General features: G+C 68.2%; 56 protein-coding genes. 23 read left to right on the forward strand and 33 right to left on the reverse strand.

The annotated features are described in order from the left end of the window. Positions 1-147 precede the first annotated feature (147 nt). From ACYVDK_RS14080 to ACYVDK_RS14090, 3 genes are all read right to left on the reverse strand, one after another. Positions 148-2,313, reverse strand: a complete 2,166-nt coding sequence (locus ACYVDK_RS14080) for a DEAD/DEAH box helicase (RefSeq protein WP_460522799.1) — start codon at positions 2,311-2,313, stop codon at positions 148-150. Positions 2,314-2,578: 265 nt separating this feature from the next. After that, on the reverse strand, positions 2,579-3,010 hold the full coding sequence (locus ACYVDK_RS14085) for a DUF6804 family protein (RefSeq protein WP_460522801.1): 432 nt from the start codon (positions 3,008-3,010) through the stop codon (positions 2,579-2,581). 199 nt (positions 3,011-3,209) lie between these two features. Beyond that, on the reverse strand, positions 3,210-3,602 hold the full coding sequence (locus tag ACYVDK_RS14090; RefSeq protein WP_460522803.1) for a hypothetical protein: 393 nt from the start codon (positions 3,600-3,602) through the stop codon (positions 3,210-3,212). Positions 3,603-3,796: 194 nt separating this feature from the next. Between ACYVDK_RS14090 and ACYVDK_RS14095 the strand changes: the two genes are divergently transcribed. After that, entirely contained in the window at positions 3,797-4,075 is a 279-nt protein-coding gene (locus ACYVDK_RS14095) for a metal-sensitive transcriptional regulator (protein WP_460522805.1), read from the forward strand. Then, positions 4,072-4,647 carry a macro domain-containing protein gene (locus ACYVDK_RS14100; RefSeq protein ID WP_460522807.1) on the forward strand — a complete coding sequence of 192 codons (576 nt, stop codon included), beginning with the start codon at positions 4,072-4,074 and terminating at the stop codon, positions 4,645-4,647. The genes ACYVDK_RS14095 and ACYVDK_RS14100 overlap by 4 nt, the downstream gene beginning before the upstream one ends. Before the next feature lie 16 nt (positions 4,648-4,663). On the opposite strand, the gene ACYVDK_RS14105 is transcribed toward ACYVDK_RS14100, so the two are convergent. From ACYVDK_RS14105 to ACYVDK_RS14130, 6 genes are all read right to left on the reverse strand, one after another. Beyond that, positions 4,664-5,248 carry a GDSL-type esterase/lipase family protein gene (locus tag ACYVDK_RS14105; RefSeq protein WP_460522809.1) on the reverse strand — a complete coding sequence of 195 codons (585 nt, stop codon included), beginning with the start codon at positions 5,246-5,248 and terminating at the stop codon, positions 4,664-4,666. 103 nt (positions 5,249-5,351) lie between these two features. Then, a complete protein-coding gene (locus ACYVDK_RS14110; protein ID WP_460522811.1) occupies positions 5,352-6,212 on the reverse strand; it encodes an aldehyde dehydrogenase family protein in 861 nt (286 codons plus the stop codon). Next, positions 6,209-7,705: an aldehyde dehydrogenase family protein gene (locus ACYVDK_RS14115; protein ID WP_460522813.1), complete on the reverse strand. Its 1,497-nt coding sequence runs from the start codon at positions 7,703-7,705 to the stop codon at positions 6,209-6,211. Before ACYVDK_RS14115 ends, ACYVDK_RS14110 begins: the two co-directional genes overlap by 4 nt. Before the next feature lie 30 nt (positions 7,706-7,735). Continuing rightward, the gene (gene deoC, locus ACYVDK_RS14120) at positions 7,736-8,719 is read right to left on the reverse strand and encodes a 2-deoxyribose-5-phosphate aldolase (RefSeq protein WP_460522815.1); all 984 of its coding nucleotides are present in this window, start codon (positions 8,717-8,719) and stop codon (positions 7,736-7,738) included. Further along, positions 8,716-9,738 (reverse strand): sugar-binding transcriptional regulator, encoded by a 1,023-nt coding sequence (locus ACYVDK_RS14125; RefSeq protein WP_460522817.1) that lies wholly within the window; start codon positions 9,736-9,738, stop codon positions 8,716-8,718. Before ACYVDK_RS14125 ends, deoC begins: the two co-directional genes overlap by 4 nt. A 231-nt stretch (positions 9,739-9,969) precedes the next feature. Further along, positions 9,970-10,815 (reverse strand): LysR family transcriptional regulator, encoded by an 846-nt coding sequence (locus ACYVDK_RS14130; RefSeq protein WP_460522819.1) that lies wholly within the window; start codon positions 10,813-10,815, stop codon positions 9,970-9,972. Positions 10,816-10,936: 121 nt separating this feature from the next. Here ACYVDK_RS14130 and ACYVDK_RS14135 point away from each other — a divergent pair, with 121 nt between their 5' ends. Both ACYVDK_RS14135 and ACYVDK_RS14140 read left to right on the forward strand, forming a co-directional pair. After that, on the forward strand, positions 10,937-12,271 hold the full coding sequence (locus ACYVDK_RS14135; RefSeq protein WP_460522821.1) for an MFS transporter: 1,335 nt from the start codon (positions 10,937-10,939) through the stop codon (positions 12,269-12,271). Positions 12,272-12,326: 55 nt separating this feature from the next. Further along, entirely contained in the window at positions 12,327-13,292 is a 966-nt protein-coding gene (locus ACYVDK_RS14140) for an ROK family protein (protein ID WP_460522823.1), read from the forward strand. A gap of 191 nt (positions 13,293-13,483) precedes the next feature. On the opposite strand, the gene ACYVDK_RS14145 is transcribed toward ACYVDK_RS14140, so the two are convergent. Together ACYVDK_RS14145 and ACYVDK_RS14150 are read right to left on the reverse strand one after the other, a co-directional pair. Beyond that, positions 13,484-14,758 (reverse strand): CynX/NimT family MFS transporter, encoded by a 1,275-nt coding sequence (locus ACYVDK_RS14145; RefSeq protein WP_460522825.1) that lies wholly within the window; start codon positions 14,756-14,758, stop codon positions 13,484-13,486. A gap of 126 nt (positions 14,759-14,884) precedes the next feature. Further along, on the reverse strand, positions 14,885-15,982 hold the full coding sequence (locus ACYVDK_RS14150) for a class I mannose-6-phosphate isomerase (RefSeq protein WP_460522827.1): 1,098 nt from the start codon (positions 15,980-15,982) through the stop codon (positions 14,885-14,887). 199 nt (positions 15,983-16,181) lie between these two features. Here ACYVDK_RS14150 and ACYVDK_RS14155 point away from each other — a divergent pair, with 199 nt between their 5' ends. Beyond that, positions 16,182-16,808, forward strand: coding sequence for a maleylpyruvate isomerase family mycothiol-dependent enzyme (locus tag ACYVDK_RS14155; RefSeq protein WP_460522829.1), 627 nt, complete (start codon positions 16,182-16,184; stop codon positions 16,806-16,808). Between the two features lie 121 nt (positions 16,809-16,929). Here the strand turns inward: ACYVDK_RS14155 and ACYVDK_RS14160 are convergent, their stop codons facing one another. From ACYVDK_RS14160 to ACYVDK_RS14180, 5 genes are all read right to left on the reverse strand, one after another. After that, a complete protein-coding gene (locus ACYVDK_RS14160) occupies positions 16,930-17,871 on the reverse strand; it encodes a bifunctional riboflavin kinase/FAD synthetase (RefSeq protein ID WP_460522903.1) in 942 nt (313 codons plus the stop codon). A 29-nt stretch (positions 17,872-17,900) separates the two neighbouring features. Further along, positions 17,901-18,413: a hypothetical protein gene (locus tag ACYVDK_RS14165; RefSeq protein ID WP_460522831.1), complete on the reverse strand. Its 513-nt coding sequence runs from the start codon at positions 18,411-18,413 to the stop codon at positions 17,901-17,903. Between the two features lie 72 nt (positions 18,414-18,485). Continuing rightward, positions 18,486-18,857, reverse strand: a complete 372-nt coding sequence (locus tag ACYVDK_RS14170; protein WP_460522833.1) for a hypothetical protein — start codon at positions 18,855-18,857, stop codon at positions 18,486-18,488. Further along, the gene (truB, locus tag ACYVDK_RS14175; RefSeq protein WP_460522835.1) at positions 18,854-19,783 is read right to left on the reverse strand and encodes a tRNA pseudouridine synthase B; all 930 of its coding nucleotides are present in this window, start codon (positions 19,781-19,783) and stop codon (positions 18,854-18,856) included. Before truB ends, ACYVDK_RS14170 begins: the two co-directional genes overlap by 4 nt. Beyond that, positions 19,780-20,496: a TetR/AcrR family transcriptional regulator gene (locus ACYVDK_RS14180; RefSeq protein ID WP_460522837.1), complete on the reverse strand. Its 717-nt coding sequence runs from the start codon at positions 20,494-20,496 to the stop codon at positions 19,780-19,782. The genes truB and ACYVDK_RS14180 overlap by 4 nt, the downstream gene beginning before the upstream one ends. A gap of 106 nt (positions 20,497-20,602) precedes the next feature. Between ACYVDK_RS14180 and ACYVDK_RS14185 the strand changes: the two genes are divergently transcribed. After that, positions 20,603-22,096 carry an efflux MFS transporter permease gene (locus ACYVDK_RS14185; protein WP_460522839.1) on the forward strand — a complete coding sequence of 498 codons (1,494 nt, stop codon included), beginning with the start codon at positions 20,603-20,605 and terminating at the stop codon, positions 22,094-22,096. 23 nt (positions 22,097-22,119) lie between these two features. Next, entirely contained in the window at positions 22,120-23,115 is a 996-nt protein-coding gene (locus ACYVDK_RS14190; RefSeq protein WP_460522841.1) for a ketopantoate reductase family protein, read from the forward strand. Positions 23,116-23,217: 102 nt separating this feature from the next. On the opposite strand, the gene ACYVDK_RS14195 is transcribed toward ACYVDK_RS14190, so the two are convergent. Beyond that, on the reverse strand, positions 23,218-23,904 hold the full coding sequence (locus ACYVDK_RS14195) for a nucleoside/nucleotide kinase family protein (RefSeq protein WP_460522843.1): 687 nt from the start codon (positions 23,902-23,904) through the stop codon (positions 23,218-23,220). Between the two features lie 235 nt (positions 23,905-24,139). Between ACYVDK_RS14195 and arr the strand changes: the two genes are divergently transcribed. The 3 genes from arr (at position 24,140) to ACYVDK_RS14210 (ending at position 25,893) form a co-directional block, all read left to right on the forward strand. After that, positions 24,140-24,562: an NAD(+)--rifampin ADP-ribosyltransferase gene (gene arr / locus ACYVDK_RS14200; RefSeq protein WP_460522845.1), complete on the forward strand. Its 423-nt coding sequence runs from the start codon at positions 24,140-24,142 to the stop codon at positions 24,560-24,562. 13 nt (positions 24,563-24,575) lie between these two features. Beyond that, on the forward strand, positions 24,576-24,935 hold the full coding sequence (locus ACYVDK_RS14205; protein WP_460522847.1) for a hypothetical protein: 360 nt from the start codon (positions 24,576-24,578) through the stop codon (positions 24,933-24,935). A 73-nt stretch (positions 24,936-25,008) separates the two neighbouring features. After that, positions 25,009-25,893: an HhH-GPD family protein gene (locus tag ACYVDK_RS14210; RefSeq protein ID WP_460522905.1), complete on the forward strand. Its 885-nt coding sequence runs from the start codon at positions 25,009-25,011 to the stop codon at positions 25,891-25,893. Positions 25,894-25,915: 22 nt separating this feature from the next. On the opposite strand, the gene ACYVDK_RS14215 is transcribed toward ACYVDK_RS14210, so the two are convergent. After that, positions 25,916-26,905: a DMT family transporter gene (locus tag ACYVDK_RS14215; protein WP_460522848.1), complete on the reverse strand. Its 990-nt coding sequence runs from the start codon at positions 26,903-26,905 to the stop codon at positions 25,916-25,918. A gap of 6 nt (positions 26,906-26,911) precedes the next feature. Next, on the reverse strand, positions 26,912-27,139 hold the full coding sequence (locus tag ACYVDK_RS14220; RefSeq protein ID WP_460522850.1) for a hypothetical protein: 228 nt from the start codon (positions 27,137-27,139) through the stop codon (positions 26,912-26,914). 86 nt (positions 27,140-27,225) lie between these two features. Here ACYVDK_RS14220 and ACYVDK_RS14225 point away from each other — a divergent pair, with 86 nt between their 5' ends. After that, complete coding sequence (locus tag ACYVDK_RS14225) at positions 27,226-28,293, forward strand: helix-turn-helix domain-containing protein (protein WP_460522852.1); 1,068 nt, start codon at positions 27,226-27,228, stop codon at positions 28,291-28,293. A gap of 25 nt (positions 28,294-28,318) precedes the next feature. Continuing rightward, on the forward strand, positions 28,319-29,263 hold the full coding sequence (locus tag ACYVDK_RS14230) for a J domain-containing protein (protein ID WP_460522854.1): 945 nt from the start codon (positions 28,319-28,321) through the stop codon (positions 29,261-29,263). A gap of 143 nt (positions 29,264-29,406) precedes the next feature. On the opposite strand, the gene rbfA is transcribed toward ACYVDK_RS14230, so the two are convergent. From rbfA to ACYVDK_RS14255, 5 genes are all read right to left on the reverse strand, one after another. Then, a complete protein-coding gene (rbfA, locus tag ACYVDK_RS14235) occupies positions 29,407-29,844 on the reverse strand; it encodes a 30S ribosome-binding factor RbfA (protein WP_460522856.1) in 438 nt (145 codons plus the stop codon). Positions 29,845-30,002: 158 nt separating this feature from the next. Next, a complete protein-coding gene (infB, locus tag ACYVDK_RS14240; RefSeq protein ID WP_460522858.1) occupies positions 30,003-32,780 on the reverse strand; it encodes a translation initiation factor IF-2 in 2,778 nt (925 codons plus the stop codon). A gap of 84 nt (positions 32,781-32,864) precedes the next feature. Next, entirely contained in the window at positions 32,865-33,221 is a 357-nt protein-coding gene (locus ACYVDK_RS14245) for a YlxR family protein (protein ID WP_460522860.1), read from the reverse strand. Between the two features lie 77 nt (positions 33,222-33,298). Then, positions 33,299-34,303, reverse strand: a complete 1,005-nt coding sequence (gene nusA / locus ACYVDK_RS14250; RefSeq protein WP_460522862.1) for a transcription termination/antitermination protein NusA — start codon at positions 34,301-34,303, stop codon at positions 33,299-33,301. Positions 34,304-34,514: 211 nt separating this feature from the next. Next, positions 34,515-35,243 carry a hypothetical protein gene (locus ACYVDK_RS14255; protein WP_460522864.1) on the reverse strand — a complete coding sequence of 243 codons (729 nt, stop codon included), beginning with the start codon at positions 35,241-35,243 and terminating at the stop codon, positions 34,515-34,517. Between the two features lie 149 nt (positions 35,244-35,392). On the opposite strand from ACYVDK_RS14255, the gene ACYVDK_RS14260 reads away from it, so the two are divergent. Next, positions 35,393-37,318, forward strand: coding sequence for a sensor histidine kinase (locus tag ACYVDK_RS14260; RefSeq protein WP_460522866.1), 1,926 nt, complete (start codon positions 35,393-35,395; stop codon positions 37,316-37,318). Beyond that, positions 37,306-37,962 carry a response regulator gene (locus tag ACYVDK_RS14265; RefSeq protein ID WP_460522868.1) on the forward strand — a complete coding sequence of 219 codons (657 nt, stop codon included), beginning with the start codon at positions 37,306-37,308 and terminating at the stop codon, positions 37,960-37,962. The genes ACYVDK_RS14260 and ACYVDK_RS14265 overlap by 13 nt, the downstream gene beginning before the upstream one ends. Positions 37,963-38,004: 42 nt before the next feature. Here ACYVDK_RS14265 and ACYVDK_RS14270 read toward each other — a convergent pair whose 3' ends face one another. Further along, entirely contained in the window at positions 38,005-39,048 is a 1,044-nt protein-coding gene (locus tag ACYVDK_RS14270) for an LOG family protein (RefSeq protein ID WP_460522870.1), read from the reverse strand. Positions 39,049-39,052: 4 nt separating this feature from the next. Next, the gene (locus ACYVDK_RS14275) at positions 39,053-40,828 is read right to left on the reverse strand and encodes a proline--tRNA ligase (protein ID WP_460522872.1); all 1,776 of its coding nucleotides are present in this window, start codon (positions 40,826-40,828) and stop codon (positions 39,053-39,055) included. 23 nt (positions 40,829-40,851) lie between these two features. Here ACYVDK_RS14275 and ACYVDK_RS14280 point away from each other — a divergent pair, with 23 nt between their 5' ends. From ACYVDK_RS14280 to ACYVDK_RS14295, 4 genes are all read left to right on the forward strand, one after another. Further along, a complete protein-coding gene (locus tag ACYVDK_RS14280) occupies positions 40,852-42,339 on the forward strand; it encodes a ribonuclease catalytic domain-containing protein (protein WP_460522874.1) in 1,488 nt (495 codons plus the stop codon). Next, a complete protein-coding gene (locus tag ACYVDK_RS14285) occupies positions 42,336-42,980 on the forward strand; it encodes a pyroglutamyl-peptidase I (protein WP_460522876.1) in 645 nt (214 codons plus the stop codon). The genes ACYVDK_RS14280 and ACYVDK_RS14285 overlap by 4 nt, the downstream gene beginning before the upstream one ends. An 88-nt stretch (positions 42,981-43,068) precedes the next feature. Next, a complete protein-coding gene (locus ACYVDK_RS14290) occupies positions 43,069-43,278 on the forward strand; it encodes a ribbon-helix-helix protein, CopG family (RefSeq protein WP_460522878.1) in 210 nt (69 codons plus the stop codon). Continuing rightward, positions 43,275-43,652 (forward strand): type II toxin-antitoxin system death-on-curing family toxin, encoded by a 378-nt coding sequence (locus ACYVDK_RS14295; protein WP_460522880.1) that lies wholly within the window; start codon positions 43,275-43,277, stop codon positions 43,650-43,652. The genes ACYVDK_RS14290 and ACYVDK_RS14295 overlap by 4 nt, the downstream gene beginning before the upstream one ends. Positions 43,653-43,754: 102 nt before the next feature. On the opposite strand, the gene ispG is transcribed toward ACYVDK_RS14295, so the two are convergent. From ispG to ACYVDK_RS14310, 3 genes are all read right to left on the reverse strand, one after another. Continuing rightward, complete coding sequence (ispG, locus tag ACYVDK_RS14300; RefSeq protein ID WP_460522907.1) at positions 43,755-44,888, reverse strand: flavodoxin/ferredoxin-dependent (E)-4-hydroxy-3-methylbut-2-enyl-diphosphate synthase; 1,134 nt, start codon at positions 44,886-44,888, stop codon at positions 43,755-43,757. A gap of 102 nt (positions 44,889-44,990) precedes the next feature. Then, positions 44,991-45,194: a hypothetical protein gene (locus tag ACYVDK_RS14305; RefSeq protein ID WP_460522882.1), complete on the reverse strand. Its 204-nt coding sequence runs from the start codon at positions 45,192-45,194 to the stop codon at positions 44,991-44,993. Positions 45,195-45,251: 57 nt separating this feature from the next. Next, positions 45,252-46,640 carry a M50 family metallopeptidase gene (locus ACYVDK_RS14310; RefSeq protein WP_460522884.1) on the reverse strand — a complete coding sequence of 463 codons (1,389 nt, stop codon included), beginning with the start codon at positions 46,638-46,640 and terminating at the stop codon, positions 45,252-45,254. A 214-nt stretch (positions 46,641-46,854) separates the two neighbouring features. Between ACYVDK_RS14310 and ACYVDK_RS14315 the strand changes: the two genes are divergently transcribed. After that, positions 46,855-47,760: a DsbA family protein gene (locus ACYVDK_RS14315; RefSeq protein ID WP_460522886.1), complete on the forward strand. Its 906-nt coding sequence runs from the start codon at positions 46,855-46,857 to the stop codon at positions 47,758-47,760. On the opposite strand, the gene ACYVDK_RS14320 is transcribed toward ACYVDK_RS14315, so the two are convergent. Next, positions 47,738-48,385, reverse strand: a complete 648-nt coding sequence (locus ACYVDK_RS14320; protein ID WP_460522888.1) for a TetR/AcrR family transcriptional regulator — start codon at positions 48,383-48,385, stop codon at positions 47,738-47,740. The two genes, ACYVDK_RS14315 and ACYVDK_RS14320, sit on opposite strands and share 23 nt — an antisense overlap. 182 nt (positions 48,386-48,567) lie before the next feature. Here ACYVDK_RS14320 and ACYVDK_RS14325 point away from each other — a divergent pair, with 182 nt between their 5' ends. Then, positions 48,568-49,491: a Rossmann-fold NAD(P)-binding domain-containing protein gene (locus ACYVDK_RS14325; RefSeq protein ID WP_460522890.1), complete on the forward strand. Its 924-nt coding sequence runs from the start codon at positions 48,568-48,570 to the stop codon at positions 49,489-49,491. A 31-nt stretch (positions 49,492-49,522) separates the two neighbouring features. On the opposite strand, the gene dxr is transcribed toward ACYVDK_RS14325, so the two are convergent. Together dxr and ACYVDK_RS14335 are read right to left on the reverse strand one after the other, a co-directional pair. Next, a complete protein-coding gene (dxr, locus tag ACYVDK_RS14330; RefSeq protein WP_460522892.1) occupies positions 49,523-50,605 on the reverse strand; it encodes a 1-deoxy-D-xylulose-5-phosphate reductoisomerase in 1,083 nt (360 codons plus the stop codon). A gap of 220 nt (positions 50,606-50,825) precedes the next feature. Continuing rightward, the gene (locus ACYVDK_RS14335) at positions 50,826-51,815 is read right to left on the reverse strand and encodes an FKBP-type peptidyl-prolyl cis-trans isomerase (protein WP_460522894.1); all 990 of its coding nucleotides are present in this window, start codon (positions 51,813-51,815) and stop codon (positions 50,826-50,828) included. Positions 51,816-51,935: 120 nt separating this feature from the next. Here ACYVDK_RS14335 and ACYVDK_RS14340 point away from each other — a divergent pair, with 120 nt between their 5' ends. Beyond that, the gene (locus ACYVDK_RS14340) at positions 51,936-53,270 is read left to right on the forward strand and encodes a PLP-dependent aminotransferase family protein (RefSeq protein WP_460522896.1); all 1,335 of its coding nucleotides are present in this window, start codon (positions 51,936-51,938) and stop codon (positions 53,268-53,270) included. Between the two features lie 79 nt (positions 53,271-53,349). Here ACYVDK_RS14340 and ACYVDK_RS14345 read toward each other — a convergent pair whose 3' ends face one another. Beyond that, a complete protein-coding gene (locus ACYVDK_RS14345) occupies positions 53,350-53,790 on the reverse strand; it encodes a helix-turn-helix domain-containing protein (RefSeq protein ID WP_460522898.1) in 441 nt (146 codons plus the stop codon). 162 nt (positions 53,791-53,952) lie between these two features. On the opposite strand from ACYVDK_RS14345, the gene ACYVDK_RS14350 reads away from it, so the two are divergent. Next, a complete protein-coding gene (locus ACYVDK_RS14350) occupies positions 53,953-54,540 on the forward strand; it encodes a ClpP family protease (RefSeq protein ID WP_460522899.1) in 588 nt (195 codons plus the stop codon). Between the two features lie 74 nt (positions 54,541-54,614). Further along, positions 54,615-55,532 carry a hypothetical protein gene (locus tag ACYVDK_RS14355; protein ID WP_460522901.1) on the forward strand — a complete coding sequence of 306 codons (918 nt, stop codon included), beginning with the start codon at positions 54,615-54,617 and terminating at the stop codon, positions 55,530-55,532. Positions 55,533-55,601: the final 69 nt, after the last annotated feature.

Below are 55,601 nucleotides of genomic sequence, written 5' to 3' on the forward strand. Positions count from 1 at the left end.
TACCACGACCTCAAAACCGACGGAATCATCACCTAACACCACTTGACATCCATAGGACTATCCAGCGGTTCAAGCTCAGCCAGCGGTTCAAGCTCAGCCAGCGGTTCAAGCTCGACCCGCGGTTCAAGCTCAACTAGCGGTTCAAGCTCAACCAGCGGTCTGGAGCGCGTCGCGCAGCAGCGAGATCAGGGCATCCAGCTGCACGGAGTCGGCCGATCCGGGTTCGACGTCCACGCCGTCCAGCGCACGCAGCGCCAGCGACTGCTTGGAGTCGATGAGTTCGGCGATCTTCGCATCGATGGTCTGCGCCGCGATGATGCGCCAGGCCGTCACCGGCTCCTCCTGGCCGATGCGGTGCACGCGGTCGATGGCCTGCGTCTGCTCGGCCGCGGTCCAGCTGAGCTCCGCCAGCACCACGTTCGATGCCGCCTGAAGGTTCAGTCCGACGCCCGCAGCGGTCAGCGAGCACACTGCGACCGACACTCCCGGATCGTTGTTGAACGCGTCGATCTCGCGCTGCCGCGCGAGCGCGGTCTGATCGCCGCGGATGGAGATGCTGCGCAGCTCGCGTGACGCGAACGCCTCCTCCGCCTGATCCATCACGTCGATGTGTTTGGCGAAGAAGACCACCTTGCCCACCGAACGCGCCAACTGTGCCGCGTAGTCCGCGGCGAGCGCGGCCTTCGCCTGGCCGATCTTGCGCACCATGGTGAACACGTTCTCGCCGGTCTTCGCGCCCTTCGACTCCTCGAGCTCGGCGTGCGCGACCATGCGGATCAGGTGCTCGCGACGCTCGTCGGCGTCTCCCGAGACCGACCCGCCCACCCCGGCGGTCTCTGCACGCCGGTAACGCTGCACGAGTCGAGCGGCCAGTTCACGTTCCGCAGCCTTGACGGAACGGCCGAGCTCGTCGTCGAGTTCGACCGGCAGGTCGACAACACGGCGCGATGGCAGATCGGCCGCCACGTCGATCTTCTTGCGGCGCACGATGCCCATGTCGATCACGGATTCACGGGCCGCCGTGTAGAAACCCGGGTCCGCCGGGGTGAGACCGGCCTCGTCGAGCCGCTCCATCAGCTCAGCGGTGGGCTTCGCGCCGTCGATCCAGCCGAGGAACTGCCAGATCGCCCTGAAGTCGTCGATGTCGTTGATGAGAGGGGTGCCGGTGAGGGCCATCATCAGAGGGTCTGCGACGGTGTGGCGGATGGCGTCCGCCAGCCCCAGCACGTAACGCGATCGCTGCGAGTGCAGGTTCTTGATGAAGTGCGCCTCGTCGACGACCATGCCGCGGAAGCCCAACTCCGACAGCCAAGCGAGATGCCGGTCGAGCACCTCGTAGTTCACGATGACGATGTCGGCGAAGGCATCCAGCCCCTCGCCGTCGCCGTGGATGACCGTGGCGCGCCGCTGCGGCGTCCACAGCTCGACCTCACGTGCCCAGTTCATCTTCACCACGTTGGGCACGACCGCCAGCAACGGGTACGCACCGGCGACGGATGCCGCCAGCACGGACTGCGCGGTCTTGCCCAGTCCCGGCTCGTCGGCGAGCAGGAAGCTGCGGTGCCCCTGCCGGACCGATTCGACGAATCGGGCCTGGTGCTTCATCAGCTCCATGCCTGCCGGTGAGTACCTGTCCAACTTCGGCGCGGGCGGCAGTTCCATGCTTGCCGCCTGACCGCCGGATCCGTACTCGAACGATTTGAAGAGCGGGCCGAGCAGTTCCCAGGAATCGAGCCTGCGCCGCGGTGCGGGCGCCGCCTGGTTCGCGAGCGCGAAGTCCGGGGCGAGGAACGGGTTGGAGAGCTGCCTGGCGCGAACGGACTGGGGGATGACCTGCTTCTGCGCGAGCTCAGGCGAGAGCAGCACCTCCTGCTTCGGCTTCGGCGCCTCGGTGGTGATGATCAGGTCGTCCGGCTCCAGTTCCGCGCCCGATTCCAGCAACCAGTCCCTGCGCATCTTCTGCGCAGCGGGACTCGGCGGGGCCGTGGACTCGAGCAACGAGATCAGCGAGGTGTCGCGCGCCGCGGTCTTCGCGAGAATGGTGGCGATGCCGTCGAGGCGTTTCAGCTGCTCGGCGCGTGCCGACTCGCTGAGAGCGGGGTCTGACTTGGCTCGGCCACGTTCCTCGCGCATCAGCAGCGCGATCACCTGGAACTTCGTGCGGTTCGTGGGCCCCAGCTTCTTGCCTGTCGTGGCCTTCGACTCGACCTCGCGCACGCGCCTGGCGAGCACGGGGATGAGCCCGTCGTTGTTCGAATGACGGGAGCCGGAACGGCGTGATGCCTGGGCAGTGCGATCGCCGGTGTTCGGCATGATCCTCCTGTGCGTGAGGGCCCGGTCGAGACGCGGGCCGCTCCTGGTGGGGCTACGGGGCGGCGGCATCCGCCTGCACGGGTCCCTCTCGTGCCATGACACGCGGTGACGACGAGACCGATGCGGGAGGCGAGGGTGAAGCCCGAGTGTCGTCTGCGATGCAGCCGACGAGACTTGAAGCGAATGCCAGAACCCCGACGCTGGCCTATTTTACGGCACGCGGGCCCGTCACGTCACTTCGACGTGCGCGGGTCGGCGCCAGAGGTCACCTGCGCCCGGAGCTTCCGCCTCTGGCTCCGCCTTTGCCGGCCCGCCTGCCGTCGTATCGACCGGAGGGACCCGGCCTGCCCTCGTCGACGGGCACCTTGATCGAGACTCCTGCGGCGATGAAGACGATGGCACCTGCCAGGTGCAGAAGACGCAGCCACAGATCGGGGATCGACAGCGGCCACACCGGGTTGAACAGGATGGCGATGGGGACGAGGCCGGCGAGCCACCAGTAGTTCTTGCCCTGCACCGCGAAGACGCACATGATCAGGGCCAGGATCGCGACCGCGTACAGCACCCAGATGTACCAGCTGCTGTGGATCAGTGCGAGCGCGGCGATCAGGACGATCGCGCCGAGCAGCCCGGGCAACAAGGCGAGGCGGGCACGGGCCGGCGGAGTCTGGGCTGGCGGAGTCTTGGGGCGCGACATCGCCTGAAGCTTACCCGCGCGTGGTGTGCTCAGGCTCGACGCGATGTGAGAGCCCGAACGTGCCGACACCGCAGGGAACGCCGAGGCGGCCCTCGGCGCGTGCGGGCTGAGCCTCGCACTCTCGGGGTGCGCCGAGGGCCGCGTGGGCGCGAGCCAGGTGCGGCGAGGAACGGGGCGGCCGTGGCCACGCCGCTTCCTCTCAGCAGCGACCCTTGCAGAGCAAGAAGCCGAAGCTGTCGGCGGTGTCCACCACCACCGTGACGCGGCTCGCGGTGAGCAGCGCGCCGAACGCCGTGTTGGAGACCGGGAGAGTCTCGAAACGGCGACCTTCGGCATCCGCTGCCAGTCCGGCGACAGCGAAGGAGATGTCGCTGAGTTCGTTGTCGCCCTCGATGACGATGGGCGCGTCCGGATCCAGCGGGGTCACCGCCAGAACGGCCATCGCGACCTGTTCGACCGCTTCCTGGCCGATCCGGATGCCTGCGGGAACATCGTGCTCGGGGCTGACGATCGCGATCCATGCGCCGCTGGGGGCATCGTCGAGCGCGTGCAGCAGCGCACCGGAGACGATCGGTGACAGATTTTTGAGCATGCTGGTGCCTCCTCGCGCCTTCGGGTGGCGCAACGCCTTCGGGTGGCGTTTCGGGTCTGGTGAGGATCCTTCGACAGTTTAGGAAGAGCGTCGGAGACGGTGACAGTCCCCTCTTCGGGGACCGAGCCGTCAGCAGGCCGACGGCCGCGGCGGGGCCGAGCACCGCGTTCGGTGGCACGGCCTACCCTGAGAGCGTGATCGAGGACATCAAGAAGCGGGCGCTGCACCGCACGCGTATTCTGTCGGGCCAGTTGCGCGGACTCGAGAAGATGATCGAGAACGAGGACTACTGCGTCGACATCATCACCCAGTCGCTCGCCATTCAGAAGTCGCTCGGCTCGCTGAACAAGCTGCTCGTGGAGAACCACCTGCGAACCCACGTCGCCGAGCAGTTCGATGCGGGCGGCGATCAGCGTGAGCGCGCTGTCGAGGAACTGCTGCGCGTGTTCGAGCTCTCCAACAACAGAGGATGACCGTGGCCCGCGCCCATGAGGCAACCGCTCGCTCGCTGAACGGCGTGCGCTTCGAAACCGTGCTCGGCGACATCACCGAGCAGCGGGTCGACGCTATCGTGAACGCGGCCAACTCGTCGCTGCTGGGCGGTGGCGGCGTGGACGGCGCCATTCATCGCGCAGGCGGACCGGACATCCTCGCCGCCTGCCGGGCGCTCCGGGAGACGCGGCTTCCCGACGGTCTGCCGACGGGCGATGCCGTCGCCACCACGGCAGGGCGACTGCCGGCGCGGCACGTCATCCACGCGGTGGGGCCGGTGTGGTCCCGACGCGAAGACCGTACGGCCCTGCTTCGAAGCGCGTACTCCAGGTCGCTCGAGGTCGCGGGCGAGGTGGGTGCGGCATCCGTCGCATTCCCGGCGATCTCCGCAGGCGTGTACGGCTGGCCGATGGACGATGCGGCCCGGATCGCGGTCGGCACCAGCATCGACCACGTAGGCGAGGTGCCGAAGCTCGAACTGGTGCGGTTCGTGCTGTTCTCGCCCGACGCTCTCACGGCCTTCGAACGCGAACTCGTTTCTGCCGTCGCGTAGGAGAACGCCCGATCCGCTACCTGCGGTGCCGCACGTGTTCGCGTGGGATGAGGATGGGTCGGCTCGACGGTGGTACACGGTGCAGCGTCTCGAGCGCACCACGCAACTCCCCCACCCACATCTCGTAGCCGCGCTCGTTGAGGTGCAGCGAGTCGTCGGAGTACTGCTGATCGATTCCGTCGTCGTCCGCTGCCAATGCCGGCCACAGGTCGAGATACTGCGCCCGCACGGTGGAGGCGAACTGCCACAGATGTCGGTTCACGTCTTTGATCGTGTCGGCGTACGCCGCCTCGCGCGGCATGACGGACTGCACGAGCAGTTGAGCACTCGGCAGCTCCTTGCGCAGCGACACGAGGATCGTCTCGACGTTGCGCACGATGTGCTCGGCGGAGCGCCGCCACGCGAGGTCGTTCGTGCCGATCAGGAGCACGACGGTGTCGGGTTCGAGGGCGATGACGTCGTCGAGGCGAGCCAGCACGGCATCCGTCGTGTCGCCGCCGATGCCGAGGTTGCGCGAGCGCTCATCGGGGAACCACTCGTCCCAGCGGCCGCCGGCCGTAATGCTGTCGCCGACGAACACGGTCGACACCTCGTCCGACATGTCGCTCCCTTCGCCCCGAGACTCCATCTTCACCCGCGATCCTGAGCGCACGCCACCACTTGGCGAACAGCGGCGGGCGCTGCAGAGGTCGAACGGAGGTCCGTCAGCGCATGCTCTTGGTGTGCCAGACCGTCTTCGTCTCCACGAATGCGGTGATCCGCTCCAGCGAACGCACGTCCGGCTCACCGCCGGCGGGCGGGAGCACCCGCTTCAGCGTCTCCGCTGCCGCGATCTGCAGATCGACCCAGTCCAGTTCGTCGGCACCGGTGAGATCGAGGGCGTTCACGTCGGCGTGCGAGGCCAGCCACGGGGCGATCTCCCCGGTCGATCCGGTGAGCACGTTGACGACTCCGCCTGGCACGTCGCTGGTCGCCAGCACCTCGGCGAGCGAGACCGCGGAAAGCGGATGCCGCTCGTCGGCGACCACGACGACGGCGTTGCCCGTCACGATGGCCGGAGCGACCACGGCGACGAGCCCGAGAAGCGAGAGAGAGCCCTGCGGCGCGATGGCCGCCACGACACCGGTCGGCTCCGGCACGGAGATGTTGAAGTACGGACCGGCGACGGGATTGGCGTTGCCCGCGACCTGCGCGTACTTGTCCGCCCAGCCGGCGTACCAGACCCACGTGTCGATGGCCGCCTCGACCTGCGCCGCGGCATCCTGCTTCGAGACGCCCTCCGACGCCTGCACCTCGTCCACGAACTGCGCGCGTCGGCCCTCCAGCAGCTCCGCCACGCGGTAGAGCACCTGCCCGCGGTTGTACGCGGTCGCCCCCGACCAGCCGGCGAGCGCCTTGCGTGCCGCGACGACGGCGTCTCTGGCATCTTTTCTGGATGCCTTGGCCGCGTTGGCGAGGAAGGAACCGTCGGCGGCGAGCACCTCGTAGCTGCGACCGGACTCGCTGCGCGGGAAGGCACCGCCGATGAACAGCTTGTACGTCTTCGGCACGGCCAGGCGCGTCATCGGGTGGATCCCTTCGTGGCGTTGGCGCGCCCGGTCGGACGCTTCGTCAGAGCGGCAGGGGCCGAGGCCAGATATGCCGCCAGCCCGTGTCGACCGCCCTCGCGCCCGTAGCCGGACTCCTTGTACCCCCCGAACGGCGACGCCGGGTCGAACCGGTTGAACGTGTTCGCCCACACCACACCGGCACGAAGCCGATCCGCGACGGCGAGGATGCGGCTGCCCTTGTCGGTCCAGATGCCCGCCGACAGACCGTACGGCGTGTTGTTCGCCTTCGCGATGGCCTCGTCGGGCGTGCGGAACGTGAGCACCGAAAGCACTGGCCCGAAGATCTCCTCCCTGGCGATGCGGCTCGAGGTGGAGACGTTGTCGAAGATGGTCGGCGCGAACCAGAACCCGCGATCGGGGATGGCGCACTCCGCGCTCCAGCGTTCGGCGCCCTCGGACTCCCCCACCTCGCTGAGCTCACGGATGCGCTGAAGCTGCTCAGCCGAGTTGATCGCACCGATGTCGGTGTTCTTGTCCAGCGGATCTCCGAGCCGGAGCGTGTTCAGGCGCGTCTTCAGTCGGTCGACGACCTCCTCGTGCACGCTCTCCTGCACGAGAAGTCGACTGCCGGCACAGCACACGTGGCCCTGATTGAAGAAGATGCCGTTCACTATGCCCTCGATGGCCTGGTCGATGGGAGCGTCGTCGAACACGATATTGGCGGCCTTGCCGCCGAGCTCCAACGTCACCTTCTTGCCCGTTCCCGCGATCGCCCTGGCGATCTCGCGGCCCACCGCCGTGGATCCCGTGAACGCCACCTTGTCGACGTCGGGGTGGTTCACGAGCATCCTGCCGGTCTCGCCCGCACCGGTCACGATGTTCACCACACCTGCAGGGAGCCCGGCCTGCTGCACGATCTCGGCGAACAGCAGCGCGGTCAGCGGTGTCGTCTCGGCGGGCTTGAGCACCACAGTGTTGCCGGCAGCGAGAGCCGGAGCGATCTTCCAGGCGAGCATGAGCAGCGGGAAGTTCCACGGGATGATCTGGCCGGCGACGCCCAGCGCGCGCGGTGCCGGCCCGAGACCGGCGTGATCGAGTTTGTCGGCCCATCCGGCGTAGTAGAAGAACCAGGCGGCGACGAGCGGAACGTCGACGTCACGGCTCTCTTTGATCGGCTTGCCGTTGTCGAGGCTCTCGGCCACGGCGAGCTCGCGGGCGCGTTCCTGCACGATGCGGGCGATGCGGAACAGGTACTTGCCCCGGTCCGCGCCGCTCATGCGCGACCACACCCTCTCGTACGCGCGGCGCGCGGCGTTCACCGCGAGGTCGACGTCGTGCCCGTCTCCCGAGGCGATCTCGGCGATCGTCTCCTCGGTGGCCGGCGAGATGGTGCGGAAGGCGTCGCCGTGCCCGTCGACGAATTCACCGTCGATGAAGAGGCCGTATGACGGCTTGAGGTCGAGGATCGCACGCGACTCGGGTGCCGGCGCGTAGTCGAGAAAGGTCATGATCTCCAGGTCTCTCGTGTGTGCGTCGACTCAGTCGATGGACACGTAGTCGGCGCCGGAATAGTGCCCGGTGGCGAGCTTCTGGCGCTGCAGCAGCACGTCGTTCAACAGGCTGGACGCGCCGAATCGGAACAGGTGCGGGTCGAGCCAACGCTCGCCCGCGGTCTCGGCGACCGTGACGAGATAGCGCACGGCATCCTTCGACGAACGGATGCCGCCCGCGGGTTTCACTCCGACCGTCTCGCCGGTCAGCCGGTGCCAATCCCGCACCACCTCGAGCATGAGCAGCGTGACCGGAAGCGTGGCGGCCGGCGACACCTTGCCGGTTGAGGTCTTGATGAAGTCCGCTCCGGCGAGGATCGCCAGCCAGGATGCACGGCGCACGTTGTCGTACGTGGCGAGCTCCCCGGTTTCGAGGATCACCTTGAGGTGCGCGCTCGTGCCGTCTGGACGGCGGCAGGCCTCCTTGACTGCGACGATCTCGTCGTACACCTCGCCGTACCGTCCGGAGAGGAAGGCGCCGCGGTCGATGACCATGTCGATCTCGTCGGCGCCCGCCGCGACCGCGTCGGCGGTGTCGGCCAGCTTGACATTCAGCGACGCCCGCCCGCTCGGAAACGCCGTGGCCACCGCGGCGACGCCGATCGTGCCTCCTGACGCCCGGTGCGCGGCCCCCAGTGCCTCGACCGCCACCGGCACGAGGTCGCCGTACACGCACACCGCGGCGACCTGCGGACACGTCGGATCCGCAGGGTCAGGCAGGATCGCCTTGGCCACCAGCGAACGCACCTTGCCCGGGGTGTCGGCGCCCTCGAGAGTGGTGAGGTCGATGAGGGAGACGATCGTGTCGAGCGCCCACCGTTTCGACGAGGTCTTGATCGAGCGGGTTGCGAGCGATGCCGCGCGCTGCTCGAGGCCGACTGCGTCCACTCCCGGCAGGCCGAGCACGAAGCCACGCAGGCTGCGCTCGCTGAGCTCGGAGCCGACGACCGCGCGCGCGAGATCCAACGTCATGATGCCCGTTCCCCCATAGCCGCCTGCTGTCGTGCCATGCCGTTGCTCGTGTCTGCGGGCATCCGCTCGTCCGTCGCCTCGTCGAGCAGCGCCGCGGCGGTCTGGTCATCGGTGATCAGCACCGTGCACAGTCCGTTGGTGACCAGCGCTCTGGCGACCTCGTGCTTGCCTTCCCCGGCCACGACGGCGATGGCGGTGTCGGATGCCTTGATCCGTTCCAGCGACAACCCGACGGTGCGCGAGTCGAGCTCGGCGTCGACTGGCTCGCCGTCTGCCCCGACGAATCGACCGATCACGTCACCGACTGCGCCCTTGCAGACGAGGCCCTGCACCTCGTCGGGCGTGAGGTACCCGCTGTGGACCAGCGCCGAGTCGGGACCTGCGACGCCCGCGCTGAACAGGTAGGCCTCGGCGTGCGCCGCGCGATCGAGAACCCCGGCGATGGCACGGTCGCGCTCGATGCTGTGCTTCGTCGCCGTGTGCTCGAGGATCGCCGGAATGGGCAGCACGTGCGCCGAACCGGCCGCCTTCTGTGCGATCACGAGCGCCGTCGCCGAGGCGGTGTCGCCATACTTCGTGAGGCTCAGTCCGCCGTTGATCTGCACGACGCCGACGCCGTGCGCCCATCCGCGCGGCAAGCAGGCCGCGACATCGTGCATGGTGCGGCCCCAGCTGACGCCGAGCGTCTGCGGTGCCGGGCGCATGGCGGTGAGGTAGTCCGCCGCGGCCTGCGCGACCCGGCGCTGCAGCTCCTCGGGCGAGGAGACCCCCGCGGAGGACGCGACCACGATGTCGCCCAGGCCGTATCGCTTCTTCACGGCCTGTTCGGCGAGCACCCGCCTGGCCCTGGGATGCACGATCTCGATACGCACGATGCCTGCGGCACGAGCCTGGGCGAGCAGCCGGCCGACCTTCCAACGCGTGATGTGCAGAGCGGCGCCGATGTCGTCCTGGGTGCGTCCCTCGTCGTAGTAGAGCTCCGCCGCACGCACGGCGAGCAGTTCGTCTGAGGAATTCATAGCGTCTTCAGGATAGAAAGATCTCCCACTTATGAGCAATGCAGGCGTCCGCCCTTGCTCATCTGCGCACTCAGTGTCAGTGCTCGCGCGCGCTCGACTGACTCCATCGGCTCGGCAGAGCGAGCAAGCTCGCTCTGCTCTCGCCTCAGTCGTCAGTGCTCGCGCTGCACGCTCGACTGACTCCATCGGCTCGGCAGAGCGAGCAAGCTCGCTCTGCTCTCGCCTCAGTCGTCAGTGCAGGGTGCGGCCCATGATGGCGCGCGCGAGCGCGGCGATCGGCTCGGCCGCGGCCCGCGGGTTGGCCAGCAGGCTGAACTCCACCCGGCCGAGTTCCGGCAGTCCGAGACGATTCGTCACCTTGACGAGATCGTTCGGGATGATCGTGCGCGGGAACGGTGCGACGCCGAGGCCCGCGCGCACGGCGGCGAGCACTCCGTTCACCTCCCGCGTGTTGCACGTGATGCGCCACACGCGCCCCGCCGCCTCGAGCGCATCGATCGCCATCTGTCTGCTGATGCTCGGGTCCTGATAGGCGATCAACGGCACGGTGTCGTCGGGGCCGATCTCCGTCTTGTCGAGTCCCATCCAGACCAGGTCGTCGGTGCTCACTCTGTCGCCCTCAGGCGAGCCGGCCATCTGCTTGATGAAGATGAGGTCGAGCTGCCCGGCCTGCAGTCGGCGGTGCAGGGGTGTCGACTGGCTCACCGTGAGCTCGAGGTTGATCTGCGGATACGCCTGCCGGAAGTCGCGCAGAATCCGCGGCAGCTGCGTGATGGCCAGGTCGTCGGCCGCCCCGAACCGCAGTCGCCCCCGCATGGCCGTGCCGCTGAAGTAGCTGTCGGCGGCGGCGTGGGCGGCGAGGATGCTTCGGGCGAACCCTGCCATCGCGTCCCCGTTGTCGGTCAGACGCATCTGACGCGTGTCGCGATCGACGAGCACGCGTCCTGCCGCCTTCTCGAGGCGTGCGACGTGCTGACTGACGGTCGGCTGGCTGAGCCCGAGCCGCTCGGCCGCCCTGGTGAAGCTGTGCGTGTCGGCCACGGCGAGGAACGTGGCCAGGAGGTCCGGATCGAACATGCTCGGGAGCATACATTCACAAACCCAATAGGAGTTATAGGTCTGATTATTTCGCGGAATGAGCCGTCGCTGCTTACCGTTGAAACACACGTTCGATCAGCCACTTATTCGAAAAGCCCTCGTGACAGCCACCTCTGCGACGCACTCAGCCGAAACCCTCCTCACCGCCCCCGTTCCCGTTCTCGCGCGACGTCCCCCGTGGCGTGACACGTTCTCGTCGCTGCGCGTTCCGAACTACCGTCTCTACGCCGGTGGCCAGGTGATCGCCACCACGGCGCTGGGCATGCAGCGGGTGGCACAGGACTGGCTCGTGCTCCAGCTCTCCGGCAGCGTCGCCGCGGTCGGCGTCACCGTCGCCATGCAGTTCACGCCGATGCTGATCTTCGGCCTGCTCGGCGGGGTGATCGCCGATCGGTACTCGAAGCGCGTGCTCCTGATGGTGACGCAGTCGACGGCCGCACTGCTGGCCGGCATCCTGGCGACGCTCATCCTCACCGGCACGGTGCAGGTGTGGCACATCTGGCTCCTGGCGTTCATCGGCGGATTCGTCACCGTCGTCGACAACCCCGCACGTCAGGTGTTCGTGAACGAGATCGTCGGACCGAAACTGCTACGGAACGCGATCAGCCTGAACTCGTCCACTTTCCAGCTCGGCGCCCTGATCGGTCCGGCCGTCGGCGGCATCGCGATCAGCGCTGTCGGAAGCGGCTGGGCGTTCGTGATCAACGGATGCGCGTGCCTGGTCGTCGTCAGCGCGCTCGGCATGATGAACACGAAGACTCTGCTGCACACACCCGTCGCGCCTCGCGGCAAGGGGCAGCTCGCCGAAGGGCTGCACTACGCCGCACGCAAGCCGGCCATCCTGTTCACGATCATCGTGCTCGGCGCGGTCGCGATGTTCGCCTACACGATGCCCGTGCTTCTGGCGGCATACGCGAACGACGTCTACAAGGTGGGGTCCGCCGGGTACGGGTTCTTCAACGCGCTCGTCGCCGTCGGCGCACTCACCGGTGCCGTGCTGTCCACCCGTCGCGTGGGCGTCAGCCTGCGCCTGGTGATCGGCGGTGCCGTGGTGCTGGGGGTGGTGCAGGCATCCGCTGCGCTCTCACCCGACATCGTGGTGTTCTCGCTGCTTCTGGCACTGAGCGGTGCCGCGAGCCTGCTGTTCCTGACGAGTGCGAACTCGCTCGTGCAGATGTCGACGAACCTCGGCATCCGCGGCCGGGTGATGGCGCTCTATATTCTCGTTCAGCTGGGCGGTCAGGCGCTCGGCGGCCCGGTGATGGGTTGGATCGTCGAGCGGTTCGGGCCCGACTGGGGTCTCGCCGTCTCCGGCCTCGTCCCCCTCGCGACGGCCGTCGTGATCGCCTTGTGCGTCATGCGACGATCGCACCTTCGGCTGGCCGTGCGACGCCGCGGACGGATGCCCGCCCTCGCGATAGTCCCCCGCGACTGAGCCCGTCGCACGCAGCGCGAACGGGAGGAGCCCGGCACTCCCCTAACCTGGTTTCATGACCACGCCCCTCGCACTCGCCGTCGACTTCGGCGGCACCAAGGTCGAGTCCGCCCTCGTCACGCCTGACGGTGAGGTGGTGCCCGACTCGCGGCACCGCGCACCTACCGGGCGCGAGGCGACGAGCGAGCAGCTGCAGGCATCCGTTCGCGGGGTGATCGAGAGTGCACTGGATGCCGCCGGCGGCGATGAGCTGGTCGGCATCGGCATCGGATGCGCCGGGCCTATCGACCGTGCCCGTGGGCTGGTCTCGCCGCTGAACGTGCCGAATTGGCGGGACTACGACCTGCGTTCGTTCGTGGAGTCCGTGCTCGCCGACCGCGACCTCGAACTGCCCGTGACGCTCGAGATGGACGGCGTCGCCATCACCATGGCCGAGCACTGGGTCGGCGCGGCGCAGGGCGTGGACAATGTGATGGGCATGGTCGTCTCCACCGGCATCGGCGGCGGGCTCATCGTCGGTGGCCGGGTGATCACAGGGCCGACCGGGAACGCCGGGCACATCGGCCACGTGGAGGTCGCCGGGTACGAGGGCGAGGACACGTTCGGCAAGGCGACGTCTCTCGAGGCGATCGCGAGCGGCCCGCACACGGTCGCTTGGGCCCGTCGTCAGGGGTTCCCCGGCACGAACGGTGAAGCTCTGGCCGCGGCATACGCGGCAGGCGACCCCGTCGCCCGGGCTGCGATCGAACGCACCGGTCGCGCCGTCGGGCAGGCGATCGCAAGCGCCACGGCGCTCCTCGACCTCGAGCTCGTCGCGATCGGCGGCGGGTTCTCGCAGGCGACACCGGACCTGTTCGACGTGATCAACGCGACGATCGCCGAGCACTACTTCGGCTTCGTTCGCAAGGTGCGGGTCGTGCCGTCGGGCCTGTCGGGCGAGGGCCCGCTGATCGGGGCAGGTGCGCTCGTGCACCGGGCGGAACTGCTGCCGCCGGTGGGGCACCTCGTCGACAGGACGTGAAGCGCTCACCCGCCGGGAAACTTGCCGGATCGGCCTGCTCTCGGCCGATCGTCCTGTTCGCGGGACGGCAGGCGCCAGGGCGGTAACAGGGCGGCGGGTAACGCGGCGGAGGGTGAAAGGGCGGCCGGCAGCGGGGTCGGATGCTCAACCGGCGGCAGCGGGCGGCCGGCCAACCGGATGCAGCGGGGCGGTCAGCCGGCGGTGCGAGGGTTCCTGGCGGCGATGTGGTCTTCCAGCATTCCCGGACGTGCCACCACTGTTCCTGCGAACACGACGGAAACGGCCGTCGCCAGCAGGAAGATGAGCGGCCAGAGCCAACCCCCGGAAACGTCGTGCAGCGCGCCGACGACGATCGGTCCCAGTGCGCCCAGCACGTACCCGAGGCCCTGGACGAATCCGCTCAGCGCCACGGCACCCTCGTGCGTGCGAGTACGCAGGTTGATGAGCACGAGGCACAACGGGAACAGCAGCGGCCCGAGCCCCGCTAGCACGACCCAGAGCCAGGGCGCGAGCCCCGGCCAGAAGATGAGCCCGAGATAGCCGGCGATGAAGAACGCCGCGCCGAGGTAGACCAGCAGGCCTACGTTGCGCATCCGGCTGGCGAGCGCGGGAATCAGCAGGCTCGCGGGTATGCCTATTCCGGCATAGAGCGACAGCAGCGCGCCGGATTGGGCGGCGTTCGCGCCGGCTGTGTCGTGAAGCAGCTCGGGCAGCCAGGCGAAGAGCGCGTACGCGTTGAGCGACGACGCCGCGAACGTCACCGCCATCGCCCATGCCAGTGGCGCGTGCCACACGCGTCCCATGGCCGTCTTTCCCGGCTCCTCGACCTCCGCGTCCATGCGACGGGCATCCGGCCGGCGAATGAGAACGGCGAGCCAGGGAAGCGCGCCGACCACGCCGAGCACCGCCCACATGCCCACCGAGTAGCGCCAGCCGGCCGAGTCCGCCACCGGAACGGCCAGCAGCGGCGGCACCAGCGTGCTGACCGCGAGAACCGTGGCGTACAGGGATGTCATGAGGCCGACGCGGTCGGGGAAGTAACGCTTGACGAGCGGCGGGAGCAGCACGTTGCCCACCGCCATGCCGGCGAAGGTGAGCACACTGCCTGCCACGAGCATCCAGAACGAGACCGACGACCCGCGAAGCACATCGCCCACCACGATGGCCGCCAGCGAGATCAGCAGAACCACCTCGAGGCTGGCCCTGCGAGTGAAGAGCGGCGCGACGATTCCGAACACGGCGAAGCAGATCGGCGGCAGCGCGCCGAGCAGACCGATGCCGGCCGCACCGAACGGAACGTCATGCGTGATCTCGTCGAAGATCGGCGAGAGCGCTGTGACGGCCGCGCGCAGATTGGCGGCCACGAGCAGAATGCCGACGAAGGCGAGCGTTCGTCCTGCCCAGAGCGGACGCGTCCCGAGCCGATCGGCAGGGGTGTTCGGGTGGGTCACACCCCAGTCTTTCATGTGCGCGCGCTGGAACTTGGCGCGAAGGCCCGATGGGCGTTCGCCACGACGCTCCCTATCGCACGGCCGTCGGATCCGCTTCGCGGTTCGGACGGTACCTGCGATGGGGGCCCAGCGCCGAGCGAGCTACGCTCGCCCGGTCATGCGATTCGGCCCTGCGGGAGGGCGACAGCACAGAACCGTAAGCGTCCCGCGCAGGATGAGACCACCCGCCGCGTGCGGCACGAGAACGGTCTGCCCCCGCGAGAGCACGAAGGCTCCGTCGTTCCACTCGAGCGCGCCTTCACCCTCGAGCACGACCAGAACGCAGAATCCGGCGTCGAAGGCGAACGACCCGTTGATGCTCACCCGCTGCGCCCTGAAGACGGCATCCGCCTCCTCCGGGAACAGGTCGGTGAATTCGGTCTCGCCAAGAAGTCGCGTGATCCGCGACGACCGGAGTTCTCTGAGCCGATCGGTCGAGACGGTCGAGCGGTTCAGATTCGACAGCGCCGCGGCCACGTCGAGGCCGAGTAGTGCGGAGCCACGATCGAGGCCCGGGTATCCCTCGTACTCCACGAGGATGGAGAGGTCGACCGGCTGCTGCAGTTCGACCAGGGTGATGCCAGGTCCGATCGAGTGCGGCATTCCCGCCGGCACGTGCAGCGTGTCGCCCGGCCTCAGTTCGACGCGGTTCATCGCCGCCAGCATCGCCGGCACGTCCTGCCGCTGGAACCAGCCCAGCAGTTCGTCCTGGCCCACATCGCGATCGAAGCCGAGGTACGCGTACCCGACTCCACCCTCCGCGGTGACGATAATCCACGCTTCGGTTTTGCCGCTGGCGTGGGCAAGGCTCGCCCGGGCGAACGAGTCGGACGGGTGGTAATGCACGAAGAGCCGCTCACGCGTATCGAGCAGCTTGACGAGCAGCATCGGGTCGGCCCCGAACGCACGCTCGTGCGCCTCGCCGAAGTAGTCGAGCGGATGCGCTGCGAAGTCGTCGCGCAGGCTCGTGCCGTCCGGAAGCACGGTGAGTCCGACACCGCCGCCCGAGAAGACCTCGGTCGCGGAGGCGACGAAGTCTTCGGGCATCCGTTCCGCCGCCGCATCATGGCTTTCCGGCAGCCCGCGGAAACGAACGATGCCCTCCCCTCCCCGGTACGGCCGCGCCGGTGGCCGATTCGGGCCGAGCACGATCGGCGTCGTTCTCGCCGGATATCCGGAACCCGCAACCTCGCTCGTCATCTCGCCCCGCTCCTCCTCGCGTCGTGGCCGACCTTCCCATCCTCCCGCGTATGCCGTTGGCCCGAATCTTCGTACTGTCCGGGGCGGAACGAAAGAAGGGGCAGCAGTCGTTGCGCACGCGGCGGCCACCCGGACCTGAAGACGTCCACCAAGCCACCGAAGCGGCGTGCCAAGATGTTGCGCGAACGAAGGGCAGGGCATGCGACCGGACTTCGGAGAGCAGATCGCGAGCACGCTGGTGCAGCTGGCGGGCATCCTCGAGGGGCTCGAACCCGACGAGTGGGGCTCGCAGAGCCTCTGCGATCGGTGGACCGTGCGCGACGTCGCCGGACACATCGCGTGGCGGGTCGGCAGCTCCTACTCCGAGATGCTGCGCACGGCGCTGCCCGTGCTGACGCTTTCGGGCATGCGCCTCGGCTCGCTCACCGAGGCCGTCAGCAGACAGGAGGCGGAGGCGACCAGCCCCGACGAACTGGTGCGTCGCCTGCGCCGCACCGCAGCGCTTCGACTCGCCGGCCTCGGCCGCACCGGCACGACGGACCTCGTCGAGACCGTGGTGCACACGTACGACATAGTGCAACCGCTCGGAGTGCCGATCGAGGTGGAGCCGGACGCCACTCGCCGCGTCGCGCTGCGCGGGCTCATGCTGGCCTCCCCCGATCGCCGCGAGGTGGTGGCGAAGCGAACGTTGTACGCAGCAGATGCAGGCTGGGCGATCGGGCCCGGCAGGGCCGCCGGCGGCCGAATCATCGAGGGCAGCGCGCAAGGCATCGTGCTGTACCTGTACGGGCGGCGGCCGCTGAAGGCATCCACTGTCTCGGCGTAGCTGGTTTCGACGGGCTCAACCAGCGGGAACGGCTCAGCCGGCGGGAGGGGCTCAACCCGCGGGAACGGCTCAGCCGGCGGGAAAGACCCAACCAGCGGAACGGTCAACCAGCGGGAACGGCTCAGCCGGCGGTGTCAGCGAGGATCTTCGACGCCTCGTCGACGTCGGCCGTCATCTGTGCGATGAGCGGATCGATGCCCTCGAACGCCACCATGCCGCGGATGCGCTGGGCGAACTCCACGTCGACCACGTGGCCGTACAGGTCGATCTCCTCGCCGATGACGTACGCCTCGACCTGACGCTGTGGCACGCCCTCGAACGTCGGGTTGTTCCCCACGGAGATGGCGGCGGGATGCCGCACTCCACCGTCTATCAGCCATCCGGCGTAGACACCGTCGGCCGGGATCAGCCCCTCGCACTGCGGTGAGAGGTTCGCGGTCGGGAACCCCAACTGCCTGCCGCGCTGCGCCCCGTGCACGACGAGACCGCGAACCGTCGGCGGATGCCCGAGCAGAACGCCCGCGTACGCCACATCGCCCACCGTCAGCAGCGATCGCACCCAGGTCGACGAGACCCGGTCGTGACCGTCGGGACGCACGTCGTCGATGAGCTGCACGTCGAAGCCGTCGCGTTCCCCTAGCCGGCGCAGCAGAGCCACGTCGCCTGCACCATTGGCGCCGTACCTGAAGTCGCTGCCGACCAGCAGCGTCTTCGCGTGCAGCTTCGACACCAGGTGGCGCTCGACGAACTCCTCGGCGGGAACATGCGAGAGCGCCAGGTCGAACGTGAGCACCAGCACGGCGTCGATTCCGGTGTGCTCCAGCAGCTGGAGCTTCTGTTCCAGGCTGACCAGATCGTCGGGGCAGCGTTGCGGTGCGATGACCGACATCGGATTGCGATCGAAGGTGACCACCACCGACGACAGTCGCTCGCGACGGGCGACCGACAGCAGCCGACCGATCACGGCACGGTGCCCGAGGTGCACGCCGTCGAACTTGCCCACCGTGACGGCACTCGGGCCGAAATCGGCGGGGATGTCGTCGATCGAACGGAAGACCCGCATGGCTGCGCCGTCGTCGCTCACACGATGGCTCATGCTCGCCCGGTGACGGCCGCGCCGCGGTCGGGACCATCGGTGACCGGAACAGGCTTGTGCCGTGCAAGCCAGAGCATCCCGAGCATCGGAAGCACGAGCGGTATGAACAGGTACCCCGCGCCGTACACCGACCACACGGTGGAGTCCTGGCCGAACGGGTCGATGGCGCCCATGCCGATGGCGTCGGGCGCGAACGTGCTGAGCGTTCCGATCACCAGTACGCCTGCGAGCTCGATGGAGATCGTGATCCAGGCGACGCGGTACCAGAGCCGTCCCGGCGCGATCAGGGCGACGGTGGCGACGATGTAGACGAGCGCCGAGAACGCCGACAGCGTGAACGCGACGGGTGCCACCGAGAAGTGGTCGACGATCTGGTACGCGCTGCGTCCCGTGGCGGCCAGCGCCAGGATGCCGTAGACGGCCACCAGCACTCGGCCGGCACCGGTCATTCGGCGGGTGGTGCGGACGGGAACGCGGGCAGCAGGGCGCGCGGAGGGCTTCTCGGACATGTCACTCCATTATCGCGTTGCGACTGAGGGGTCGGCGTCGCGGGTTTCCATGGCTCAGCAGTCCGTGAGACGTCACGGCGTGCCCGGCACGAACCAGATCTGCCCCATGCGGTAGGTCATGACAGCGATGGCGAGGCCGACGACGCCGAGCACGACGGTGCTCCACCTGGTGCGCTCGATGAGCGCCCAGAAGCCCCCGGCGATCGGAAGCAGCAACGCGGAGATGAGGTAGATGTAGAACTCTCCGAGCGATCCGCGCGGTTCGTTGCCGATAATCGGCGCCACGATCGTGACCACGAGCTGGGCGATGATCAGCACCTCCACGAGTGCGATCGAGCCGAGTGTCAGGTCGTTCGGCGGCCGTCCGATGAAGCCGACCACGAGACACAGGATGCCCGCCAGCACGGCCACGATCACCTGCACGGCCGTGAACCACTCGATCAACGCGTCTCCTCTTCGGGCTCCACAACCTGTTCGGCAGGAAAGTTCACGATAGTGCGCGCACGCCCGCCCTCGACGGAAGCCAGTCCGACCAGCCGTCCGTCGGGCGCGACCGCCGCGGTCGTCTCTGCGTCGGCGGCCTCAACGGCGATCCGCTTGCCGTGTCCGAGGTCCACCGCTTGTTCCTGGGTGAGCGCGAGCACCGGGAAGAGAGCCGCTGCGGCGGACGCGGGCCGCAGCAATGCCGACGCGACGTCGAGGTCGGCGAGGGGACGGGCATCCGTGACGGCGAACGGGCCGACCCTGGTGCGCCGCAGCACTGTCAGGTGGCCGCCGGTCAGCAGGGCGACGCCCAGGTCGCGGGCGAGAGCGCGCACATACGTTCCGGACGAGCAGACGACGCGCACATCGACGTCGAGTGCGAGCGCGTCGCCGACGGATGCCTCGCGCGAGCCGAGCACGTCGAACGCCGACACCGTGACGCTGCGGGGTTTCAGCTCCACCTGCTCCCCCGCACGCACCCGCGCGTAGGAGCGCTTGCCGTCCACTTTCACTGCTGAGACGCTGGAGGGCACCTGGTCGAGGTCTCCGGTGAGGTGGGCGATCGCCTCCGCGAGACGATCCGGCGTGATGGCACGAACCCGCGCGGCCGGTGCCCAGCCGAGCAGCTCACCCTCGGCGTCGTCTGTCGTCGTCGATGCCCCGAGCCGGATGGTGGCGAGGTATTCCTTGTCGGAACCGACGACGTACGTCAGTAGTCGTGTCGAGACCCCGAGCCCGAGCACGAGCACGCCGGTGGCCATCGGATCGAGGGTGCCTGCGTGTCCCACCTTGCGGGTTCCGGCGAGCCTGCGCACGCGTGCGACGACGTCGTGGCTGGTCCAGTCCGCAGGTTTGTCGACGAGCAGGATGCCGTTCGGCCCGCTCACGCGGTCGCCCGGGCGGGCTGCTGCGCCTCGTCTGCGCCTAGAGCCGTGCCCGTCACCGTGTTCACCACGATGTCAAGCTTGGTGCGGAACGTGTACTCGAGCAACTCGGGGATGCACGGGTCGTCGGAGTCGTACTGATCGACAAGGCGCATCGCGATCAGCACATTGAAAAGCATGCCGTGTGCGAGGAACCCCACGATTTCCTCCGGTTCCATCGGGACGGAGTTGCGCAGCAGCCGGTAGATCGCGAGGAAGCCCTCGCGGGCCTTCTCGCCGATGACCGGCTCGTGCCCGGAGATGAAGGATTGCATCAGCGAGAGCAGGATGCCGCGGTCTCTGATCAGGTCGGCGTACGCCATGCCGAGCCTGGTCACCGTCGCGTCGTGATCCTCACCGAGCTCACGAGCGTCAGCGAGGGCGCCCTCGAACGCGTCGATCAGTTTCGCCAGTGCCCGCTCGAGAACGGCGACGAACAGGTTCTCCTTCGTGCCGAACATCCGCACCACGTACGGCTGGCTGATGCCCGCTGCCTTGGCGACCTGGTCGGTCGTCGCGCCGATGTAGCCGCGCTCGCCGAACACACGGCTCGCCGCTGCGAGGATCTGCTCGCGGCGCACCGCCGACGACACACGCTCCTGCTTCGGCGATTCGGCGGCTCCCGGAGCGCCTGCGCCTGCCGGGTCGACGGTTCCGCGATCGGATTCGCTGCTCATGCTTGACATGTTATCAGTCGATTACTACAGTCCATCTTGTAATCATTCGATTACATCCGCGCCGGCCGACGCTTCATATCCGATTCTCGAGCGAGACGAGACACTCATGACCGCACTCATCAGGTCCTCTTCGGCGACAGCACCGCGCAGACGCGTTCCGACCTGGCTCGCCATCGTGGCGGCATCCGTTCCCATGTTCATGGCGACACTCGACAATCTCGTCGTCACCAACGCCCTCCCTCGCATCGGCATCGACCTGAAGGCTTCGATCGAGGAGCTGCAGTGGGTCGTGAACGCGTACAGCCTGGCTTTCGCCACGTTCATCCTGCTCTCCGTCGCGCTCGGCGACCGGTTCGGCCGTCGCACCGTGTTCGCGATCGGAGTGAGCGTCTTCACGCTGGCGAGCGCCGCATCGGCCCTGTCGACATCACCCGCCGAGCTCATCCTGTTCCGGGCTGTGCAGGGCGTGGGGGCTGCAGCGGTCATGCCGCTGTCGCTCACCCTGCTCGTCGGCTCCGTGAGCCAACGGATGCGACCAGCCGCGATCGGCATCTGGGGCGGCGTCTCCGGGCTGGGGGTCGCCCTCGGCCCGCTGATCGGCGGCGCCATCGTGCAGGGCTGGAACTGGCAGGCCATCTTCTGGCTGAACGTTCCGGTCGGCGTGATCGCGCTCCCGCTTGTACTGCTCGCGCTGCCGAACTCCTTCGGCGCGAAGCTGCGGGCCGACGTGCTCGGCGTGGTGCTCGTCGGCATCGGCGTCTTCGCCGTCGTGTACGGCATCGTGCGCGGCAACGACGCGGGCTGGGGCAGCGCTGAGGTGCTCACCGCACTGATCGGCGGCGGTGTTCTGCTGCTGGCGTTCATCGTCTGGGAGAGCCGGGCAGGTGCTCCGCTGCTTCCGCTGGGCCTGTTCCGCAACCGGAGCTTCTCGGTGGCGAACCTGGTGGGCATGACGTTCAGCTTCGGCATCTTCGGGGCCGTGTTCATCCTGATCCAGTTCCTTCAGGTCGTTCAACGGCACACCGCGCTCGAGGCCGGCCTCATGACGATGCCGTGGACGCTCGCCCCCATGGTCATCGCGCCGTTGACCGGCGTCGTCATCGTGCCGAGGTTCGGCACCCGGCTGCCGATCGTCGTCGGTCTCGTGCTGCAGTCGGTCGCCATGTTCTGGGTGGCGTCCATCCTCTCCTCCGACACCGCGTTCGCGGCGATGGTTCCCCCGTTCCTGCTCGCCGGGATCGGCATGGGACTCGTGTTCGCGCCGAGTTCCACGGCGGTGCTGGCCGGGTTCGGGGAGAAGGACCACGCGAAGGCATCGGGCACCAACGCCACACTGCGCGAGGTCGGAGTGGCGCTCGGCGTCGCGGTGCTCACCGCCGTGTTCATCGGAGCCGGCGGAACCCTCACACCGACCGGTTACGTCTCCGCCGCGATCCCAGCAGTGTTCACAGGCGCATCGGTCCTCGCAGGCGCGGCCGTGATCGCGCTGTTCCTGCCCGTTGGCAGGCCGCACCGCGACCGTGACGACAATGCCTCCGACGAGCTGGCGACCGAAGCCGCGGAGGCCGACGAGGTCACCGCCGGCGCCGCTATCGGGTGAGCGCGAAACCCTAAGCTTGCCGAGTGCGCATCGGCATCATCGGGGCAGGAGCGATCGGCGGAACGATCGCCGCGCTCCTGGATCGCGCCGGCCACGAGGTCGCCCTCACCGCGCGTGGCGACGGCCTCGCCGCCATCCGCGGGCACGGCCTGCGATTCGACGGAGCGTGGGGCGGACATGTTGCGCACGTGACGGCATCCGCGCGACTCGAAGCGGCACCTGAGATCGCGTTCGTGTGCACGAAGGCGCAGGACGCGGCATCCGCTCTTCGCGACAACGCCGACCTGTTGCGCGGCATCACCGTCGTGGTCGTGCAGAACGGGCTCGAGTCGCTGGATGTCGCGGGGGGCATCCTCCCTCGCTCCGAGCTGGTCGGCGGGCTTGCGCTGTACGCCTCGCAGTACGTCGAGCCCGGGCACGTCACGGTCACCGCCGATGGAAGCACCTACCTGGGTGATGGTGCAGGGGAGCCGACCGACGCCGCCCGTCACGCGGCCGCGCTGCTCGGCTCGGTGATGCCAGCAGTCGCCACCGGCAACTTCGTCGGCGCACAGTGGTCGAAGCTCGTCATCAACATGGTGAACGCTGTGCCGGCGCTCACCGGGCTGAGTGTGCAGGAGACGATCCGGGATGCCCGGCTCGGGCGGGTGGTCACGGCCTCGATGCGGGAGACGGTGCGCATCGGGCTCGCGTCACACGTGAGGTTCGCGAACGTGCAGGGCCTCAGCGATCCGATGTTGCGCCTGTTCTCCGTGCTGCCGCTGCGGGCCGCGCGGACTCTGCCGACCCTGATGGCTCGCCGCATGGGCCCGGTGCCGAACCTCGGGTCCACGCTGCAGAGCAGGCGACGCGGTCGCACCACCGAGATCGACTACCTCAACGGGGCTGTGGTGCGCGCCGCAGCCGCCATCGGACGGCAGGCGCCTGTGAACGCGGCGATCGTGGATGCGATGCACCGCCTCGAGCACGACGGCACGTTCCTCGAGCGTGATGGGGCCGCCCGGCTCCCCGTGCGCTGACCCGTTGCCGTCGGTCGAGCCTGTCGAGACCAGCGCGCTGGGGCGGTTTCGACAAGCTTGACCGGAGGCGGACGGCCGCCTCGACGACGATGCATCGCAGAGTCAGAAGCAGGCGCATCCGGTGTCGGGGTACTCACGGCGCGGATGCTCGGGGTTACTGAGATCCACCACCGCCGAGACCAGGTACTGGGGCTCGACCTCCGTGCCGTACCGTCGCCATCCGCCGACGTACCGAGCGTTCGCCGGGGCATCCGGATCGGGATCCCTGCCCTGCGACGTCGCAAGGCGCGAGTACACCTCGGTCAACGGCACGTCGAGCAGCACCGAGAAGTGCCAGGCACCCCGTACCTCGGGTCGCACCATGAAGGGGCCGTCGATGATGAGAGCCAGGTCGGCCGGTCCGGTCTGCCATTCCGAGAGCACTGGGGCATTGCGGCGCACATCGAACGCGCGCGTCTGGAACCCGGTCGATCCGCCCAAACGGAACGGGTCGATCAGCACGCGCCGGAGCGTTTCGTAGTCGAACGAGCGCTCGTAGTAGTCGCCGGCATCCGCCCTGCCGTGCAGGTGGCGTACGTCCCTCGGCAGGTGGAAGTCGCGCATCGATGCGCGAGCCGTTGCTGTTCCCGCCTCGCGGTAGACGGCGGCGAGGTCGTCCGCGAACTCGGCGGTGCCCGATCCCTCGGCTCCGTCGACGGCGACGGTGATGCGTCCGGCGGGATAGTTGTGTGCGATCTCTGCCTTCAGCTCGCGCAGAAAGGCCGTGCGCGGTGTGGTCGCCAGCTGCATGCGGACAGCTTAGAGGCGACGCAGGCAAGAGCGCTGCGAGCTCGCTCGCAGCGCCGAGCCGATGGCGCCTACGAACTGCCCGGCAGCGACGAGCGTGGATGCGCGCGCGGGTGCGCCGGTGCCACGTCCATGACTCGGGCAGGATGGTCTCCTCGCCGCTCGGCTCACCGCTCAGCTCACCGCTCGGCCGCGACCATGGTGGCATATTCGAGGTGATCCAGACGAAGGAGTGCGGGTGTCGAAACCACTGGATGAAGGTCCGTTCTTCCACGGCACGGTCGCGGATCTGAAGGTGGGCGACCTGCTCACGCCTGGGCGTCCGTCGAACTACCGCCCTGACATCGTGATGAACCACATCTACTTCACGGCGCTCGTCGACGGCGCCGGTCTCGCGGCGGAGGTCGCCGCGGAACTCGCAGAAGGCGACCCGACCCCTCACGTGTACCTCGTCGAGCCCGCCGGAGCGTTCGAGAACGACCCGAACGTGACCGACAAGAAGTTCCCCGGCAACCCGACACGGTCGTACCGCAGCGCTTCGCCGCTGCGCATCGTCCGCGAGGTCACCGAGTGGACAAGGCTGACGCCCGAACAACTGCAGACCTGGCGTGAGCGGCTCTCTGCGCTTCTCTCGAACGAGGACGCCGAGATCATCAACTGAAAGTACGGTTCGAATGAACACTCCCGCCTCACCGATCAAGCCGGCGATCACGATCGATGAACTCGAACGCGTCGACATCCGCGTCGGCACCATCACAGCCGTGGACGATGTCCCGAAGTCGGACAAACTGGTACGCATCACCGTCGACCTCGGCGATCATGAGCGGAACATTCTCGTCGGCATGAAGCAGGAACGAGAGGACCCCGCCTCGATCATCGGCCGGCAGACTCTCGTCGTCGTCAACCTGGAACCTCGCCGCATTGCGGGCGAGCTCTCCGAAGGCATGCTCTACGACATCGGATACTCCGACGGCATCACGCCCGTGCTCGCGATTCCCGAGAAGCCGGTGCCCAACGGCACTCGCGCCGGCTGACGAGACGAACTCGTACGCTGGAGCGGTGGATGCAGCGGACGACGTCGAATCGGAGGTCCCGACCGCCGATCGCATCGGCCGCGCAGGAGCCGATGACCTCGCGCGTGCGCTGAACGACTGGTTCCGGCGCGAAGCCAGGGACCTGCCGTGGCGACGCGAGGGATTCGGTGCCTGGGGCATCCTCGTCAGCGAGGTGATGCTGCAGCAGACCCCTGTCGTGCGGGTCATCCCACGGCTGGCAGAGTGGCTCGATCGCTGGCCAGCACCCTCCGACCTCGCGGCAGCGGCACCGGCCGAGGCGATTCGGGCCTGGCAGGGGCTCGGATATCCTCGTCGGGCGCTTCGGCTGCACGCCTGTGCCGTCGCCATCACCGAGGGGCACGACGGCGTCGTGCCGAGCGACGTCGACGAACTGCTGGCGCTGCCCGGAATCGGCGACTACACGGCGCGTGCGGTCGCGGCCTTCGCGTACGGGAAGCGGCACCCCGTCGTCGACACGAACGTGCGACGAGTGCTCGCCCGCTGCCTGAACGGGCAGGGCGAGCCGGCACCGCCGAACGTGCGGCGCGACCTGGCCGCCATGGAGTCCGTGCTGCCCTCCGACGAGGCGCAGGCCCGCCTGTTCAACGCCGCCGCAATGGAGCTCGGTGCCGTCGTGTGCACCGCCCGTTCGCCGAGATGCGGCGCCTGCCCGGTAGCGGGTGTCTGCACCTGGCGCGCCGCCGGCCGACCGCCGTACCTCGGTGCCAGGCGTGCGGTGCAGAAGAGGTATGAGGGAAGCGACCGGCAGGCACGTGGCATCCTTCTGCGCGAGCTGCGGTCGGCGCACGATCCGGTCGCCGGCGACGAACTGGCTGCGCTTTGGCCGCCCGAGGAGCAGCGCGGGCGCGCGCTCGCCGGCCTGGTCGCGGACGGACTCGTGGTGGTCGTCGACGACCGCTACACGCTGCCGGAGTGACCCGCCCTCGTGCCTCAGCGGCTCAGTCGGCTCGGTCGAGCGAGTGAGCCGGCTCGACTCCCTCGATCGCGCCTGATACGGGAGGGAGAGTCGGACGCCGATGGCGCATCAAGCGCGCGAATGGAACGCCCTGACTCACCAGGATGCCCGCCACGACGACGGCGCCGCCCACCGGCTCGTACCAGTGCAGGCTCTCACCGAGCAGGACCACACCGAGAGCCACCCCGACGACGGGGGTGAGGTAGGTGACGGTCGAGGCTCGCGCGGCGCCCCACTCACGCATGATCCGCGTGTACCAGACGTACGCGACGCCCGTGCCGACCACGCCCAGAGCGACGATGCTGCCGACGACCGGCGCATTCAGCGTGACGGGCCCACGGGCGACGAAAGGTGCGGCAAGCACGACGACGACACTCGCCATCGTGAGCTGCACCGATGAGAGGGTCACCGAGTCATAAGGCAGACCGCTCACGAACCGCCGCATGTACAGGCCCGCGAACCCGTAGCTCACCGTCGCCGCGAGGCACGCGAGCTGCGCCGGAACCGTGGCTCGAAGATCGCTCGAGCCGAGCAACTGCCAGGGGGCGGTCAACACGACGACGCCGACGATGCCGATCACGAGGCCCGCAGTACGCGCCGGGCCCAGGCGCTCGGAACGCAGAATCAGTGGCGTGAGCAGAAGCGTCATGATCGGCGTCGCCGCGTTGTAGATGCTCGCCAGGCTGCTCGGCACGTACTGCTCAGCCCAGGCGAACAGGGTGAACGGCACTGCACAGAAGAACACCCCGACGACGAGCATGTGACCCCAGACCCGCAGTTCCCGCGGCCACCGACGTCGGGTCACCGTCATGATGGCGGTAAGTGCGAGTGCTCCGAGAAGAATGCGCCCCAACACGACCTGAGCGGGCGAGAGACCCTCGAGCCCCACCTTGATGAAGAGAAAGCTTGCTCCCCACACGACCGAGAGCGCGAGGAACGCCCACAGCGTGACGTGCGACTTCAGTGCAGTCACCGCGCATCACTCCCCGTCGCTGTGGTCGCTGACCGCCTGCAGGTCGCGATAGGCGCGCTCGTCATCCCGGGTGACCGAGCCGCCGCGCTGAAGAATCGCCCACGGGAACCACTTCCAGAGTGCGAACCCCGCACCGTGAGCCGGCCTCTCCACGTACCCGTGATCGATGCCCTGCAGCACCGGGCGGCGAGAGGACGTGCCGAACGAGGGGACGGATGCCGTGTGCTGAGTCATGACCATGACATTACGATCACCCAAATACTGCCACCAGATGGCGGAGAGACTATCTTCATAAAGATGCCGCCATTACACTGGTCTGCATGTTGCGCAGCGTGGCAGTGCCTGTGATCGACGACCTGGCGGTGTTCGAGTTCGGCCTTCTCGCCGAGGTGTTCGGTCTCGATCGGAGCGTGTACTCCGATGTTCCACGGCTCGACTTCCGGGTGTGCGGCATCGAACCGGGCCGGCCTGTCACAACCCAGGTCGGCGTGCCGATCATCCCCCCGCTCGGCCTGTCGGCTATGGAAGATGCCGACGTGATCGCCGTGCCTGCCGCGCTCATCCGACCGGACGAGAAGTACCCGCCCGAGTTGCTGGACGCGTTGCGCCGGGCATCCGCTCGTGGCGCCATCATGCTCAGCGCATGCTCCGGCGCGTTCGTGCTCGGTGCGGCCGGCCTGCTCGACGGACGCCCGTGCACGACTCACTGGAGGTACGCAGACGAGCTGCAGCGCAGGCATCCGAGCGCACGGGTCGACCCCGACGTGCTCTTCGTCGATGACGGCGACATCATCACGAGTGCGGGCACTGCGGCAGGCATCGATGCGAGCCTGCACCTGGTGCGGCGCGAACTGGGCAGCGCCGCCGCGACGGTGATCGCGCGAAACATGGTGGTGCCGCCGCAGCGCGACGGCGGCCAGCGGCAGTACATCAGCCGACCGGTGCCGGAGGCCGAGTGCGACGCGCTCGTCGACGCACTCGCGTTCATGAACGCCAACCTCGCCCAGCAGCACTCTGTGGCCTCACTCGCGAGGCTCGCCCACATGTCGACGCGCACGTTCGCACGCCGGTTCGTCGCCGAGACCGGCATCACGCCGATGCAGTGGCTCACGGCACAACGGGTGCTGCACGCGCGCCTGCTGCTGGAGGCGACGGATGCGTCCATCGACGAGATAGCGGCGTCTTGCGGTTTCGGCAGCGCGACGCTGTTCCGCCACCACTTCACCCGAGAGGTGGGAGTCGCTCCGAGCGCCTACCGCCGGTCGTTCGCGTGCGACGACGCCATGGACGTGCACGCTTCGCGCGACTCTGAGTTCGCTCAGCCCGCGCCCGAGCGCGACTCTGAGTTCGTTCAGCCCGCGCCCGAGCGCGTCTCAGCACTTGCCTGATCGGAACCCCTAACCTGGGTGTTCGATGCCTGACAGCCCACTCTCCGCTTCGCCCTACGAGGTACTCGGCGTGCCCGTTTCGGTCAGCCAAGACGAGTTGCGCCTCGCCTATCGGCGGATGCTGCGTCAGGCGCATCCCGACACCGGCGGATCGGATGCCCTCTTCGTCGCCGTGCAGCACGCGTGGGCCGTGATCGGCACGCCGGAGGCTCGGGCCGCGTACGACCGAGGCAACGGAGCGCGCGAGGCTCCGCACACGTGGGCTCCGAGTCCGCCGCGGACGCCGCGACAGCAATCCCGCCCGCAGACGCGGACTTACGGGCATCCCGGCGGATTCTCGCGCGAGCGCTTCCTCACGATGATGCGCGAGTGGGTCGGACTGGGCGAGCCGATCGCCGACCCGTACGACCCGGCGCTCGTGCGCTCTGCACCCCGTGAGATACGTCACGCACTCGCGGATGCGATCGCCGAGGAGAACGCGGCCCGCTCGCTCTCGACACTCGGCATCGGTTACACCGTGTGGCACGATGTGGACGCCACCGGGCGGTCCGCGGCGGCGGAGCGCCGGGTAGAGAAGATCGACCACGTCGTGCTCGGACCGACAGGGCTGTTCGCCGTGCAGTCGGAGGACTGGGCCGTGCAGGCCGTCGTTCGACGAGGGGATCTCGTACCGGAGGGCGGGGCATCCGGTTTTCAGAGGCAGCCGCTGCACGAACTCGCCGGACGCGCCCGCACCCTGGGCAGGGCAGCGGGCGTGAAGTTCACGATCGCCGTCGTGACACTGCCGGATGCCGACCTCGAGCAGTCCGTGACCGTGGCCGGCCGCTCACGCGGCATCACGCTGGTCGCCGCGCAGTCGTCGGTGCTCCTGCACCTGCTGCGCACCGGCGTGGCCGACACGCCGCGACCGGACGGCACTACGCTCTTCGAGTTGCGCACCCGGCTGCAGCAGGGCGTTCGGTTCGTCTGACGCGGCGAATCAGAGCGCGAGGTGAAGCCGAACCGCTTCGTCGGGTTCTCCTGGGAACGCTGACGGCGCCCGACCGAGTGCCCGCTACGGCTGGGGCCGCACATCGAGTGTGGACGGAGCAGCGCCGACGGCGACTGCCGGCGCTATTCGTCCTCGTCGTTCTCGCGCGGCTTCACGTACGGGTCCTCGTCGCCTGCATAGTGCGCGGATGCCGCCAACCCGGCGACCTCCGCATCGCGCTCCTGCGCCGCTCGGAGCAGATCCTCGATGTGGGCGGCGTTCTCCGGTATCGCATCGGCGATGAATTCCAGAGACGGCGTGAGGCGCACCTGGATGTTCCTGCCCACCTCGGTGCGCAGCATGCCGGTCGCCGACTTCAAGGCGGCTGCGGTATCCGTGCGTTCCTGCTCGGTTCCGTACACCGTGTAGAAGATGCTGGCGTGCTGGAGGTCGCCGGTGACGCGCACATCCGTGATCGTCACAAACCCGAGCCTCGGGTCGCGCAGACCCTTGTCGAGCCTCTTGGCGACGATCTCCTTGATGCGGTCCGCGAGTTTTCTGGCCCGTGCTTCGTCGGCCATCTCTACCTCTCTCCCCGTGCGGTCACCGACCGGCCCGAGCAGGCCGGCGACGCCGCGCGGGATTGAGCGCTTCGCGCCCTGTTTTTTGCCTGACCGAGTCCGAGACGGGCTCGGCGCGAAAAGTGCGGGGGCCAGAACCGGCCCCCGCACTTTGCGTGCTACGCGCGCGGCTTTTCGCGCATTTCGATCGTCTCGATCTCGTCGCCGACCTGAATGTCGTTGAACTTGCCGAGGCCGATGCCGGCCTCGAAGTCCGTGCGCACCTCGGTGACGTCGTCTTTGAAGCGACGCAGCGACTCGATCGCGAGGTTGTCCCCCACCACGACGCCGTCTCGGATGACGCGGGCCTTGGCGTTGCGGGTGATGGTTCCGCTTCGCACGTAGACACCGGCGATGTTGCCGAACTTCGACGAGCGGAACACCTCGCGGATCTCCGCCATGCCCGACTGCACCTCTTCGAACTCGGGCTTGAGCATGCCCTTGAGCGAGTTCTCGATGTCGTCGATGGCGTTGTAGATGACCGAGTAGAAGCGCACGTCGATGCCTTCGCGGGCCGCGCGCTCGCGGGCCTTGACGTCGGGGCGCACGTTGAACCCGATGACGATCGCGTTGTCGATCGTGGCCAGGTCGATGTCGCTCTCGGTGACAGCTCCGACGCCGCGGTGCAAGATGCGCAGCTGCACGCTCTCGTCCACCTCGATCTTCATCAGGGACTCCTCCAGTGCCTCGACGGCACCGGAGACGTCGCCCTTGATGATGAGGTTGAGGGACTCGACCTTGCCTTCTTCCAGGGCTCGCGTGAAGTCCTCGAGGCTGATGCGCTTGCGCGCCTTCGCCAGCTGGGCGTTGCGCTCGGCCGCCTCACGCTTCTCAGCGATCTGACGGGCCGTGCGGTCCTCCTCCGTGACGATGAACGTGTCACCGGCACGCGGAACGGTGGACAGACCTTGCACCTGCACGGGACGCGACGGCAGGGCTTCATCCACCGGGTCGCCGTTCTCGTCCTGCATGGCACGCACGCGTCCGTACGCCGTGCCGGCGACGATCGAGTCGCCGACGCGGAGCGTTCCGGACTGGATGAGCACGGTCGCCACTGCGCCGCGACCCTTGTCGAGCTTGGCCTCGATGGCCACGCCACGGGCATCCTTATCGGGGTTGGCGCGCAGGTCGAGTCCGGCGTCTGCGGTGAGCAGCACGGCGTCGAGCAGATCGGTGATGCCGACGTTCTCGCGGGCGGAGACATCCACGAACATGGTGTCGCCGCCGTACTCCTCGGCGACCAGACCGAACTCGGTGAGCTGCTGCCGCACCTTGGCGGGGTTTGCATCCGGCTTGTCGATCTTGTTCACGGCCACGACGATCGGCACGTCGGCCGCTTGGGCGTGGTTCAGAGCCTCGATCGTCTGCGGCATGATGCCATCGTCTGCGGCGACCACGAGGATCGCGATATCGGTCACCTGTGCACCGCGAGCACGCATGGCGGTGAACGCCTCGTGACCCGGGGTGTCGATGAAGGTGATCGGACGATTGATCGCCTCGTGCGTCGTCGTGATCTGGTAGGCACCGATGTGCTGCGTGATACCGCCGGCCTCGCCCGCGACCACATTGGTGTTGCGGATGGCGTCGAGCAGTCTCGTCTTACCGTGGTCGACATGGCCCATGACGGTGACCACCGGCGGCCGTGCCGCCAGGTCTTCGTCGGATTCCTCGTCGAGTTCGGCCTCGAGGTCGATGTCGAAGCCCTCGAGAAGCTCCTTGTCTTCGTCCTCGGGCGAGACGACCTGGATCTTGTAGCCCAGCTCGGCACCGAGCACCTCGAAGGTCGCCTCGTCGAGCGACTCCGTGGCGGTGGCCATCTCACCGAGGTGGAACAGCACGGTCACGAGGTTGCCGGGGCTGGCGTCGATCTTGTCGGCGAAGTCGCTGATGGAGGAGCCGCGACGCAAGCGGATGACGGTGTTGCCGTCTCCGCGAGGAACGCTCACGCCGCCGAGCGACGGGGCCTCCCGCATCTCGAATTCGGCCCTCTTCGTCCGCTTCGACTTGCGCGACTTGCTCTTGCCGCCGCCACGACCGAACGCGCCGGCGGTGCCGCCGCCAGGACCACGTCCACGACCGCCACCACCTGCCGGACGCGGGCCGCCGAAGCCGCCACCCGGACGATTGATTCCGCCGGCTCCGGCTCCAGCACCGGCGCCGCCAGGACGCTGGAAGCCGCCGGGGCGACCGCCGCCACCACCGGGACGAGCACCACCAGGGCGACCTGCACCTGCCGGACGCGGCCCACCAGGGCGAGGCGAACCGGGGCGCGGTGCCTGCGGGCGGGGGATATTGCCCGGCGTGGGCCGCTGACCCATGCCCTGCGAACTCGCGAACGGGTTGTTGCCGGGGCGAGGCGTGCCCGCGGGACGGTGACCCATACCCTGCGAGCTGGCGAACGGGTTGTTGCCAGGTCGAGGACCACCCGGTCGGGGTGCACCCGGTCGGGTCGAGGATGCGTCGCCCGGCTTCGACGCGGGCGACGCTTCCGCGGTCTTCGCGTCGGCGGGCTTCGCGTCGGCGGGCTTCTGGTCGGCGGGCTTCGTGTCGATGGGCTGCCCCTCGACCGGTTTCGCATCGACGGGCTTCGCATCGGCCTGCTGGGCCGGTGCGGGCTTCGGCGCGCCTGGCTTGGGCGCCGTGGCACCGGCCGGAACGGTCGCCGGCGTACCCGCCTGCTCGGATGCGGGGGTCGCGACCGGCTTCGACGGCGCAGGCGTCGACGACTGAGCGCCGTCCGCCTCCAGCGCCGCCCTCAGTTTGCGGGCGACCGGGGGCTCGATGCTCGATGACGGTCCCTTGACGAACTCGCCGAGTTCCTTGAGCTTCGCAAGTGCGACCTTGCTGTCGACGCCGAGCTCGCTCGCGATCTCGTGTACGCGTGGTTTTGCAGCCACAATTCTCCTGTTCGGGGCTTGCCCGAGCAGGGGCAAGCCTTAGTGGTGGACGGGTCTCATTTCGAGCCGCTCATCAGTTGTCCATTAGCCGTTCAGCCTGTTCTCTAGTGGCCGGGTGTCCAGAGGCTCTTCGACCCGAAGCGCACGCCCGAAGGCGCGCCGCCTGACCGCTTTCTCGAGACACTCGGAAGTCGGATGCAGCCACGCGCCCCTGCCGGGCATCCGGGCGGACTCGTCCACCACAAGCTGCGAATTCCGGGCGACAACCCTCAGAAGAGAGGATCGGGAAGCGCGAGAACGGCATCCGACGCACGTTCTCACGGCCACTATTCTACCCCCTAGACCAGTACGGCTCGGACCGACCCATCGTCGTTCAACATGACATCCGGCCGGAACCATCCCAGTTCGGCATGTTCTCGGCCGGAGCGCGCGATCTGTCATGTCGGCGGCGCGGTGGGGTGGTGCGGCCGCCTTTCGCCTGCGGTAGCACTGCGGCCGTGTCCGGGTGGACCGAGACGCTACGCAGCCGTGTCCGGCTGAATGTCGATCTTCGCACCAGTGAGTTTGGCCGCCAGGCGGGCATTCTGGCCCTCCTTGCCGATCGCGAGCGACAACTGGTAGTCCGGCACGAGCGCTCGAACGGCCTTCAGCGACTCGTCGACGACGAACGCCTTCGTCACCTTCGCAGGCGACAGTGCACTGGCCACGAAGGTCGCCAGGTCGGGCGAGTAGTCGACGATGTCGATCTTCTCGTTGTTCAGCTCGGCTGTGACGGCACGCACCCGCTGCCCCAGCTCGCCGATGCACGCACCCTTCGCGTTCACGCCCGGTTGGTTCGCACGAACCGCGATCTTCGTGCGATGCCCGGCCTCGCGGGCGAGCGACATGATCTCGACGACGCCATGCGCGATCTCGGGCACTTCGAGAGCGAACAGCTTGCGCACGAGCGCCGGGTGGGTGCGCGAGACGATGATCGAGGGCCCCTTGAGGCCCTTGGACACACTGGTCACGTAGACGCGGATGCGCGACCCGTGCGAGTACTCCTCCCCTGGCACCTGCTCCTCGGGTGGCAGGATCGCCTCGACCGTTCCCAGGTCGACGTGGATCATCCGCGGGTTCGGACCCTGCTGGATGACGCCGGCGACCACGTCTCCCTCGCGACCCTTGAACTCGCCCAGCACCGCGTCATCCTGAATGTCACGAAGTCGCTGATTGATCACCTGCTTCGCCGCGAACGCCGCGATGCGGCCGAAGTCGCTCGGGCTGTCTTCGGACTCTCCGACCACGTTGCCGTCGTCATCGAACTCGGGAACGTAGACGGTGACGTGGCCCGTCTTGCGGTCCAGGTGGACTCGGGCCGCGGGGGACGCCTCGCTGTGTCCCTGGCTGTGCCGGTGAGACGCCTGATCGGTGTGCTTCAGATATGCGGTCAGAATCGCCTGCTCGATGATCTCCACGAGTTCGTCGAACGGGATCTCCCGCTCGCGTTCCATCAGGCGCAAGACGCTGAGGTCGATGTCCACCTTCGGCCCCCTTTATTCAGTTCGAGGATGTGTTCACTTGGCCACGGATCGATCGTTGCGGAAGGCGCACGGTAGCGCGGCGATCACCACAAGATCAACGATTCAGCATACGGGAAAGCATTGCGGCAGGTACAGGCCACGGCGCCGCGCGGCACGCTTCAGGCGGCCCGTGCGGAGGAATTCGCAGCGCGGGCCGCCCAACCCATCCGGATCAACCGCGAAGCGACCACTCGGTGTCGGATGTGCGCAGTACCGCCGCAGCCAGGAAGGCGAGGCCGACGACCTCGAGGGCTCCTCCGGCCACCGCGAACCACTCTCCGCCGCCGACGATGTTGATCACATGTCCGACGGTCCACGCGATCACGAGCAGACCGGCCCACCACGGCACACCGCAGCGTCGGCCGCCGAGCACGACGGCGAGGCCCAACAGCAGGGTTCCTACCAGGTTGCCCGCCACGAACACGATGAACACGGGCATCGCGGCCGGGCTCCCCTGCGCGGCGTCGAGCACGGCACCTGCGGCCGCTCTCGGCAGGTCGGATCGGGCCAGTGCGAGAGAGTCGAAGTTCGTCATGCTGAGGCCGAAGTACGCGACGTACCCGGCGATCATGAGCACGGCGGCCCACAGCCCCAGCCTGGGCTTCGATGGCCGCAAGATGCGAAGCGCAGCGAGGATGCCGGGGACGGCCAGCAGGCATCCGACCAGCGCGAACACCGTGGCGAGCACCATCGACGACGCGTGCGAGGCGTAGAACTCGAGCGACTGCTCACCGGTCCCCCCGTCTCCGGCGTTGCCATCGGCTGCCACCGCATACGTCACGTTGCAGACCAATTGGCAGGCGAACGCGAGAGGCAACATGACGGCACCGGCCACTCGTCGGAAGCCGATGGTCGGATCGACACCGACATGCGTCTCAGGGCGCGCGGACACCACGGTCATAGCAACCTCCTTGATCTTCGGATGCCGATGCATCCGTTCGCCCACCACTGTCGCCGGGCTGTGCGCCCGGGCGGATCGGTACCAGCCCCTGAAGTGCCTGCGTGCTGGCACGGATGCCGATCCTCGCCCGCCCGCCCTATGGTTCTGTCATGGGGCAGGCGGCAGGAATGCCCGCAACGCAGCGGGAGCGGATGCGCGTGCCGTGGACGACGGTCACCGTGGCGCTCCTGGGCGCCGCAAGCCTTGTGTCGGTGGCGCTGCTGGTCGCCTGCGCCGGCCAGTGGCTGGAGCCGCCGGTCCAGGTGGCTGCGGTGCTCACCATCGCCGGGCTGCAGCTGGTTCTCGCGTTCATCGTCGCGAAGGGAGCGCCGGGCGACGTCACCGGACCGCTGCTCGCCTCGCTCGCGCTGATCCTGGTACTCACCAACTGCGTGCGTGGCGACGCTCTCAGCATGTTCGAGGGCGGCTGGATGCTCCTGTACCTGCCGCTTGCGCTGGTGCTGCTCGTCGTGCCTGCCGGGCAGCCGGCATCCGGTCTCTGGCGAGCGGTCGCCTGCGTGCTCTGCGGCGTCGTCGGAGCATTCATCGTCGGCAACGCGGTGCAGTCGACGGTAGCTCCCGAGTCGAACGAGCTGACCGTCGTCGGGTTCGTGCTGCTCGCGCTGTTCTTCGCGCTGCTCGTCACGTGCGCGCTCGCACCGTTCGTGCGCTATCGCCGCGCCGGAGAACTGGACCGGATCCGGCTGCGCTGGGTGCTCGTGGCCGGTCTGTCCCTTCCGCTCACGCTGCTGCTGTGCTGGGCGAGCTACTTGGCGTTCGGCGCTCCCGACCTCGTCGGCATCGGCCTGCTCGTCATGTTCCTCGGCATCCCGGCGGGCGCGACGATCGCCCTGACCCGGCCGCAGTTGTTCGACGTGGATCGAGCCACAGTCTCGGCCGTCACCGCATTGGTGCTGGTCGCCGTCGCGCTTCTCGGACTCAGCGTCGTCAGCGCAGCTGCGGGGATGAGCATGGACGAGTGGCCGGCCGTCGCAGTGGCGGTGGCGTCGTCGTCGACGGCAATCGCCTGCGTGGTCGCCTTCCCGTTCGCGCGGCGAGGTTTCGACCGCGTGCTGTACCCGGAGCGGGCGCGTAGCGTTGCGCAGCTGCGGCGGCTGTGTGCACGTGTCGATGCCGGCATGGAACGGCCAGAAGAAGTTCAGCCGGTGCTGCGTGAGAGCCTTCGCGACCCGGGCCTCGTCGTCGCCTACCGGCGATTCGCCGACCGGGCTCTCGTCGGACTCGACGGCCTGCAGCTGGGGTGCGTCATGTCGTTCACGCCGGTACGTCACCGAGGCGAGGAGATCGGAGCCATCGTGCCGTCTGACACACGTGCCAAGCGGCCGGCTGCAGCGATCGCCCGTGCGACGGCCCCGCTGCTCGACGCGGTGCGGCTGCGGTCGGAACTGGCCGCCGCGGCCGCCGAGGTGGAGGCATCCAGGGAACGGATGCTCCATGCCGGGTATGAAGAGCGCCGCCGACTGGAGCGCGACCTGCACGACGGCGCGCAGCAGCGACTCGTCGCGCTCGGAATGCAGCTGCGAGTGCTGCAACGCGGCGCCGGCCGGGACGATCCGATCGCGGCATCCCTAGACCACGCCGTCGCACAGCTCGGCACCGCCGTGGCCGAGCTGCGGCAGCTCGCACACGGTGTGCGGCCGAGCGCGCTCGACGACGGGCTTGCCGCGGCCCTGGCCGAGCTGGAACGGCATTCGCCGCAGAGAATCGAGCTCGACGTGCGTGCCAGGGAGCTGCCGGACGCCGTCGCCACCACCGCGTACTTCGTGGTGAACGAGGCGGTCGCAAACGCGCTGCGGCACGCCGAGGCCTCTCGCATCCGAGTGCTCGTGCTGCACGAGAAAGACGAACTGCTGGTGCGCGTGTCGGACGACGGCTGGGGCGGAGCCGCGCCACGCACCACGGGCGGTCTGGCCGGCCTCTCCGACCGTGTCGCCGCGCTCGGCGGCCGACTCGTCGTACGGTCGGCGGCGGGGAGGGGAACGATCGTGGAGGCGAGTATGCCGTGCGGGTCGTGATCGGTGAGGACTCCGCATTGTTCCGCGAGGGGATGGTGGCACTGCTGCAGTCGGCGGGCCATGATGTCGTCGGGCGCGCCGCGACCGGACCGGACGCCGTCGCCCAGGTGCGTGCACATCGACCGGATGTCGCGGTGCTCGACATCCGCATGCCCCACGACGACGAGGGGATCGTCGCGGCGCTCCAGATCCGGGAGTCGGATCCGCCTACGCCGGTGATGCTGCTCTCGCAGCACATCGAGACCCGACGCACCGTCGAGCTCGTCGCTTCCGGCTCGATCGGCTATCTATTGAAAGACCGCGTGCTCGACGTCGACGAGTTCCTGCTCTCTCTGGAACGGGTCGCCGGAGGCGGCACCGCCATGGATCCGGATGTCGTGACGCGGCTGCTCGGGATTGCACGCGCGGCATCCGTGCTCGATGCGCTGACCCCCCGCGAGCTCGACGTGCTGAGACTCATGGCCGAAGGCTGGTCGAACGCGGCGATCGGCGCTCGACTGTTCCTCTCCGAGCGCACCGTTGAGACGCACATCGGCTCGGTCTTCGCCAAGCTCCCGCTCGAGGACTCTCCTGACGGCAACCGCCGGGTGCGCGCCATCCTCGCGTATCTCGAGGCGCGGGCCGTCCGACCCGGCGCGCGGTAGGAACACGCGTGCCGGCGGGCAGCCCGCCGTCTCACGGCGGTGTCAGAGGGCCGAGGGGAGGGCGTTCAGTGCGCGGATCAGCCGGAACAGGTCGCCGACGCGGTGCTGGTCCAGTCGCAGCACCAGCCGCGGCAGGTCGAGACGGTCGTCGTCGGCCCGCTCGGCCCGCAGCGGGGCCGTGCGTACGATGCCGCCGTCTGCGGCGAGCTCGCCGAACCGCTCGTTGAGGAAGGCGATCTGGGCATCCGTCGGCTCCGTCTTGAGCCGTAGCACGAGCCGACGCCCTACCCATCGCAGCGAGTCGTAGTTGCGCCAGAATCCGGTGATCTCCCCGACCGCGGCATCCACCGAATCGGTGACCAGCACGCGGTCGAAGTCGTCCGGCGAGATGACGCCGGTGGGAATCAACTGCTCGTCGACGAACCGCCTCAGGCCCGCCCAGAATGTGCCGCCAGGGGCGTCGAGCAGCACGATCGGCACCGGCTCGGCCTTGCCGGTCTGCTGCAGCGTCAGCAGTTCGAACATCTCGTCAAGGGTGCCGAACCCACCGGGCAGGCAGATGAACCCGCGAGACTCCTTCACCAGCATGAGCTTGCGGGTGAAGAAGTATTTCATCGTCACGACGTTCGGCTCGTCCTGCACGGCCGTCTCAGGATGCTCCTCGAACGGCAGTCGGATCGATACGCCGATGGATCGGCCCGGCCCCGCACCCTCGACTGCCGCCTGCATGATGCCGGGGCCGGCGCCGGTCACGGCCATCCATCCGCGTTCGGCGAGCGCAGCCGCGACCTCCGTCGTCTGGCGGTAGAGCGCATCCTGCTGGCGGGTGCGGGCTGATCCGAAGATCGTCACCTTGGGCACGTCGACGTAGGGCGCGAACAGGCGGAACGCCGCGCGCATCTCCTCCAGCGAGGCCGAGGCGATCTTCAGGTCGAGACGACCCGGCTCGTCCATGCCGAGCCCGACGCCGGTCGCCAGGATGCGCACGACGAGGTCTGCATCCTCCTCGATTCCTGCAGCAGAGGCCGCCGCTCGCAGCTCGTCCGCGATGGCCGGCGGGAGCGCGTCGAAGGCAGTGTCCGGCATGGGCTCAGGCGGCGTTCCCGGCGAGCGTTGCCGCGACGTCGGCAACGGCGACCTTGCTCCGATCTCCGCTTCGGCGATCCCACACCTCGACGATGCCGTCAGCGGCATCGCGGCCCACGATCACGATGCGCGGCACGCCGATCAGTTCGGCGTCGCCGAACTTCACACCGGGAGACACCTTGGGCCGGTCGTCGTAGAGCACGTCGAGCCCGGATGCCTCGAGGGAGGCGACGACGCCCTCGGCGATCTCGTACACGGCCGCGTCCTTGCCTGTGGCCACGACGTGCACGTCGAACGGTGCGACCGACTCGGGCCAGATCAGCCCCTTGTCGTCGTTGTTCTCCTCGGCGATGATCGCCAGAATGCGTGTGACGCCGATGCCGTACGACCCCATCGTGACGGTGACGAGCTTGCCGCTCTCGTCGAGCACCCTGAGCCCGAGCGCGTCTGCGTACTTGCGGCCGAGCTGGAACACGTGCCCGATCTCCATGCCGCGGGCCAGTTCAACCGGCCCGGAGCCATCGGGTGCGGGGTCGCCCGGCAGCACCTCGGCGACCTCCACGGTGCCGTCCCAGGAGAAGTCGCGGCCCGCCACGAGGCCGAGGACGTGCTTGCCCTGAAGGTTCGCGCCGGTGACCCAGCCTGTGCCGTCGACCACACGCGGGTCGACGAAGTAGCGGATCCCGGTTCGCGACTTCTCGCCCAGCACCGGCCCCTCCGGCGACCACGGACCGATGTAGCCCTTCACGAGACCCGGATGCCTCGCGAAGTCCGCCTCCGTCGCGGGTTCCACCTCGGCGGGCGCGAAGGCGACCTCGGCACGTTTCATGTCGACCTCGCGGTTGCCCGGCAGGCCGACGACCACGACCTCGCGGGTTCCGTCGAGGTGGTCGAGCGCCAGCACCACGTTCTTCAGCGTGTCGGCCGCCGTCCATGCCCGGCCGTCCGGCCGGGGGTGCTTCTCATTCGCGATGGCGACGAGCGATGAGATGGTAGGCGTGTTCGGGGTGTCCACGACCTCTTGCGGGGTGAGCTTCTCGTACGAGCGCATCGCGGGCGCGAGCGTTGTGAACGCCTCGACGTTCGCCGCGTATCCGCCCTGCGACTGAACGAAGGTGTCCTCGCCGACGGGTGTGGGGTGCAGGAACTCCTCGCTCCGGGACCCGCCCATCGCACCGGCATCGGCCTGCACGATCACATACGACAGTCCGAGCCGGGTGAAGATGCGCTCGTACGCTGCCCGTTGCGCCTCGTACGAGGCGTCGAGGCCGGCATCCGTGTAGTCGAAGGAGTAGGCATCCTTCATGGTGAACTCGCGGCCGCGCAGCAGGCCGGCGCGGGGGCGGGCCTCGTCTCGGTACTTGTCCTGGATCTGGTAGATCGTGAACGGCAGGTCTTTGTACGACGAGTAGAGGTCTTTCACGAGCAGCGTGAACGCCTCCTCGTGCGTCGGAGCGAGCAGGTAGTCGCCGCCCTTGCGGTCTTGCAGACGGAACAGCAGGTCGCCGTACTCCTCCCAGCGCCCGGTGGCCTCATATGCCTCGCGCGGCATGAGCGCGGGGAAGTGCACCTCCTGCGCTCCGGCGACCGTCATCTCATCGCGGATGATCCGCTCGATCTTCGCCTTCACCCGGAGCCCGAGCGGCAGCCAGGCGAAGATGCCGGAGGCCTGACGCCGGATGTAGCCGGCGCGCACGAGCAGCTTGTGGCTCGCGACCTCGGCATCGGCGGGGTCTTCGCGGAGCGTGCGGAGGAAGAAGTTCGACAGACGGGTGACCACGGCTCAAGTCTAGGGTTGCTCTCGTGCCCCTCCGCCGCGCCCGCCTGACGCCCTCCACGGCTCAGAGCGAGCTGGCCGAGTCGCTGGCTGCGTTACGCGTGAAGCTCGACGTGCCGCAGGGTTTTCCGCCTGACGTGATGGCCGAGGCGGATGCCGCGAAGCCGACGCCGCCCACACTCGACCTTCGCGACGTCCCGTTCGCCACCCTCGACCCGGCTGGTTCGAGGGATCTCGACCAGGCCTTCCACCTCGAGCGGGCCGGATCGGGGTGGCGCGTGCGGTACGCGATCGCCGACGTACCGGGCTTCGTCGCGCCAGGCGGCGCAGTGGATGCCGAAGCGCGCAGACGTGGGCAGACCCTGTACGCCGCGGACGGCGCCGTGCCGTTGCATCCCCCGGTCATCGGCGAGCAGAAGGCGTCCCTGCTCCCCGGTGAAGACCGGCCGGCCTACGTGTGGACGTTCGACCTCGACGACGCAGGAGCGGAGACGTCGCACCGGGTGGAGCGCGCCCTGGTGCGCTCGCGCGTGCAGCTCGACTACGTCTCGACGCAGGCAGCGCTCGATGCGCACGATCCTGATTCGCCAGCCGCACTGCTTCCCGAGGTCGGCAGGGCGCGCCTCGAGCAGGAACGCCTGCGCGGCGGCGCGAGCCTCAATCTCCCCGACGAGGAGATCGTGCGGGATGCCTCTGGAGCGTACCGGGTGGAGCGTCGCCGCCCGCTGCCGCTCGAGGACTGGAACGCCCAGTTGTCGCTGCTGACCGGCATGGCTGCGGCGCGGATGATGCTGGAAGCGGGGGTGGGCATCCTGCGCACGATGCCCGCGGCGGATGCCGCCGCCGGCGCCACGTTCCGGCTCAGGACGGTCGCGCTCAGGTTGCCGTGGCTTTCGAGCGCGACATACGGCGACTATCTGCGCAGCCTCGACCGGGATGATCCGCAGACGCTCGCCGTTCTGCAGGCGGCGGCCTCCCTGTTCCGCGGTGCGGGTTATGTCGCGTTCGACGGAACACCGCCCGCGGAAAGTGTGCAGGCGGCCGTCGCATCCCCGTACGCACACGTCACGGCACCGCTGCGCCGGCTCGTGGACCGCTGGGGCCTCCTCGTCTGCGAGTGCTCGTTCACGGGGCGGCCTGTTCCGGACTGGGTGCGCGAGAGCCTCGCCTCGGTTCCCGGGCTCATGCGGTCGTCGACGGAGCACGCATCCCGCCTGTCGTCCGGATCGATCAACCGGGTGGAGGCTGCGATGCTGCGCGACCGGGTCGGCGAGCGCTTCACCGCGTGGGTGCTCGAGGTGTACGAGGGACGAGCACGACTTCAGCTGAACGACCCGATCGTGACGGCATCGTGCCGGGTCTCCGGCGCTGTGCCGGCCGGGACGACGATCGAGGTGCTGCTGCAGGGGGCGGACATCGCGACCGGCAGCGTGCAGCTGGTGCCCGTCGACGAGGCCGCGCGGGCGCCCGAAACCGAAATGCATCCTGCTGCGCACCAGAGGGCGGCGTCATGACGACGGTTCTGCTGACCGGCTTCGAGCCGTTCGGGTCAGATGCCGTCAACCCTTCGGGCGATGCCGTTCGGCTGGTCGCCTCGCGGTGGGCGGGCCGTGGAACCGGTGTTCGACTCGTGACCGACGTACTGCCGGTCACGTTCGCCGGCTCCGCACAGCGGCTGCACGAGCTGATCGACGAACACGACCCCGACGTCGTGCTCGCCACCGGTCTCGCCGGCGGCCGCTCGCGAGTCTCGGTGGAACGCGTCGGCGTGAACCTGATGGATGCCCGCATCCCCGACAGCGACGGCCAGCAACCGGTCGACCTGCCGTCGCTGCCGGGCGCCGGCGCAGCCGTGTTCGCGTCGCTGCCGGTCAAGGCGATCATGCGGGATGTCGCGGTCGCAGGCATTCCGGTCGAGCTCTCGCTCACGGCCGGATCGTTCGTGTGCAACCACGTGCTCGTGCACGCGGCGGAATGGGCGCGGCGTTCGGCTCGCCGAGCCGGGTTCATCCATGTGCCGTGGGCGACCGGTCAGGCGCCGAACAGCGAGCCGGAGCTTTCGCTGGAGCAACTGGCGCAAGCCTTCGAGATCGCGATCCGCACCACGATCGACACCGAGCGGGACATCGACGCGGTGGGCGGCGCGCTGCACTAGGACTGCCCGTCCCCAGCCTGCAGCGGCGACGATCGCTCCACAGGCAAGCACCCGGCACAAATGGTATCACAAGCGATACCATATGGTCATGGCCATGACACTGCGACTCACCGATGACGAGACCGACGCTTTGCGAGCGCGCGCCCTGCGAGAAGGTCGTTCGATGCAGGAGGTGGCGCGCGATGCGGTACGCCAGTACATCGAGACCACGAGCAAACGCGAACTGCTCGACCGGGCGATAGAGGCCACCGTGGAACACTACGGTGAGGCGTTGCGGCGGTTGGGCGACGAGGAATGATCTACCTCGACCTCGACGATCTGCTGCATGTGGCGGCGATCATTCTGGCGGGTGAGCCTCCCGTGCGCGACCTCGGCCTCTTGGGGTCCGCGCTGTCGAGGCCCGCCGCGAGCTACTTCGGCGACGAGCTCTATCCGACGATCTCCCTCAAGGCCGCAGCGCTGATGCACTCGATCGCGAAGAATCATGCCCTCGTCGACGGGAACAAACGGCTCGCCCTGAGCGCGATGCACTCGTTCCTCTGGATGAACGGCCACCGTCTCACGATGACGAACGAGGAGGCATTCGTCTTCACCAAGCACGTGGCATCGGGAGAGCTCGATGCCGTCGAAGACATCGCGGCCGAGATCGAGGCCCATCTGGCCGGACGGTGATGTGGGGGAACGCGGGTTTCGTTCCCTAACGCACGGCCGTCCGTCGCTTCGCGACGCGACGGAGCCGGCGTCGGGGGTCCAACCTCAGCCGGCGATAAGCGGTCAGTGGCCGACCGTGACCGACGGTTCGCCGACGGGGGCCGCCGCACCCATCTCCTCGGCGATGCGGTTCGCCTCGGCGATCAGCGTTTCGACGATCTCCGACTCCGGCACGGTCTTGATGACCTCGCCCTTGACGAAGATCTGGCCCTTGCCGTTGCCGGAGGCCACGCCGAGGTCCGCCTCGCGCGCCTCGCCGGGGCCGTTCACGACGCATCCCATCACGGCGACGCGCAGCGGGACGCTCATTCCCTGCAGCCCTTCGGTGACGCTGTCGGCGAGTGTGTAGACATCCACCTGGGCGCGTCCGCACGAGGGACATGAGACGATCTCGAGCTTGCGCTCTCGCAGGTTCAGCGACTGCAGGATCTGCAGTCCGACCTTTACCTCCTCGACGGGGGGCGCGGAGAGCGAGACCCGGATCGTATCGCCGATGCCATCGGCGAGCAGGATGCCGAACGCGGTCGCGGACTTGATCGTGCCCTGGAACGCCGGCCCGGCCTCCGTGACGCCGAGGTGCAGCGGCCAGTCGCCGCGTTCGGCGAGCAGACGGTACGCCTTCACCATCACGATCGGATCGTTGTGCTTGACCGAGATCTTGAAGTCGTGGAAGTCGTGCTCCTCGAACAGGCTCGCCTCCCACACCGCGGACTCGACGAGCGCCTCGGCCGTCGGCTTGCCGTACTTCTGCAGGATGCTCGGCTCCAGCGACCCCGCGTTCACGCCGATGCGCAGCGAGACGCCCGCCTCCTTCGCCCGGCGTGCGATCTCGCCGACCTGGTCGTCGAACTTGCGGATGTTGCCCGGGTTGACGCGCACGGCCGCGCAACCGGCGTCGATCGCGGCGTACACGTAGTTCGGCTGGAAATGGATGTCGGCGATCACCGGGATCTGCGACTTCTTCGCGATGATCGGCAGCGCCTCCGCGTCGTCGCGACTCGGCACCGCCACGCGCACGATGTCGCATCCGGATGCCGTCAGCTCCGCGATCTGCTGCAGGGTCGCGTTGATGTTCGTGGTCGGTGTGGTGCACATCGACTGCACGCTGATCGGAGCGTCTCCACCGACGAGCACTTTGCCCACCCGGATCTGCCGCGACTTGCGGCGCGGGTGGAGCACTTCGGGGACCTTCGGCATACCGAGATTCACTGCTGGCACGGGCCTCAGTCTAGGTCGCGGGGCGCATCGCATCCTGGCTGTTCGACCCGGGCAGCGAGGGCCCGCCTGCCACTGGTGAGACTAGGCGTAGGCGACCCGCTGTGCGGCCTCCCCGTCGAGATCCGCGATGGTCGCGTTCGTGCCTGCCGAGGCGAACGCGAGCGCACGGGCGTGCCCGATACCGCTCGCTCCGCCAGTGATCGGGGCCGTGCGCCCGGAGAGCTCCGCCGTCGTCCGCCCTTCCGGCACCGCAATCGCCCCCTCTGGCACCGCCGTCGGCACCACAGGGGCATCGTCGCCCCAGGTCGCACGGAGTCAACGACGACGCACCGAGCGGCGATCTCAGCCCGGTAACGTGACCGGCTTGACGATGTCGGCGTAGGCGAGCAGCAGACTCATGGCGCCGAGCACGACGATGACCGCGTAGGTGAGCGGCATGAGCCTGGCCATGTCGACCGGCTTCGGCGCGCTCGCGCGCCGGGTGGCCTTGAACCAGCCGCGCTTGATCCACTCCCAGACGGCGCCTGCGATGTGCCCGCCGTCGAGTGGCAGCAACGGGATCATGTTGAAGACGAACAGCGCGAGATTGAGCGAGGCGAGCAGGCTCAGCATGAGCTGGATCTTCGACAGGAACGCGTACGAGGAGCTGTCCGCTATCTCGCCGGCCATGCGCCCGACGCCGATGATGCCAACGGGACTGGATGCCGACCGTTCGCCGGAACCGAACGCCGCATTCCAGATGCCCACCATGCGCTCAGGCAGGTTCACGAACACTCCGGCGACCTGACCCAGCTGCTGGCCCGTGGCCGAAAGCGCGGTGCCGAACGACTGCGGCTGGAACACATTCGTCGGCACGATGCCGACCATGCCCACATCCTTGGTGACCGCGCGACCCGTCTTCTGATCGGTGATCACATCCTGCGTCTTCTTCGGCGTGACCTGAAGGGTCATCTCCTTGCCGCCGCGCTCGACGACGACGGGCATCGTGCGTCCCGCCGAGTTCTGGATCTTCGACGCCAACTGGTCCCAGCCGGTGATCGCCGTACCGCCGACCGATACGATCCGGTCCCCGGGTTTCAGACCGGCAGCTGCCGCAGGCGATGAGGGATCGGACGCCGAGCACGTCGTGGACGTTGAGGATGCAGGCTTCAGACACTCTGAAACGGTCTGCAGAGTGGTACTGGGGCCTGGCACCCCGATGCCGCACAGCATGATCACGATGAGCACGCAAGCGATCACGAGATTCATGAACGGGCCGGCCAGCATCACGATGATGCGCTTGAACGGGTGAAGCAGGTAGAAGGCGCGGTGCTCCTCGCCCTGCGGGATGGTCTCGGCGCTCGCCTGCCTGGCCTCCTCGGCCATGGTGCCGAGCACGCTCCGGCGCTGCTGCGCGCGCTCCTCGGCCGGAGCGCCGATGGCACCGTCGGTGAGCACAAGGGAGTTGTAGAAGCCGGTGGATGCATCCCGCGGCGCTTCTCCCGGATGCTTCGGCGGGAACATCCCGATCATCGCGATGTAGCCGCCGAGCGGAAGCATCTTGACGCCGTACTCGGTCTCGCCCCTCCGGAACGAGAACACGGTCTTGCCGAAGCCGATCATGTACTGCGTGACTTTGACGCCGAACGCCTTGGCGGCCGTGAGGTGTCCGAGCTCGTGCAGCGCGATCGAGACGGCGAGGCCGACCACGAAGATCAGCACGCCGACGAGGAAGGGCAGCACGGACGTCATGTATGAAATGGTATCCACGCGGTCCTGGGCGACGACCGCGAGGATGCCCGTCCAGGCACTCCCATTCACGCTTCGCCGTGACCTCCCTGCGACTCCTCACGAAACGCATAGCCGCGCCACGTTAGGGTGGGATGCGCCACCGCCCGCCGCGCTCCGCCTGCGCGTCGCTGGGCTGTCGAGGCGCTTCATGATCCCCTGACGATGAGGACGGCAGATGGCTACTGGCCGCGGTGCGAACGGTCCGAGCAAGAAAGATCGCCGAGAGGCAGCGCGAGAACACGCGAGGCTGATGCGCGAGGAGGCCGCGAGGAAGGCGCGCCGTCGCCGGTGGTGGATCCAGGGTTCCGTCGGCGTCGTCATCGTGGCGGTGCTGGCCGTCGTCGCACTCGTGATCGTCAACTCGATTCCGCAGGGGCAGACATCCGCCGGACCGAAGAACATGGTCAGCGACGGCATCGTGCTCACCTCCTCGACGAAGGCGGTGCGCACGCCCGCGTTGCAGGCCGGCGAGAAGCCGACTCCGACGACGCAGTCCGACACGTCGAAGAAGGCGTACATCACCATCTACGAAGACCTGCAGTGCCCGTACTGCCAGCAGTTCGAGCAGACGAACATGACGCAGATCAAGCAGTGGCTCGACTCCGGGCTCGCGCAGTTGGAGATCCACCCGCTGAATTACCTCGCCTCGGCAGGCAACGGCGGATACCCGCTCCGCGCAGGCAACGCCGTCTCGTGCGTCGCCAACTACGAGCCGGACAAGTTCCTCACCGTGAACTCGGCGCTCTACGCCAAGCAGCCGAAGGAGAACACAGGTGGACTGCCGAATTCCACGATCCTGTCCATTCTCAAGAGTGCCGGCGTGAGCTCCAGCGACATCACGAAGTGCGTGAACAACACCCGGTTCTCGGACTGGCTGAACGCCGCCACCAAGCGTGCGACCACGCAAAAGCTGCCCAATTCCAGCGTCACGACGTTCAACGGCACCCCGACAGTGATCGTCAACGGCAAGCAGTACCAGGGGTCGCTGACAGATGCGGCCGCCTTCGCCGCATTCGTGCAATCCACCGTGGGGTCCGCGTCGACCTCCACGCCGACGCCTACTCCGACGGCGACGAAGTAGGCGATCCGGGCGGCAGGCCCAGGTCTGCCGCCATGGCGGCGATCAGCGCCTCGGTGTAGACATCGATGTCGCCGACGGCGCCCTCGTAGTGACCGAACAACTCGAACCAGACATGCCCGAAGAGTTGTGACCACACCCGAACGGCGGCGTCGGACGGCCGGTGCTGTGAGGCACCCTCCTCCTCCAGGAGACCCTCGATCAGTACGAGCGACGCAGGCGAACCGTCGGGCGCCGACACCTGAGCGGTGTCGGTGATCGACGGACCCCAGTCCTGGTCGCCATAGGCGAGCGCGTACTCGTGCGGGTTGCGCTTCGCCCAGTCCATCGTGCTCCGCACGATCGCGGCGAGCCGTTCGGCCACGTCGGCACGCGCGACGGATGCCTCCGCCCGTTCGACGTACTCGTCCAGCGCCAGTCGCACGCGAAGCGCGAGGTCCGCCAGAAGCGCGTCCCGACTCGGGTAATGGCGGTAGAGCGCGGAGCTGACCACACCGAGGCGACGAGCGATGGACCGAAGAGAGACCCCTTCGGCCCCGTCGATCGCCAGGGCGACGGCCGCCGCATCGAGCACTTGCCCCCGCGAGATCACCGGCCTCCGTCCGCGATGGACTGACCCGTCTGTCACCCCTTCATTCTGCCATCGCACCGATTGGAATTAGTGAGCACCGCTCTTGAACGGTACTCGGTGCTGCCCTAGATTGACCGGGAGCGACGCTTGCAGGTGTCTTCGCCCCGGTGTCGGCGCGTCTGGGTTCTCGACGCGGCACCCCGCGATACGACCGCCCACCCGAGGAAAGCTGAGGACAGATGACGACGCGGCTGGTGCTCGGCGCTGGACTGATCGGTTCGGCACTCACCGCGAACCTTCTCACGCGAGGCGATCAGGTCCGTCTCGCCACCCGCAGCGGGACCAGCATCGATGGCGCACAACCGATGCGCCTGACGGCTTCGGACGTGGATGCTGTGAGCCGCGCGGCCGAAGGGTGCGAGACGATCTTCGTGGCGACGAATCCGGCGTACACGACATGGCCGAAGGACTGGCCGCCGATCTTCGAGGCCGCGATCGCCGCAGCCGAGCGCAGCGGAGCTTCGCTCGTCATCATGGGCAACTTGTATCCGTACGGGAGACCGAACGGTCACATGGACGAACACACGCCCGAACTCACGACCGAGACGAAGGGACTCGTGCGCAAGGCCGGCTGGGAGGCCGTGCTCCGTGCCACCCGGGAAGGACGCATCCGCGGGGTCGAGGTGCGCGCCAGCGACTACTTCGGCCCGGGCGCGGCAGGAACCGCACATCTCGGACGCTCGTTCTTCAGACGAATTCTGAGCTCCAGAACGGCTCGCGGCGTCGGAAGTGCGGAGATCGACCACAGCTGGTCGTACCTGCCCGACATCGCGGCCACTCTCGCCGCAGCAGCAGACTGGGCAGGCGAATGGGGACGGCTCTGGCATGTGCCGAGCGGTGCCCCGCACGCACGGGCCGAGATCGCCGCTGAGCTGAACGCGATGTACGGCACGACCGGCGAAGCCGCTGCTTTCCCGCAGTGGATGCTGCGTTCGCTCGCCCCGATGAGCCCGATGGTGCGCGAGATCGTCGCGTCGAGCTACCAGTTCACGGCACCATTCGTGATCGAGGCGACGGAGACCTCAAGGCTCCTCCAGGTCGAGGCGACGCCATGGTACGAGGCGCTGTCCGGCACAGCGGAGGCGTATCGGGCCGAACTCTGAGTGCGGGTAAGCGGCCGTCCCGGTACGCGGCTCAGCGCGATGCGATCACCGAGTCGGCGCGTTCTCGTGCCCAGCGCTCCGCCTCGATGAGCGCCTGCAGGTCGACGACGTCCGGCGGCTCATGCAGACCGACGACGCGTTCGATCGTGTCGACGATGCCCAGGAAGCCGAGCCGGCCGGCGTGGAACGCGGCGACCGCCTGCTCGTTGGCGGCGTTGAACACGCACGGGAAGGTGCCTGATGCCCGGCCGACCCGCTTGGCGAGGGCGAGAGCGGGGAAGGCATCCTCGTCGACGGGCTCGAACGTCCACTGACCGGCCCTCGTGAAGTCCAGCGGTGTGCCGACGCCGGAGACCCGATGCGGCCAATCGAGGCCGAGCGAGATGGGCAATCGCATGTCGGGTGGGGAAGCCTGGGCGATGGTCGAGCCGTCCACGAACTCCACCATGGAGTGCACGATCGACTGCGGATGCACCACCACGTCGATGCGCTCGTACGGCACACCGAACAGCAGGTGCGCCTCGATCACTTCCAGGCCCTTGTTCACGAGCGTCGCGGAGTTGGTCGTGACGACCAGGCCCATGTTCCAGGTCGGGTGGGCGAGCGCCTGACGAGGGGTGACATCCACCAGCTCGGCGCGGCTGCGCCCGCGGAACGGACCGCCGGATGCCGTGACCACCAGCCGACGAACCTCGCCCTTCTCCCCCGCCCGCAGCGCCTGTGCGATCGCGGAGTGCTCGGAGTCGACCGGAACGATCTGCCCTGGCCGAGCACGCGAGGTGACCAGCTCGCCGCCGACGATCAGCGACTCCTTGTTCGCGAGTGCGAGCGTCGTACCGGTCTCGAGAGCGGCGAGCGTGGGACCGAGTCCGACCGAGCCTGTGATGCCGTTGAGCACCACGTCGGCCTCGACGTCGCGCACGAGCCGCTCAGCGTCGGCAGCGCCGAGCGCCGTGCTCTCCACGTCGAACTCGTCGGCCTGCGCCGCCAGCGCATCGCGATTGCTGCCGGCCGCCAACCCCACGACTTCGAACCGGTCGGGATTGCGACGGATGACGTCGAGCGCCTGGGTTCCGATCGAGCCGGTCGATCCCAGTATCAGTACCCTGCGCATCCGCTCATCGTAGCTGCGGCGAATCGCGCGCCGGCGTTCCTCAGAACCATTCGCTTCAGTCGTCAGTGTTCGCGCTGCGCACTCGACTGACTCCATCAGCTCGGCAAAGCACACGAGCGTGCTCTGCTCTCGCTTCAGTCGTCAGTGTTCGCGCTGCGCACTCGACTGACTCCATCAGCTCGGCAGAGCACACGAGCGTGCTCTGCTCTCGCTTCAGTCGTCAGTGCTGCACGTGCAGGATGTCGACGACGAAGACGAGCGTGTCGGTTCCCTTGATGCCGGCCTGGGCATTGCCCTGCGTGCCGTACCCGTCGGCGGGCGGGATCACGACGAGCACCTGCGACCCCACAGTCTGACCGGTGAGCGCCTTGGTGAAGCCGGGGACGAATCCGTTCGCGGCGTTCGTATACGGTGAGCGGCCCCAGCTCTGGTCGAACACCTTGCCGGTGCGCCAGTTCACGCCCTGGTACTGGATCGTGACGGTGTCGGAGGCGGCGACGGTTGCGCCGTGGCCCTTCTTGAGCACCTCGATCTTCGTCTCGGTCGGCGGCGTGAGGCTCTTCGGGATGGTGACCGTCGGTTTGCCGTCTGAGGCGAGCTTCACCGTGGGAAAGCCGGCCTGGGCGGGCTGCGGCGTTCCATTCGCCTTCGTCGGCACCGTGTCGAGGATGTCGACGACGAACACGACGGTGTCGGTGCTCTTCAGGCTGCCGACCGTTGAGGGGTCGGCGCCGCCCCACGCGGCCTTGGCCGTCGTCGTCGTGACCAAGCGCGAGCCGACCGGTGCGCACTCGACGGCCTGCGTCAGGCCCGGGATCATCGTCGAGTCGCCCACCGTGATCGGAATGGTCGCGCTTCCCGCGTAGCCGTTGCTCGTCAGCTTGGAGCCGCTGGTGCCGTTGTAGGCGACAAGGGCCACGTCGACCGTGGAACCCTTCGTCGCTTCGACACCATCGCCCTTGGTCACGTAGCTGCGCTGCGTGTCTGTGGCCTTCAGAGGCTTGGCGAACGCGACGGTCGGCTCGGCGCCCTTGCCTCCGGTGACCTTGACCGCGTTCGAGACACTGCCGGACGAGGGTGCGCTGCACGCCTTCGACGCTGAGCCCGCGGATGCCGACGACGAGCTTCCTGCGGCCCCTGCACTCGTGCATCCGGCGAGGAGCAGGGCTGCGGCGGACACGGCGAGAACGGCGGGGATCTTCAGGCGCACGACAAAGCTTTCTGAAAGGGGACGGGGGCACCCCAGTGTGCACCACACGCCTCTGCCTGCGCTGGGAGGTCGGGCGTCGAGCGGCGCTATCTGCTGTAGTCGCCACCGTACGATGGTGGGATGCCTCGCGAATTCTCCGTGCCGCAGCACCGTGCCATCGTGACCCCGCTCCCCGGACCTCGGTCCGTGGAGCTGCAGAGCCGCCGCGAGGCATCCGTCTCGCGTGGCGCGGGCACGCTCGCGAACATCTACATGGATCACGCCTCGGGCGCGATCCTCGTGGACGTCGACGGCAACCGGCTCATCGACCTCGGTTGCGGCATCGGCGTGACGACCATCGGCCACGCGCATCCTGCCGTCGCCGCTGCCGCGTTCGAGCAGGCGAACAAGCTCACCCACACGCTCTTCACTGTCACGCCCTACGAGAACTACGTGGGAGTCGCGGAGAAGCTTGCACAGGTGACGCCCGGCGACTTCGAGAAGCACTCGATCCTGGTGAACTCCGGCGCAGAAGCGGTGGAGAACGCGGTGAAGATCGCCCGCAAGTACACGGGACGCCGCGCGATCGTCTCGCTCGAGCACGCGTTCCACGGTCGCACGAACCTCACGATGGCGATGACATACAGGCCCTGGCCGGAGCGCGTCGGAATGGGCCCGTTCCCCGGTGAGCTGTACAGCGTGCCCGGCAGTTATCCGTTCAAGGACGGCCTGAGCGGCGACGAGGCCGCCGAGCGCACCATCGACTACATCGAGACCCACATCGGGGCGAGCGAGATCGCCGCGTTCTTCGCCGAGCCGATCCAGGGCGACGGCGGAATCGTCATCCCGGCCGACGGATACCTGAACCGCATCGCCGAGTACTGCCATGAGAACGGCATCGTGTTCGTGGCCGACGAGATCCAGGCAGGCATGGCCCGCACCGGCGCCTGGTACTCGATCGAGCACTTCGGCGTGGTCCCCGACCTCGTGACGAGCGCGAAGGGCATCGCCGGCGGCTTCCCGCTCGCCGCCGTGACCGGACGCGCGGAGATCATGGATGCGGTGCAACCAGGCGGGATCGGCGGTACGTTCGGCGGCAACCCGGTCTCGACCGCCGCAGCGCTCGCCACTTTCGAGGTGATCGAGAGCGAAGATCTCATCACCGAGGCGCAGCGCGTGGAGCGCGCTCTGCAGGCGCGCATCGGCGGCTGGGCCGAGCGGTTCGGCGTGGTCGGCGAGGTGCGCGGCAAGGGCGCCATGTGGGGCGTCGAACTGGTGGTGCCGGGAACGCGGCGTCCGAATCCGGAGGCGCTCACGGGCATCCTTCGTCACGCAACGAGCAACGGTGTGATCGTGCTCGATTCCGGCAGCTGGGACAGCGTGCTGCGCATCATGCCCTCGCTCGTGATCAGCGAGGAACTGATCGACGACGCGGCGAGCGTGATCGAGGTCGCACTCGCGGCGCAGTCCGCCTGAGGCGACGGCCTCCGACAGGCGGGCGCTGCCGGCCACCGGCCGACGGGAAAGTCGGATTTGCGTCGGCGCAGGGGTCGAGTCATGCCACCTGCAAGCGCTCGCCCTTCGACCGCATGGTGTGCGGCGAATCGGCGTGCGGCATGCGCACGGATCCCGGTGCGCCCGTCGACGAGCCGGCTTCGCGTCTACGCGCAGTGAGATCGATGGGCTCGCCCGTTGTCGCCTCCCGAGTCAGCACAGCTGACTCGGCGCTGGGGTCGCGGCGAAGGCCCACCGGGCCTTCGCTCCAAGCTCCACCGCGCAGTTCAACATCAGTCTCGCGCATCAGCTGACGCAGCGTGATGCCCAGCACGACGCACACGGTCTGGATGATCTCACTGGAGGGCTCCTTGCGGCCGCGCTCGATCTCCGAGAGGTAAGGCAGCGAGATGGCGGAGGCCTGAGACATCTGGCGCAACGTCATCCCCTTGGCGAGTCGCAACCGGCGGATCGCCGACCCGACGGCATGTCTGAGCAGCATCTGCCTTCCTCTCTCGTGGGTTCTCTCAGGGTACGCGCGGCGGGCGCCGCGACAGCGGTATGCGGTTCTGCTCTCGGCGAAGTAGCCCCGGGCAGAATCCCGGTCCGCTCGACTGCGCCGTCGCCCACGATGGATCCCGTCACCGAACTTCAGGAGGACCACATGACCGACACCAGGATCGCCGCACCGCCGCCACAGGTGTTCGATCGCCTGCTGGCGGACCGCATCGTCTTCCTCGGCGTCGAGGTGGACGACGCGATCGCGAACGAGATCTGCGGCAAGCTGCTGCTGCTCGCCGCGACCGACCCGCGCAGGGACATCCAGCTGTACATCAATTCGCCCGGCGGGTCTGTGACGGCAGGCTTCGCGATCTACGACGTGATGCGCTACGTCTCGCCCGACATCGTCACCGTCGGCATCGGCTTCGCCGCCTCGATGGCACAGTTCCTGTTGAGCTCGGGTAAGCCGGGCAAGCGGTTCGTTCTGCCGAACACGCGTGTCGTCATGCACCAGCCGCACGGCGGATTCGGCGGAACCGCTGCCGACATCAGCCGGCAGGCCGAGCAGATCGTCAAGTTCAAGAACGAGATGGCGAGGCTCACCGCCGAACAGACCGGGCACAGCGTGGAGGAGATTCTGCGCGACGGCGACCGGGACGCGTGGTACACCGCCGATGAGGCTGTCGACTATGGCTTCGTCGACGGCGTGATCTCCTCGCAGGAGGTGCTTGCCGAGCTGAGCCGACCATAGGCATCCGCCGTGCAGAGACTGTCGCCCGCCCGAGAGCCGGCGTCGTTCGACAACCCCGCCGTTAGGGTGAATGGATGCCCGTACGCCGCCGCGAGTCCGAGCGCGCCGGTGCATGGGTGCTGACCGCAGCCCGAGGCGACATCGCGATCGTTGCGGCCGCCGCGATCGCGGTCGTGGTGCTGTTCGTGCTCGTAGCCGTGGTGCCGAGGCCGGCTGATCGGCCACCGTCGGACGCCGTGTTCCGGCCGGGATACATCATCAGCGACGCCGCGTTCTACAACGCCGACAGCATGACGCAGCCGCAGGTGCAGCGCTTCCTGCAGAATCGCACGTGCGTCCCCACCGACGGCTCACCGTGCCTGGCCGACTACCGGCAGGACACCCCCGACGAGCCGATGGCGTACGCGCACTGCGCGCCGTACCACGGTGCGTCGTCCGAGCGGGCCAGCGCCATCATCGTGAAGGTGGCGCGGGCGTGCCGGATCAGCCCGAAGGTGCTGCTCGTGCTGCTGCAGAAGGAGCAGTCCCTGCTCACGCATCCGAGCGCATCCGGCTACCGGCGGGCCACCGGGTACGCGTGCCCCGACACCGCGGCCTGCGACTCCCGATACTTCGGATTCTTCAACCAGGTGTACAACGCGGCGTGGCAGTTCCGGGAGTACACGGTGGGGGCCGCATCGTGGCGATACCACGTGGGAAAGGTGTCGATCCGATACCACCCGAACCCTGCGTGCGGATCGAGCGTCGTGGACATCCGCAATCAGGCGACGGCGAACCTGTACGACTACACCCCCTACCAGCCGTCGGCGCAGACCGTGAAGCATCCTGAGACGAGCGGTCCGTGCTCCGCATTCGGCAATCTCAACTTCTGGCGGCTCTACAAGCAGTGGTTCGGCTCGCCGCTCACTCAACTCGTGCCGCCCGGGTATCCCGCTTGCCTGAACCTGGTGGGCGGGAACCGATGCTTCCCCGACCCTCGGACCGGGCTCTGAGCCTGGATCCACCGAGCCGATGGTGATGGCTGGCTGAGTCCGATTCGGTGGGATTTTCGCATTCTTGGG

It is taken from the genome of Humibacter antri, from assembly GCF_054777235.1.

Bases quoted from the DNA above. Each gene is read 5' to 3' on its own strand.
- ispG (WP_460522907.1), bottom strand. From the start codon at position 44,888: ATGCCGAAGGTCCCCGAAGTGCTCCACCCGCGCCGCAAGTCGCGGCAG.
- ACYVDK_RS14310 (WP_460522884.1), bottom strand. From the start codon at position 46,640: ATGACGTCCGTGCTGCCCTTCCTCGTCGGCGTGCTGATCTTCGTGGTC.
- ACYVDK_RS14325 (WP_460522890.1), top strand. From the start codon at position 48,568: ATGACGACGCGGCTGGTGCTCGGCGCTGGACTGATCGGTTCGGCACTC.
- ACYVDK_RS14140 (WP_460522823.1), top strand. From the start codon at position 12,327: ATGACCACGCCCCTCGCACTCGCCGTCGACTTCGGCGGCACCAAGGTC.
- ACYVDK_RS14270 (WP_460522870.1), bottom strand. From the start codon at position 39,048: ATGCCGGACACTGCCTTCGACGCGCTCCCGCCGGCCATCGCGGACGAG.
- ACYVDK_RS14150 (WP_460522827.1), bottom strand. From the start codon at position 15,982: ATGACGAGCGAGGTTGCGGGTTCCGGATATCCGGCGAGAACGACGCCG.
- ACYVDK_RS14105 (WP_460522809.1), bottom strand. From the start codon at position 5,248: ATGTCGGACGAGGTGTCGACCGTGTTCGTCGGCGACAGCATTACGGCC.
- ACYVDK_RS14340 (WP_460522896.1), top strand. From the start codon at position 51,936: ATGCCTCGCGAATTCTCCGTGCCGCAGCACCGTGCCATCGTGACCCCG.
- ACYVDK_RS14115 (WP_460522813.1), bottom strand. From the start codon at position 7,705: ATGACCTTTCTCGACTACGCGCCGGCACCCGAGTCGCGTGCGATCCTC.
- ACYVDK_RS14255 (WP_460522864.1), bottom strand. From the start codon at position 35,243: ATGACCGTGGTGTCCGCGCGCCCTGAGACGCATGTCGGTGTCGATCCG.
- ACYVDK_RS14295 (WP_460522880.1), top strand. From the start codon at position 43,275: ATGATCTACCTCGACCTCGACGATCTGCTGCATGTGGCGGCGATCATT.
- ACYVDK_RS14130 (WP_460522819.1), bottom strand. From the start codon at position 10,815: ATGTTCGATCCGGACCTCCTGGCCACGTTCCTCGCCGTGGCCGACACG.
- ACYVDK_RS14195 (WP_460522843.1), bottom strand. From the start codon at position 23,904: ATGCAGCTGGCGACCACACCGCGCACGGCCTTTCTGCGCGAGCTGAAG.
- deoC (WP_460522815.1), bottom strand. From the start codon at position 8,719: ATGACGTTGGATCTCGCGCGCGCGGTCGTCGGCTCCGAGCTCAGCGAG.
- ACYVDK_RS14290 (WP_460522878.1), top strand. From the start codon at position 43,069: ATGGCCATGACACTGCGACTCACCGATGACGAGACCGACGCTTTGCGA.
- ACYVDK_RS14155 (WP_460522829.1), top strand. From the start codon at position 16,182: ATGCGACCGGACTTCGGAGAGCAGATCGCGAGCACGCTGGTGCAGCTG.
- rbfA (WP_460522856.1), bottom strand. From the start codon at position 29,844: ATGGCCGACGAAGCACGGGCCAGAAAACTCGCGGACCGCATCAAGGAG.
- ACYVDK_RS14350 (WP_460522899.1), top strand. From the start codon at position 53,953: ATGACCGACACCAGGATCGCCGCACCGCCGCCACAGGTGTTCGATCGC.
- ACYVDK_RS14285 (WP_460522876.1), top strand. From the start codon at position 42,336: ATGACGACGGTTCTGCTGACCGGCTTCGAGCCGTTCGGGTCAGATGCC.
- dxr (WP_460522892.1), bottom strand. From the start codon at position 50,605: ATGCGCAGGGTACTGATACTGGGATCGACCGGCTCGATCGGAACCCAG.
- ACYVDK_RS14180 (WP_460522837.1), bottom strand. From the start codon at position 20,496: ATGAGCAGCGAATCCGATCGCGGAACCGTCGACCCGGCAGGCGCAGGC.
- ACYVDK_RS14100 (WP_460522807.1), top strand. From the start codon at position 4,072: ATGACCGTGGCCCGCGCCCATGAGGCAACCGCTCGCTCGCTGAACGGC.
- ACYVDK_RS14230 (WP_460522854.1), top strand. From the start codon at position 28,319: ATGCCTGACAGCCCACTCTCCGCTTCGCCCTACGAGGTACTCGGCGTG.
- ACYVDK_RS14090 (WP_460522803.1), bottom strand. From the start codon at position 3,602: ATGCTCAAAAATCTGTCACCGATCGTCTCCGGTGCGCTGCTGCACGCG.
- ACYVDK_RS14260 (WP_460522866.1), top strand. From the start codon at position 35,393: ATGGGGCAGGCGGCAGGAATGCCCGCAACGCAGCGGGAGCGGATGCGC.
- ACYVDK_RS14220 (WP_460522850.1), bottom strand. From the start codon at position 27,139: ATGACTCAGCACACGGCATCCGTCCCCTCGTTCGGCACGTCCTCTCGC.
- ACYVDK_RS14245 (WP_460522860.1), bottom strand. From the start codon at position 33,221: ATGACAGATCGCGCGCTCCGGCCGAGAACATGCCGAACTGGGATGGTT.
- ACYVDK_RS14315 (WP_460522886.1), top strand. From the start codon at position 46,855: ATGGCTACTGGCCGCGGTGCGAACGGTCCGAGCAAGAAAGATCGCCGA.
- ACYVDK_RS14160 (WP_460522903.1), bottom strand. From the start codon at position 17,871: ATGCGGGTCTTCCGTTCGATCGACGACATCCCCGCCGATTTCGGCCCG.
- ACYVDK_RS14125 (WP_460522817.1), bottom strand. From the start codon at position 9,738: ATGAATTCCTCAGACGAACTGCTCGCCGTGCGTGCGGCGGAGCTCTAC.
- ACYVDK_RS14145 (WP_460522825.1), bottom strand. From the start codon at position 14,758: ATGAAAGACTGGGGTGTGACCCACCCGAACACCCCTGCCGATCGGCTC.
- ACYVDK_RS14085 (WP_460522801.1), bottom strand. From the start codon at position 3,010: ATGTCGCGCCCCAAGACTCCGCCAGCCCAGACTCCGCCGGCCCGTGCC.
- ACYVDK_RS14110 (WP_460522811.1), bottom strand. From the start codon at position 6,212: ATGACGCGCCTGGCCGTGCCGAAGACGTACAAGCTGTTCATCGGCGGT.
- ACYVDK_RS14080 (WP_460522799.1), bottom strand. From the start codon at position 2,313: ATGCCGAACACCGGCGATCGCACTGCCCAGGCATCACGCCGTTCCGGC.
- ACYVDK_RS14205 (WP_460522847.1), top strand. From the start codon at position 24,576: ATGAACACTCCCGCCTCACCGATCAAGCCGGCGATCACGATCGATGAA.
- ACYVDK_RS14185 (WP_460522839.1), top strand. From the start codon at position 20,603: ATGACCGCACTCATCAGGTCCTCTTCGGCGACAGCACCGCGCAGACGC.
- ACYVDK_RS14225 (WP_460522852.1), top strand. From the start codon at position 27,226: ATGTTGCGCAGCGTGGCAGTGCCTGTGATCGACGACCTGGCGGTGTTC.
- ACYVDK_RS14355 (WP_460522901.1), top strand. From the start codon at position 54,615: ATGCCCGTACGCCGCCGCGAGTCCGAGCGCGCCGGTGCATGGGTGCTG.
- ACYVDK_RS14165 (WP_460522831.1), bottom strand. From the start codon at position 18,413: ATGTCCGAGAAGCCCTCCGCGCGCCCTGCTGCCCGCGTTCCCGTCCGC.
- ACYVDK_RS14345 (WP_460522898.1), bottom strand. From the start codon at position 53,790: ATGCTGCTCAGACATGCCGTCGGGTCGGCGATCCGCCGGTTGCGACTC.